The sequence below is a fragment of the Spirosoma aerolatum genome (assembly GCF_002056795.1).
In the GTDB taxonomy this organism is placed as follows: Bacteria; Bacteroidota; Bacteroidia; order Cytophagales; family Spirosomataceae; genus Spirosoma; species Spirosoma aerolatum.
Genome location: NZ_CP020104.1, coordinates 5,667,510 through 5,724,930, shown reverse-complemented (window position 1 = coordinate 5,724,930; position 57,421 = coordinate 5,667,510). Strand labels below are relative to the sequence as shown.

Genomic DNA, 57,421 nt, shown 5'->3' with positions numbered 1-57,421 from the left:
TGGCTATTGCGTGGAACACCGACCATCCGTTTAACTGGACAAGACGGGCTTTTGTGCAATTGTTTTTAGGGGCCGATCCTCCCCAGACGGACTCATCCATTCTGCCATACCGTGTTACACGACCAGCCTGGCTAGCTCCAACCGACATCTGGCAGTCGCGCGGTTCGAAAGATGCGCCTTCGTTTACTATACCTGATAATCGGATTTTTACGATTGTCCGTAAACGGTTCGATACCACATCCGACAGCGTAGTATCGGCTCGTAGAGGGGGCGTGGTTGCCGCCATGGATACGAATTTGGGCAATAGTCAACGAGTGAATTGGACGCACAGCATTAACCTGGCTGTTCCGGGCGCCCCTGGGCCCTATACCGGTACCGAAGCCGGGGCCTACCCCGGCAAGAGCCTCAGCACCGACGACATCAACCGTGCCAGCAATACCATCCCATGCGCCCTCTTCGAAGCCAATGAGATTCAGGAAGGCACTTATGGTATGCCGGAAACGGCCCCCCAATACTCAGCTTGGTACGAAGCCAGGCGACGAAAATATGCCGACCCTACGCTCAACTCGCTGGGCATTCCTTACCGAGACTTTGGTACCTATGGTGGCACAGCCAACTACAACGGCGATCCCTGGAACTATCAGGTACCAGGGGGGGGAATACCATGCCCAATAATGCCCTCTTCAAAAGTAAAATCCTGTCGGTGGATGGGGCCCGGCAAACCTGCAGCTATTTCTCCATTCTGAAAAATAAAGGCGTAGGGGCTATCATCAAGCACTATGCCGACACGCCTGACTATGCCAGCCGGTATTACAATAAGGCGTTTGCCGCCGAGGTGATGGCCAAAGGCATGGATGAGACACGGCCCGGCATTGCCCCTTCTAAGCTCATCTACCTGGATTGGGGAAAAATTGAAGCTTTAGATCCGAACGACGGCAACTTACACACGGGCTATATATACAACCGGACTGTAGGCACGTTAGGAACACTGAAAACCGACCGACATCCTCAGGTAGACTACGACTGGCAGGTAGGCAACATCTTCTGCATTGGTTTCTGCCGCACCATTGGCTACATGGTGTTCGATGTCAGAAGCCAGTATGACCAGTATGGAACAAACCCCAATGAGGTCAAAGCAGGTGACCCGAATGCACCAGTTGGTACTTGGACCTGGCAACCCAAAGTAGCCAACACCCCAGCGCCCATTACCTCGGCCGGTTACCCAACCGAGCCCTGCCGATGGCACGATGCGGGCTTCGAAGCCGCTTACTACTACGCTCAATGTGCCCGCACCGAGGGCACACCCTGGCAGTACTGCCGCTATCAGTTCAAGGATACCGGGGTCTGGGTCGAGCCCAAAACCGATGGCACCACCATTCTGGAACATGCGTCGGCCTTCGATGGGCCTTATGTCAACACCCCTAACGCCCGTCGGGGTCGCCCCGATGCGATGTACCGTATCAAGGAGAATGCGGTAGATGTGTGGGTGTTCGATCCGAGTCGGGGCAAGAACAGTTACGAGACGTTGATTCTCAATCCGGTACCCAATGTCATGATCGAGGTGAACGTACAGGGAAGCAAGCTGGCCCTGTTCAACACCGTCCAATTCTTTTTTTAGTTGATTCGCAATACCTCTGTGCCCATGGCACATTTTTTAATCCACCAACATCTACATTAAGCACCTTAGTATGGCAATTGGTACGCAACTAGTACGTATCCGTCGCTCCAGCGATGGACAGGAGATTTATCAGGCAACCACGACAAGAGATACGGATGTGTATCCGCTAAACAGTGCCGGGCAGGCGGCTTTTGAAGCGGCTGCCAGTGCCGGAGGGTTTACACTTACACTCGACAATGGGGCCGTAATTCCGGCGGGTACCCGTCCCCCTCTTATCAAACCCGGCGGGAACACAACGCCCCCTTTTCCCGGAAAATACAGGCCGAAGATGCTGCGGGCACAGGTACCTATTCGGGAACGCCGGGCGATAACAATGTACGGGGGCCTTATGCCGCCAGTGGCGATTATTTACTGTATGCCATTTCCGATGTACCCACTACAGCCTCCAACTACACACTTACCATACGCTATCAGACCAATTCGCAAACGCCTGGTCTGGCTTCCATAATTGTAAATTCAGGATCGCCTATTGATTTTCCTCTGGAAGGAACCGATGGGGGGAAACGGATGTATAGTCTGACAATTTCATTGAACGCAGGCAGCAACCGAATTCGGATTCAGGGTAAGTCGGGTACTTCTTTTTACCAGGATTATATTATCGTTACCCGGCCAGCTATTTAACTGGCGTGTTATAGAGATACACTTTCTTACTGGGTTCATTGGACAGACGTATATGGCTTGCTGTTTGATGAACCCAATAAGTTTTATAGGGCTAATAGGTCGCTTGTACAGAATGAGCTAACAAAGGGATACGGACCCCAAAATGCGTACTTGTTTCTTCAATTTCCAGGTCGCCGTTGCCCAGTGAACGGTATCGGTTTACCAGGTTTGTCAGTCTGGCCTGAATTTGTTCGACCTTATTGGTTTTACGATGTAAACTATTCTGAACCAGTAATTTCCCTTCAGGCATCGTTTGTATCCGAATAATCAGGGGATGATTGATCGCCATGCTATTGTGTTTCATAGCATTGTCGATCAGGGCCTGTAGCGTTAACGCAGGCAGGCTGGCGTCGAGATAGTTGCCATCAATCTGATAGGAAATCTGTAAACTGGCACCGTAACGAGTCTGAAGCAAATGCCCATAGCTCGTAATAAAATCCAGTTCCTGCTGGAGGGGTACCAACTCATGATGATTGGCCTGCAACAGGTATCGATATACTTTCGAAAGCTCGTCAACAAATTGGCTGGCTTGCTGGCGGTTTTCGCCAATAAGCGACGAAAGCGACGTCAGGCTATTAAACAGAAAGTGCGGATTGATCTGCATTTTCAAGGCATCAAGCTGGTTCTGATAGGTGGCCTGCCGAAGCTGCTCATTTTCGGTCTGGTCGTTTGACCACTGCCGGTACGCGTAAAACGCATTGAGCGTAATGCAGAGGAAAACATCGAAAATAACATCCAGCAAGAATAACGCATGGATCGTGGGCCAGTTGAACTGCGTACCAAACCAGGGAATCAGGCTAAACTGAAACAGGACGGCTGTGGTAATGAGCACGGTCAGGATCAGTATCAGACCCAGCATGACCAGGGTTCGGGCAACGGTTTGCTTTACGTCGGGAAAGCGGGCAATGATCTGGCGTACCAGTAAGGTCAACACAACTACGGCCCAGGCATAATTGATGATGCCAATCAGAAGGCCAGCGACAAAGACACGCCAATCAGACAAAAATACCGGACCGATTAAATAATAAAGCCCAATGGGGAATATGATGGGCATCACTAACGCATGATACCAAAGCTCCCATTTCGAAAAGAAGGTAGTCAGCCGTTGATAACCAGTTTGGAGCATGGACAGGAAGGGTAGTGCCTAGGATATGACTAGACAGACTACTAAATTAATAGATTTTGGACGAATATACACGGAATGTTCATCGCTAGTGACGACCATTTAGGCATCGGTAAGTGGTAGCTGTGGAAAATTTTCTACAATTGATCGGCAGGGAATTATTTACCGTGGGCCTCCGTACAGTTCATACGCGTTTTTTCTCAATTCATTCATCCTTTTTAACAATTCGTGCAGCAATGGCCCAAAGGTTAGCCTGGTATTGACCAACTTCGACTAGGTGCTTTGGCTTACTTTACGAGCTGATGGCCTGAAACTAGTGCCTATCTGTCGACCGAAATTTTTTTCAAAATACGAATGGTGGTATCATCTGCTGATGATGCCTGTTCTATTTCCAATTGGTAATTACTACTTCATTGGGCCTTCGTATTTCAGCAACCCGACAAGATTCCTTGTCGGAACAGTCCTTGTATTTGGCTTATACTGGCTCTCCATTGTTACGTTGACCTCTACTGTATGGTGGGCCATACGACGCTATCCGGCAGCCCACCAAACCATTCGTCGCTCATTAGTGATGCTGGTGAGTGTGTTAGGGTTAACGATCGGATTGGCTATTCTTGATGTGTGGGTATATAGCCTGGTTCCGGTAACGGGGGTGCAATTTAGTTGGGCTTCTGTGCGGCCCATCTGGCTATTAGGCGCTATTTTCGATGTATTTCTGTGTGTAGCACTCGGGTTATTTTACACCTATGCTCGCTGGAAACAGGATATGACCGAAAGTGAGCAGTTGCAGCGGGTTTCCTTGCAGCACCAGTATGACACCCTCAAAGGGCAGTTGAATCCGCACTTTTTGTTCAATGCGCTCAACTCGTTATCGGTGCTGATCAGTGAAGACCCCCAACAGGCTGAGCGATTTGTTGATAAACTGGCCGTTGTGTACCGATATATGCTACAGGCCGACCGGCGTAATGGACAGCCTGTGACCCGAACCCTTGGAGAGTTGGCCACGCTACAGGCTGAATTGAATTTTATTCAGGCTTATACCGACCTGCTGGCCGTTCGTTATGGCCAGAGTCTTCAGATTCAACTACCTTCTCTGGTAAATAGCAACTACACCGCTTATACATTACCCACACTTAGTGTACAGACGCTGGTCGATAACGCCATTAAATTCAATGCCATGTCGGCTACACATCCGTTATGGATTGTCATTACGATTACGGATACAGGTTGGGTGCAGGTCTCCAACAATCGACAGGCCCGGTCAGTCCGATTGGAAACGGGTGGGGCAGGTTTAGGTAGCCTGGCGGCCAAATATCGCTTATTAACGGAGAAAGCCATTAGGGTTGACGCGGATGAGGCACAGTTTCGAGTCGAATTACCCTTGTTAACCCCTAATCTGGTATGAAAACAAACGAAAAGTAGCCCGAAACCTTAGTTTCGATCGTACTACCCTGCTCACATCTTAAACTCTTTTCTACAATTCACAACATTTAATAGTCAATTGACACAAATTTGGCTGTTATTGGCGCTATGTAGACCAATATCTTTACCTTCATTAACACGTCATCACGTTTAACAACCTATCAATGTCCACACGCAGCATAACCCCTTTTGATCGTGCACGCCGTTGGCTACGCCTAACGACGCGCGGAGGGTGGTCGTATGTGCTGCTGATGCCGTGGTTCGTTCCATTGATCACCTACTTCCTGGTGGGCGAAGCGTACCTGCAAAGCCTGTCAACGTTTCTGGGCGCTACCGTATTTGTTTGGCTTCTGTCGACGATAGCGTTCATCGGTCACGATTGGGTTGCCGATGCCATTGCTCGTCGTTATCCCGAACTAAGCCAGACACTCGTAAGGGCTGGGCTGCTCTGCCTGGCTTTTATCGGTCTTTCGACTACTTTTCTGACCATATACACGTGGCTGTTTATTCGATTCCGACCGTTCAGTTCGCAGTTGACTTACGAAACCGTGCCTGCCGTGTTTGGCTTCGATCTGGTGGCTATTTTTCTGCTGGTAGGTATTTATGAAACCTCTTATTCCATGTACCGCTGGCAGCAGTATCAGATGAATAAGGAAAAATTGAAGAAGGAAAATCTGAGGGGGCAGTTACAGGGTTTGCGAAGCCAGGTCAATCCGCATTTTCTGTTTAATAGCCTGAACTCCCTGTCGTCGCTCATTGCCGAGGAGCCCAAACGGGCCGAGCTTTTTGTCGATCAGATGGCCCGGGTGTATCGCTATATGCTTCAAACCAACCAGCGGTCTGGTTCGGCGGCTAGTTCCGGCCGACACCCAAATAAACTGGTCGGGCCAACGGCTCTGTTCAGCCTTCAAACGCCAATTGGTGACGAAAGCGATGAATTGGCATCCCTCGATGAAGAACTGGCCTTTATTGATTCCTACTTCCACTTGCTCAAAACCCGGCATGGTGATGGGCTGCAACTGAATGTACAGGTGGCTGATCAGTATCGACAACACCAGCTTCCCCCACTGACACTGCAACTGCTGGTCGAAAATGCCGTAAAGCATAATGTTATTCTGGCGAGCCGACCTTTATGCATCGACATTCTGACAACCGATCAGGGCAACCTAGTGGTTCGAAACAATCTTCAAAAGAAAACCAGCCGCTCAGAATCGGTGAAGATGGATTCCACTCAAGTCGGTTTGAACAATATTCAGGCTAAATACGAACTTCTGGCCTGTCCGGTGCCTACGATTGAAACGGGACCAGAATATTTTACGATAACATTACCGCTGCTGACGAAAAAACAAACAAACGCATGAATGCTCTGATAGTTGAAGATGAAGAATTAGCGGTTCGCAAGCTTCAGAAATTATTGCAGGAAGTAGCCCCGACACTAACCGTATCGGGTGTAACAGCTAGTATCGACGATACAGTAGCCTGGCTCGAAAACCTGCGGGCTAACGGACAGCCTGACCCGGATTTAATTTTTCTGGATATTGAGCTGGCCGATGGGCAAAGCTTCGAAATTTTTGAGCGAACGACCGTAAAAAGTACTGTCATATTTACAACGTCTTACGACGAGTACGCGCTTCAGGCGTTTAAAGTCAACAGTATCGATTATTTGTTGAAGCCCATCCAGCGTGATGATTTACAGCGTAGCCTTCAAAAGTATGAGGATCTGCGCAGCCGGTCGGCGGTCTCTCCTGGGCTGAACATTGAGAAACTGCTGCAACAGCTTCAGAACCAATCCACCCGCGACTATCGGCAGCGGTTTCTGGTGCGGCAGGGGCAACGGATGCTCTCTGTCGAGGTGACCGACATTGCTTATTTTTTCACCGAAGACCGATACAGTTTCTTTACCATGTACACGGGGCAGAAGTTTCTGGTCGACTATACGCTGGACGAAATTGCCGATGCGCTTGATCCCACCCGTTTCTTCCGTATCAACCGGGGGGTTATTGTAACCCATCAGGCCGTCGATCAGATTCAGCCCTATTTCGGAAACCGACTAGCGCTCACACTTCGGCCAGTTTTTGATAAAGAAGCCCTCGTCAGTCGCGAAAAAGTCAGCGATTTTAAGTACTGGATGGGGAAGTAAGTTTTTAGGGTGAGGTCAGGTTCGTACAACCTGACCTCACGAACTCAAAGAATTTTCAGGAGGGAGATAATCCGACAGTCGGTGAGGTGAAACTATGTTAAAGCCTCCACCATCAACTGGCCTGCCCGTTCGGAGGCACCAGCGCTACCCATTTTCTGCTGAATGGTAGCATAACCCGCCAATTGCTCAGCCCGTTTAGAACCACCCGGCAAAATCTGCTTTAATTCGGCTACCGTCCGTTCGGGAGTCAGATCGTTCTGAATTAACTCGTTAACAACTTCGTATCCCGCAATCAGATTAACAAGCGAAATAAACGGCACCGCAATGAGTCGTTTGGCAATGGCGTACGAAATGCCCGTGGTTCTATAGCAAACAACCTGTGGAATGGTTAGCAGTGCCGTTTCGAGCGTAGCCGTTCCCGATGTGACCAGAGCCGCTACCGACACATGCAGCAGATCATAAGCGGCATCATTTACACGCTTAATGTTCGGATAGTTAGCTAACAGGCTGTCATACAGCGAAGTGGGTAAGTTGCTGACTGTACCAACCACAAACTGGTAGTCAGGGAATTGTCGGGTTACCTGAAGCATAGTGGGCAGGATAGACGTAATCTCCTGCCGACGGCTGCCAGGCAACAACGCAATGATTGACCGATCATCCAGGCCAGATTTTTGTCGAAATAGTGGGTCGGGGTGAAAATCAGCCAGGGCATCTAGAAGCGGGTTACCTACATAATCAACTTTGTAGTCGTATTTGGCAAAAAACTCAGTTTCGAACGGCAAAATCGTAAATAACCGATCTACACTGGCTTTGATTTTTAGGGCCCGGCGCTGATTCCAGGCCCAAACCTTAGGCGAAATGTAGTAGAAGACCCGAATGCCGTGCTGTTTAGCAAAACGAGCCATGCGAAGGTTGAAACCGGCATAATCGATCAGAATCAGCACATCGGGTTGGTGCGCCAACAGGTCAGCCTGGCATTCCCGCATAATCCGGCGGATAGTTCCCAGATTTTTGACCACTTCCAGAAACCCCATAAAGGCCATGTCACGGTAATGTCGTACCAGCACAGCACCAGCCTCTTCCATTTGCTCACCACCGTAAGCCCGGAAGGTGGCCTCTGAATCATGACGACAGATAGCCCGAATCAGGTTCGCACCGTGTAAATCGCCCGATCGTTCGCCCGCAATCAAATAATAGGTCATGAAAAGATGTAGGATATATGATGTAGGATATATAGAGTAGTTGTCGTTATATATCCTACATCATATATCCTACATAGAAACATTATTCGCCAAAATAATCGACTGAGTTTTTTGGGGTTTCGACTAGCCGAATTTGATGCAGATGGGCTTCGGTAACGGGGGCAAGGGCGCGTTCAAGAATTTTCCAGATTTCCATCACCAGAATTTCACAACTCGCCATTTTCCCCTGCATAAAATCGACGTCGAGGTTCAGATTTTTGTGATCAACTTTATCAATAACTTCCCGACGAATAATATCCCCCAACACTTTCAGATCGATCACAAAACCCGTATCGGGATCGGGTTCACCTTTCACGGTTACAATTAATTCGAAGTTGTGTCCATGCCAGTTCGCATTTGCGCAAGGGCCAAAAACTTCCTGATTTTTTTCTTCCGACCAGGCCGGATTATGAAGCCGGTGAGCGGCATTGAAATGTTCAATTCGATTGATATATACCATAGCTCTGGTTTATATGGGGCGGTTGCCAGAAACGCCCATGTTAAAATGAAATGACAAAAGTACGAAGCGAACCTGCCTTATAAAAACGTCGTCGATTTTCTATAAGTGTCAATTTGACATCTAAAAATACTTATTATTAGAAAAATACAATTTAATCAACGAATCTGATAGTCGATTGTCCAATAGAAAAGATGTATCTTTACAGCCAATTTCACTTCATCAAGGCTGATACCCATCGAATTGCCAATATAAACACGTTTACGACTACCACTTTATGATTATAGTTACGGGAGCCGCCGGTTTTATCGGAAGTTGCTTAATCAGCAAGTTAAATCAGGAAAACTTCAATTTTATCATTGCAGTCGATGATTTTTCATACCCGGAAAAAGAAGCAAATCTGGCCGGAAAACGGATTCAGGAACGTGTAGATCGGGAAGCTTTTTTTGATTGGCTTGATCAAAATTATCAGGAAGTAGAATTTATTTTTCACATCGGAGCCCGTACGGATACAACGGAATTTGACCGGCATATTTTCGAGCATCTGAATGTTGAATACTCTAAGCAAATCTGGAATCGGTGCATTGAGTATCAAATCCCGCTGGTCTATGCGTCATCGGCCGCTACGTATGGAATGGGTGAATTGGGATACGATGATAATGAATCGTTGATTCCGCAATTAAAACCGCTGAACCCCTACGGCGACTCGAAGAATGAATTTGATATTTGGGCGCTGGAGCAGGAACGCAAACCTTTCTTTTGGGCTGGCCTGAAATTCTTCAATGTATATGGCCCAAATGAATACCACAAAGGCCGTATGGCATCGGTTATCTTTCACGCATTCAATCAGATAAAACAGTCGGGTCGGATGAAATTATTCCGATCGCACAACCCCGACTTTGCGGATGGCGAACAGATGCGCGATTTTGTATATGTGAAGGATCTGGTTGAGGTTTGTTCGTTTCTGATGCATCATCGTCGCAATTCGGGCATTTACAACCTGGGTAGTGGGAAAGCCCGTACCTTCCTCGATCTGGCCAAAAATACGTTCTACGCCCTGGGACTTGAGCCCCAGATCGACTTCATCGATACCCCCGCCGACATTCGCGATAAATACCAGTATTTTACCCAGGCCAACATGGCAAAACTCCGGTCTATCGGCTACGACCGGCCGTTCTGCTCCCTCGAGGAAGGCATTGCCGATTACGTCAGAAATTACCTGGGTAAAGAAGACTATTTATAAGGCGGATTACCATTTTTTGAAGATGAAGAATACCGCGATGACGATGAAGGCAAACCCAACCAGGTGATTCCAGGCCAGTTTATCGGTTTTAAAGAGAAAAACCGTGATGAGGGTAAAAACGGTCAGCGATACGGCTTCCTGAATGGTTTTTAATTCGAACAGCGAAAAGGGACCGCCCGTTTCATTTGAGCCAATGCGATTGGCAGGAACTTGAAAGATGTATTCGAAAAAAGCCAGCCCCCAGCTAAGCATAATCACCCCAAAAAGCGATAGTTTAGCCAACATAGGATATTGTTTAATTTGAAGGTGACCATACCAGGCCAGTGTCATAAATACGTTCGATAACGTTAGTAACAGAATGCAATAAAGTCCTTTCATGGAGTGATAAATAACTTACTTATTTGGCTCAACCGGCAAAATTAAGGTGCTTTTGAATGTGAAATTCTGCCAGTTTAGATGTAACTCACCATCGAGTAAGGTTGTTAGCCGAAAACCGATCCAAAGTCCCAGACCATGCCCTTCTTTGAGTGGATCAGCCTGAAAATAAGCTTGTGTCAGGTCGAGAGTAGGGCCATTTTCTCGAACGGTACGATTCTCTATATCAACTTGCCAGTTGGCTGCTGCACGCTGTAAACGAACTGTTACGATACTAGCTGCCACGGCGTATTTAATCGCATTTTCGATCAGATTAAGCAGAATATGTTCCAGTTTGACAGCATCGGTCTGTATAGTGGCCTCGGTCGCGGCTGGCCAGTCGAGGTGAGTGATTACGTCATAGTCGGTCGCAATGACGCTCAGTTGCGTCAGGCAATTGGTCAATAAAGTTGATAGATTGATCTCAGCCATATTGATTGGTTGCGTAAGTGCATCTGGTCGGCTGAGCACTAAAAACTCATCAATAAGCCGCGCTAGTCTACTTACTTCGTCCAATTGTCCGCTCAGGAACCCTCTTGTTGCCGCATCGACCTGGCCGTTCCCCAGCGTTACTTCCAGGCCGGTTTTCATGATGGTCAATGGGGTACGTAATTCGTGGGCAGCCGCGCCAAAGAAATTGCGTTGTAACTCCACATTTTCCTGAATACGGGCCAGCATTTGATTGAGGGTGTCCGTCAATTGATAGAGTTCATCGCGGCTGCTGGGGAGTTGAATACGACTACTGTTGCTGGTAGAACTTATGGCGTTGGCCTGCTCAACAATGCTCTGAATTGGCCGAAGGAGCCAGCCAGCTACGCCATAGCCTGCCCCGAAGGCTAGTAATAAGCTCATAAGCCAGCCAAGGCCGAAGAGCCAGCGAAGTTGGCGTATATCCTGCTGCAAAGTCGCATCGGGTACAGCCAGCGTTAGTAAAATCTGACCGTCGGGCAACTGGTTACTGGTCGTTTGGGTCATTACCGACCGATACGAGTACGAAATGGACGGCTGATGGCGACCGCGTCGGAATGTATTGGGAAAACCCGGACTGCGGAATAACTCGCGCAAGTGGCCGTAGGTTTGATAGCGGATGAGCATTCGTTCCCGGTCGGTTGGGAGGGGCAGCACAACCGGGTCGACACTGACCAGCGAGAGTAACCAATCGGCTCGGGTTTGGAGAGTCCGGTCAAAGGCGGTTCGCAGGCTTTTTTCGGCTCGATTGAGCATGAGCCAACCTGCCGACAAACTTACTACCGCAAACACGGCTGTAACGGCCAGCACAATCCGACTGCGCAGACTCATGCCGTTTTGAGCCGATACCCCCGGCCGATAATCGTTTCAATTAAACCCGCTTTGCCAGCAGCATCCAGCTTTTTCCGAAGCTGATAGATGTGAACCTCGATCACATTACTACCCATATCGAAATCCATGGACCATACTTTCTCCGCGATTTCCGTTTTGGTGACCAATTGCCCCGGCCGGCGAATGAGTAGTTCGAGTAGGGCAAATTCGCGATTGGTTAACTCAAGTCGTTCACCGTGCTTGAAGACCTCATGGGTTACCAGGCGCATTTCCAGATCTGCCACGCGCAAAACGACATTGTCGCTGGTAGCTGTCCGGCGTTGAAGCACCCGAATTCGGGCCAGCAGTTCATTGAAATCGAAGGGTTTACGCAGGTAATCGACCGCGCCCAGGTCGAGCCCCTGCACTACTTTTTCGGGGTCGCTCAGGGCCGATAAAATCATAACGGGGACGGTCAGCCCGAATGTCCGCAGATTTTGAAGTACTTCGAAGCCTGTTTGGCCGGGCAGCATAAGATCAAGTAGCACCAGGTCGTATAAGCCACTCGCTACATAATCGAGTCCTTCAGACCCGGAGTGTGTCAGATCGGCAACATGGCCATGCTGCTCCAGTCCCTGTTTAATAAACCGGGCCAGCTTACGCTCGTCTTCGATCACTAGAATTTTCACACGTGTAATGATTGAATGATTGAATGACTGAATAATTGAATCACTTTAGTCATTCAATCATTCAGTCATTCAATCATTATCTAACCAGATATTGTTGCCCGTTGATGGTCAGAACTGACGCTCGTAGGATGTTGAGTTTTTCCAGTTGCACCTGCCCTTCATGCAGCGATTTTGGGTAACCCTGAACGGTTATGGTATTCCCTTTCTTCGCCAGATTCGTGAGCTGATACGCTACATGGGGGGGGATCGTCACAATTGTTTTGTCATCCAGCACAAACCCATTCACACGGCCTTCACGGTCCATTCGGTAATCGGCGATTTTGCCGGTAGCGCTGGCCAGAGCCGGTGGTTCGGCCAAGGTAGCTGGCCGGGCTGGTGGGGTATGCATAACAGTCGATTTTCCAGATGTCAGGCTATTTAGCAGGAAAACGGTTTCTCCTTTAGGTGTTGTGTCCGAATAACCTGTTACACTAACAGAGCTACCGGGTTTAACGGCCTGCTGAATCTGTTTCCCGAGGTGAGAGGGAAATTTAACCGTTGTCGCTGTTGTCCCTGTTCCGATGGTGAATCCATCCAATACCGATTCGTCGTTGGTAATCCATTGCCCTACCGTTCCTGTAACGGTTGTGAGCGAGGTAAGTCCATGCGCCTGTGGTTCACGCCCCGGCCCACGTTGATTGCGGAAGTCGCCGGAATGCCGACCATGCTTACCTGGGCCGGGCCGACCAGGCTGATGTGGTCCAGCTAGAGGATGGTTGAGAGCGATCCCCGGAGCCGGTGGTTCAGGCGGGGTAGGAGCTGCTTGTTGGGCGTAGGTAAGCGGAGCGGTTAAGGAGGCTGCCAGGATAGCCAGAGCCATTAGTTTTGTGTTCGTTTCCATGTTCAGTTATTTGTCACTGTGTGATTACGGAAGCAAACCTACACCCTCCATATAAGCTCTATCTGAAACGGAAATTAAATTTTCTTCATACCGTAAATCAATCATTCCCAGATTACCTCTACCACCTCTTTTTTGAGATCGATGGTGGTTTGTTTTTCGTTCGATGAACGACGCAGCGTCAGTTGGCCATTATTGACTTTTACGGCTTCCTGTTGCAGCACGTGTGTAGCATCTTTCTTATGAAACACCGATACGGTAGCCTCGTTTCCATCAACGGGCCAATGGAATGTTTTTCCACTGGCCTTAACCGATCGGGTTGTTACCGGTAGTTCTTGATTATGAAGTAAAGCCAGTGCCCGCGATGCCTGTGGTACACCATAGCCTACATAATTGTTGCCGTATGGATATAGGTGCGACGATTTCTCAATGATTTCCATGACCTGCTTATTGGTCAGCTTCGGATTCGCCTGCATAATACAGGCCGCAAAACCTGTAATAACGGGAGCCGACAGCGAAGTGCCATAGAGTGAGAAACAGGAAACATTGGGTTTTAGATAAGGAAGGTTTTCGGGGCCAATGCTGCTGTAGCCAATCCGATTCCAGAGCCGGCTGTTGGTGGCACCAATGGCGAGTACCCCCTGCGCATCGGCAGGTGTACTGATAATCCGCCATGAACGGTCGTCGCCTTCATTTCCGGCTGAAACAACAATTAGAATCCCCTTTTTATCGGCTGCAATCTGAGCCGCCCGGCTAATCAGGCTCGTGTGGCCATCCATCTGGCTGGGTTCGTAGTTCTCTTTCGGATTGCTCATGCCTTTGGCATAGCCCAGCGAGGTGTTAATCAACCGTACACCTAAGCTATCCATCCATTCCATAGCGGCCACCCAGTTGTCTTCTTCGCCCCTGTATTCACGATTGCCCTGATCAGTACGGGCCAGGTAGAATGTGGCATCGGTAGCTAAACCAAACTGAATGTTTTCGGTCGGATCGCTACCGGCAATGGCGGCCATTACCTCGGTGCCATGAAAATCAGACATGGTTTCGAGTGTGCGCAACAGGTTGTTCTGCGTTTTCTTTTCATTGACGTAATCGCGAACCTGCTTAACGCCCTGTCGCTCGAATACGTGCTTTAACGAACTGGCAGAGTCTGCACCGAAGAAGCCCGCATCGATCACCCCAATGTTAACAAAACGGCCCGTTAGTCCGGCCTGAGCAAAATTAGGGGCCTGAATCTGGGTCATGACCGGGGCCATTTGTAGTTTCGAAGGAACCTCGATGCTGGTAATTACAATGGCTTGATCAATTGCCTGAATGCCTTTCACAAACGGCATCGCCATAACCTGAGCATATTGCGCGTTGGTTAGCCTGGCCGATACGGCATTCAACCACCGTGATTGACAAACTGGCTGAATACCGGCCTGCTTTAAGGCAGACAGATAAGTTCCCGATACGGCAAGATCTGTTTCATCGAGGGGTAAATGTTGCTGTTGACGTTGAGCGATGGACTGTGGCGACAAAGCGGGCGAAGAGGAAAGGTCTTTGTCGCGAAGCAAAACCCAATATTTAGGGGCTTCGGAACGGGCCTCATTAGGTTGTGCCTGCACCAGCTGGATGAACAGGCAGAAAAACGCGGTTAGGCGTACAATCATGATTCGTTTAGGTCAGAAAACGCGTGGCCTCACTGAAGCAAGGCCAATAAGTTCTTAACTCAGAAACACGCTAAAACTGTTCTGGGTTTTGAGTTTCTTTGCAATATAATCAAAAATAACTAAGCCTACACGGTATACCGTATGCGTTATTTACCAATCGATAAGCAGCTTTTTATTCAGAATCGTCAGCGGCTTAGCCAACTGCTGAAGCCAAAATCATTAGTCGTTTTAAACGCTAATGACATCATGCCAACCAATGCCGATGGTACGATGGGGTTCCGGCAAAATAGTGACCTGTTTTACCTGACGGGCGTCGATCAGGAAGAAACCCAATTGGTATTGTTTCCCGACCATCCTGATGAAAAATTTCGGGAAGTTCTCTTCCTGCGTGAAACCAGCGAACTTATCGAAATCTGGGAAGGGCATAAGCTAACCAAAGCGGAGGCTGAGCAGGCAACGGGCATCCCACAGAAGCAGATTTACTGGACGCATCAGTTCGAGCAGGTGTTTATTCAGATGATCTTCGAGGCTGAACGGGTGTATCTGAATTCGAATGAACATACCCGAGCTGGTATCGAGGTGCAAACCCGCGACGCCCGTTTTATCGACGAGTTTAAGCGGAAGTATCCATTGCATCATCTGGAACGGCTTGCTCCATTGATGCATTCCCTTCGGGCCATCAAGCAGCCGCTGGAGGTGCCTCTTATCCAAAAAGCTATCGACATAACCGATACGATGTTTCGGCGGTTACTCAAGTTTATTAAACCTGGCGTTTGGGAGTATGAAATTGAGGCCGAAATGATGCACGAATACCTCAAAAATCGCTCACGGGGTTCGGCTTATAGCCCGATTATTGCATCGGGAGCCAATGCCTGTGTGCTGCATTACATCGATAATAGCCAGCAATGCCAGGATGGCGACATGATCTTGCTCGATATTGGTGCCGAATATGCCAATTATAATGCTGATATGACCCGTTCGGTCCCAGTGAATGGCCGTTTTACGGAGCGGCAACGGGCGGTATACGATGCCGTATTACGGGTAATGAAGGAGGCCACTCAAATGCTCCGGCCGGGTAACCTCTGGGACGATTACCACCGGGAGGTGGGTAAAGTTATGGAGTCGGAATTGATTGGCCTGGGCTTACTGGATCGGACGGCCGTAGAAAAACAGGACCCGGATGCACCACTCTACAAGAAATACTTCATGCATGGCACCTCACACTTCCTTGGACTGGATGTACATGATGTGGGCAATAAGTACCGACGCATGGAAGCCGGAATGGTATTTACCGTTGAACCGGGTATCTATATACGTGAAGAGAAGCTCGGGATCCGGCTCGAAAATAACGTATTGCTGACCGAATCGGGTAACATCGACTTAATGGGCAACATCCCTCTGGAAGCCGACGAGATTGAGGAATTGATGAACAATCAGTAATTAATGAATAATGGATAATGAACAATGGAGTTACTAAACCCATTGTTCATTATCCATTATTCATTAATTACTTTGCTTCCTCTTTCTTCGAATTTTCGCGATCGAGTGCAATATTCAGGCTGGAGTAAATCCGGCGAATAGCGGTCTCCAGACGTTCCCAACCCGCATCGGAGCGCAGGTCGATGTCGCCGATATGATCGCGGTGATTGCTGGTAAGAACCAGATGGGTCACGGCAGCAACCATTAAACTGGTGATGGCGATAGGATCAAAAGCTGCATACGGAGCGAGCTTGCTCACCATCGTTTTATAGGATTGGTCACGGAAGTCGGCCAGGCGACGCGCTAGTTCGGTTTCACCATTTGCCATTTCCCAGCGAATTAATTCCTGAGACGATTTCCGATTCCGGAACTCACGCATGAACTGGATGGTATATTCCGACCAGGCTTTGCTGCGGGCTTCTGGAGCCAGGTTATCGGGTACGGAATCCAGAAACTTATCATTAAACATCGAGAGGAAGAATCCGCGATGTACGTAGGCTTCCAGCAAGCCATTCCAACCACCGAAATAACGGTAGATTAATACTTTGTTGACTCCGGCACGCTCAGCAACGGCATTAATACCTGCTTTTTCGGTACCGCGTTCAGCCATTACTTCTCCCATGGCGCGCAGGATACGTTCCATGGTCATCTGGCGATTTCTTCGCTTGACGACTTTCATACAATTGGGTCGTTTTATGTTTAAAGAGGATTCAGTTATATACGTTTGTATGCTTTGGGAGTTAAACAGTCTGCTAAAATGGTAGCAAATCTACTGTAGCTACAAATATGAATATAACCGTTGAGGTTGTCAACCACTAGTTACACTAAAAATAAAAATAAAGCGCAAAATGATTGACAAACGGAGTTATTCTATCCTCTGCACTATACTATTAGTGCACAGCTATACAAATCCGGCTGTGCCTTATGGAAACGGTAAAAATTAGCCAATGGCCCAGAGAGACATTGCCCAATTAAGCATGAATTACCGTTCGGGATAGGTATCTACCTGGCCCGACAAGTCCTGAATAGCTTCCTGAAGCTGATTTCGGTTGAGAAGAATATCCATTTCCAGTGGAAAATCGGGGTACGTATGCCAGGATGGGGTAAGCTCATGATTAAGCTGAATTTGCAGGCGATACTGATCGTTGGAAAGGGCTTTGGCCTCTACACTTAAACCGGGCTGTGAAAAGTTTAGCGTAATGTGATTGGATGCCTTATTCCACAACGAGCGTAAACTTACCAATAACCGCTTTACTTCCCAGGTTTGTAGAAGAGCCGACCGCGTATCAGCTTTTTGACGCCAGAATGTCGAAAAACGGCACTGAAGCCGATTGCGGTCCCGCCAGGTTGTAGTGACCTTACCATACCCGACAATAGCCATTTCGAATGAATCGGGAGAACCTGTGGAAGAAACAAATTTCATAACGAGAGTAATTAGGGAGTGATTAATTGTCTACTTAACAAATATACTAAGTATTTGTTAGAGCGACATGAATTTTTCGAGATTTTTTGGACTATTCGAGTTTATTGCGACAAAATGAGCGAAACAGTGAATGAGCAAAAGGCAAATGGCTGACAACAGCAGGTTTCACTCGTTCGATCTTGCATTCTTTCACTCTTTAAAACAACCCTTCCCTGCTTTCCCTATCTTTGCAGCCGAAAACGAAACACACAAACTTTTAGATTCAGATAGATGGCAAAGGTGCTCATTATTGGGGCGGGTGGTGTTGGTAGCGTGGTAGCGCATAAGTGCGCCATGAACAGCAACGTATTTACCAGTATCATGCTGGCTAGCCGTACCAAGGCAAAATGCGACCGTATCGCAGCCGAGATTCAGGAAATGCACGGCGTAACGATTCAAACGGCGCAGGTCGATGCCGATGTGGTGGCCGAAACGGTTGCCTTAATCCGGTCGTTCAATCCCGTGTTGGTTATCAATGTGGCACTGCCGTATCAGGATTTGCCTATTATGGATGCCTGTCTGGAAGCGGGTGTACACTATATGGATACGGCCAATTACGAACCCAAGGACGTTGCCAAGTTTGAATATAGCTGGCAGTGGGCCTATAAAGAGCGTTTCGAGCAGGCTGGCCTGATGGCGTTGCTGGGTTGTGGCTTCGATCCGGGGGCTACGCAGGTATTTACGGCCTATGCTGCCAAACACTACTTCGACCGGATGGATTACCTTGATATTGTTGACTGCAATGCGGGGAACCACGGAAAGGCATTTGCGACTAATTTTAATCCAGAAATCAATATTCGGGAAATTACCCAGCCCGGTCGCTACTGGGAAAATGGGGAATGGGTGGAGATTCCGGCCATGAGTGTTCATAAGCCTATCGACTATCCCGGCATTGGACCACGGGAGTCGTATGTACTCTACCACGAAGAACTGGAATCGTTGGTGAAAAACTTCCCAACGCTGAAACGGGCTCGTTTCTGGATGACCTTCGGACAGGCGTATCTGACCCACCTGGAGGTACTGCAAAACGTAGGCATGACGCGTATTGACCCTATCAAGTTTCAGGGCATGGACATTGTACCGCTTGAGTTCCTGAAAGCCGTACTACCCGCTCCTGACTCATTGGGTGAAAACTATACCGGCCAAACCAGTATCGGGTGCCAGATCAAGGGGGTGAAGGATGGCAATGAGCGTACCTACTTCATCTGGAACAACTGCGATCATGCCGAGACGTATAAAGAAGTTCGGGGGCAGGCCGTTAGCTATACCACCGGCGTGCCAGCCATGATTGGCGCTATGCTCATGCTGACGGGTGTCTGGATGAAGCCGGGTGTCTGGAATTGTGAAGAGCTTGATCCCGATCCGTTTATTGAACAAATGAACAAACAGGGCTTACCCGTAAACGAACGCATCGATATTCCGTTACCGCACGAGTATCCGGCCTGATTAAAAATTCTTAAAATTGGAAAATCCCGTCATACATCAAGGCGGGATTTTTCGTTACTTGACAAACTATTTCTAAACCACGCATCCTATGAAACGTCTGGTACTTTTTGTATTAGCAATGGCTTCCTTTGGTAATGTATATGCGCAGAAGCCTGACTCGACCAAAGCGAAGTCCGTCAATCAGTCACAGTACAACCCCAATTCGCAGCGGAATGGGTACGAAACCTATCAATCAACCAGCCAGATTGTGGGGGCAGGCCCCTATACCATGGTCAATACTATTGATCATCGGTACGAGGGATTGCGTGGAACACCGTATTTTTTGCCCGATTGGAATAAAGGACAGATCGAAATGGTGGCCGGGCAACATTACAAAGATGTGCCAATCAAATTCGATGCCTACCGCCAGCACCTGATTCTATTGCGGACCTGGGCCGGAAATGACTCAATCATCGTTAATGCCGACCAGGTGAAATCGTTCCAACTGAAAAATGGCGACGGTCAGTTTTATGTGTTCCGTCATATACCAGCCGCTAAAACCAGTGATGAACTCCTGAAAGAAGGCTATTTTCTAGTACTCTACCAGGGAAAATCGGCCTTGCTGAAACGGATTGCCAAGGCGTTTAAACAGGCCGATTATAAAAATCCTTACTCGAACAATGTTCGCTATGACGAGTTTCGGGATGTGATCTCCTATTACATCCTGAAGCCTGACCTGACTCTGGAGAAGGTAAAACTCTCCGATAAATCACTGATTGAGGCATTAGGCGATCATAAAGATGAACTGAAAGCGTACGTGAAGCAGGCCGATTTGAGCTTTAAAGCCGAAAATGACGCCATTCAACTTGTTCAGAAATACGATAGTTTCTGACCGGATTGTGGAATACGGTGCGGACGCACATCTAAGCGGTAAACCAACTAATTACCGCTATGCTTCGCTCCGATGCATTTCTGCCCGTAGCACCTACCTACGACGATATTATTTTTCAGGCCCGTAATCAGGCTTATGGCGCATTTGTTCTGCGTCAACAGTATCGACCGACACTCAGCCGTGCATTAGGATTGGGTGTCGGTTTATTTTTAGCCGGATTGGCTGGGCCTGCCCTGTATGATCATTTCTGGCCCAAAGCCATGGCCTCCGATCAGGAAGTCATGATTTCAGCCGATATGATGAAACTGCCTGAGAAAATAGAGGAACCTCCTATCACGTTACCTAAAACGGAACCGGCTCCGGCAGTCAATACCGTTCGAAATTTACCTCCCGAAGTGAGACCTGAGGATGAAGTGATCGACGAAAACCTGCCGCCCACTACCGACCAATTAAAAGACGCTACATCGGGTACAGAAACGGCCGAAGGGACGGGTGCCGAAGAGGTAATACTGGCACCGGAAGCGTCTGCACCCACCATTCAGGAGAAGGCTGTTGAAGTGGAAGCCGCCCCCGAAGCACCTTTTTTAAGGGTTGAGCAGCAGCCCGAGTATCCCGGCGGGATGGATGCTTTGAGAAGCTTTCTGAGTAAAAACCTGAATTATCCGCGTGCAGCCGCATCGGCAGGGGTTTCGGGGAGAGTATATGTCAGCTTTGTGGTCAATACCGATGGTAGCTTGGCCGAGCTTCAGGTACTGAAAGGCATCGGCTTCGGTTGCGATGAAGAAGCCATTCGGGTTATGCAGAAAATGCCCCCTTGGAAACCCGGTAAACAGTCGGGCCGGGCGGTGCGGGTCAGATTCAATTTGCCCATTTCGTTTACGCTGGAATAAATCGTTCACTCTGGGCCATGCACTCTATCACTACTGCCTTGCTGATCATTAGTTTGTTTATTCTGTCTGTGCCAAATGCCCATGGACAAACGATACATAAAACCGATACAACAGTGTATACAATTGTTGAAAGCGCACCAGCGTTTCCGGGTGGGTCTAAATCGTTGACCGGCTACCTACAGGCGATGGTACGTTACCCGTCAACGGCTCAAAAAGAGAAGATAAAAGGTCGGGTTTTTGTGTCGTTCATTGTTGAAAAAGATGGTAGCCTGACCGATATTCGGCTACTGAAAGAACTTGGCTATGGATGCGATGAAGAATCCATTCGGGCGGTTCAGGCCATGCCCTGCTGGGAACCCGGAAAGCAATCAGGAGAACCAATCCGGGTGAAGTATTATTTGCCGATCGCTTTTGGGATGGATTCAGACAAACGTAAATGACATTCATTTGCCTTTGCCTACCTTTGCGGTATGAATACCAATCTGCTGCAACACCTGTCCGATCCGGCGATTCCGTCGCCCTGTTTTATTCTTGAAGAAGCTAAACTCCGCCGAAATCTTGAACTCATCGACTCTGTTCAGAAGGCGGCTGGAGTAACCATTATTCTGGCCCTGAAAGGATTTTCGATGTACAGTGCCTTCCCATTAGTACGCGAATACCTGAGTGGGGCTACGGCTAGTTCGCTCAACGAGATTAAACTCGTCAACGACTACATGGGCGTGAAAGCGCATACCTACATACCGGCTTACCGGGATGATGAATTCGACGAAGTGGTAGACCGTAGCAGCCACCTCACGTTTAATTCATGGGGCCAGTGGGAGCGATTTAACGATCGGGCCGTTGGGCGGGTATCGTGCGGTATCCGTGTCAATCCGCAGTATTCCGAAGTGGCTACGGAAATGTATAACCCCTGTGTGCCCGGTTCGCGGCTGGGTGCTACTCGTGATCAGTTGCCCGATCAGCTGCCCGACGGACTGGAAGGGATTCATTTTCATACCCTTTGCGAAAACGACTCCTTTACCCTTGAACGGACACTTCAGGCCTTTGAAGCGCGGTTTGCGGATTTGCTGCATCAGGTGAAATGGGTCAATTTTGGTGGAGGGCATCTCATGACCCGCGAAGGGTACGATACCGCACACCTCATTGGTCTGTTAAGCGCTTTCCGGCAGAAATACAATGTCGATGTGATTCTGGAACCGGGGTCGGCCATTGCTTGGCAAACGGGCGTTCTGGTATCGACCGTGCTGGATGTGCTGGATAGTCAGGGAATTCATGTCGCCGTTCTGGATACATCGTTTGCGGCTCATATGCCCGACACACTCGAAATGCCCTATAAGCCTCGCATCATCCATTCCTATCATGAACCAGTGGCTGGTAAGCCTACTTATCGGCTGGGTGGCATGACATGCCTGGCGGGTGACTTTATGGGCGATTATTCGTTTGATTCCCCCTTGCAGGTGGGCGATAAAATCGTGTTCGATGATATGATTCATTACACGATGGTCAAAACCACGACCTTCAATGGCGTCAATCTACCTTCCATAGGGATATGGAAAGAGGATGAGACATTCCAACTCGTGCGAACGTATGGTTACGAAAGCTTCAAAGACCGGCTGAGTTAACCAATGATAACCGTATTGTAACGCGGGTGAAAATCGCGGACTTCCATAGCAACGGCGAATCGTCCGCGTTACAACAACTACTAGCTATTACTCAATAATGCCTGTTTCTTCCCATTGCGTTAGCCAGTCCTTCTTGATGCCGTGTATAGATGAGAAAAACGCGTAAAAAGGAACCATATCAGCCTCATAATTGCCCGTTACATAGAGGGGTTCACTGAGAATGACCTGCTTACGGGGCCAATCGAAGCCCGTCAGTATTAAGGGAACGTTTGCTTTTAAGGCGATGTAATAAAAGCCGGTTTTCAGCTTTTTAACATTACTTCGGGTCCCTTCCGGAGCAATACAAATATGTAGATAATGATTTTGGTCAAAAACGTCTGCGATGACATCGACCAAATTGTGCGATCTGTCACGGTAAACAGGCTTGCCACCAAGAGCCCGAAAAAGCCAACCGGCATACCATGTAAACAGTGAACTTTTAGCAAGGTATTGAATCCAGACGCGAGTGGCTGCCCGGGCACCGAGTCCCACGAAAAAATCCCAGTTAGTGGTATGAGAAGCAACCACCCAAATGGCTTTGGATAGATTAGGGATGGGACCTACTAATTGCCAACCAGCAATTTTAAACAACCAACGTGCAAAGGCACTGAGCATAGGAGTCGATAGTCGAAATAGATCAATCACTCAGTAGTGATTCTGGTTGAAAGACCTGCTGCTGAGTGATTGATCTATTTCGACGGGAATTAATACTTCCGGTCATTGCGCTCCAGCCACCGACCCGTAATAAACGAAGCGGTTAGCAGAACGACGTAGAACAGAATGGTCAAAGGAGTTGATAAATCCATGTCGATGTTCGGTTGAATTCAGATGCAAAAGTAATAGGAAAAGTCGATATTAACAGCCGTAGACCGATAGTCGTTCGTCAATTATAGGTGCAAAAGCTGGCGAGTCATAACCGACGGCGCTGCACTTACAAAACCCCTTTCGTACTAGGCAGGTTGTCCAGTTCTTTAATGTCGCGTCGGACGGCCATTTTTATGGCTTTGGCAAAAGCTTTAAAAATAGCTTCGATTTTATGATGCTCATTGTCGCCTTCAACCTTGATGTTTAGATTGCAAAGTGCTGTATCTGAGAATGATTTGAAGAAATGAAAAAACATTTCGGTAGGCATATCCCCGATTTTTTCACGTCGAAATTCCGCATCCCAAACGAGCCACGGACGGCCCGAAAAATCGATACCGACCTGAGCCAGTGCTTCATCCATCGGGAGTAAAAAACCATATCGGCTAATGCCCCGCTTATCGCCCAGCGCACGACGGTAGGCTTCCCCAAGGGCCAGCGCTGTATCTTCAATGGTATGATGCTCATCAATATGCAGGTCGCCATTGACATGAATGGCCAGGTTTGCCCCCGAATGTTTGGCAACCTGGTCGAGCATGTGATCAAAAAAGCCCAGCCCCGTATGAATATCGGCTTTCCCTGAGCCATCCAGATTCAGATCGACACGAATTTGTGTCTCTTTGGTATTCCGTTCTACAGTGGCTGTTCGGGCAGGTAAGCGTAAAAATTCGTAAATCTGATCCCAGTTATCGGTCGTTAGGGCAATAGCGTCTTGCATAGCTGGGGTCATGCCCGACACATCGGCAGCTTGTACCGTAGCCAGTCCATTGGGTGGAAGAAACAGGATTGCTTTAGCGCCCAGGTTAATGGCTAACTGTACATCCGTGAGCCGATCACCAATCACAAAACTGTTGGCCAGGTTGTAATCGGGTGAGAAATAGCCGGTCAGCATGCCTATACCCGGTTTCCGCGTGGGGGAGTTATCGCGCGGGAAGTGACGGTCAATGTGAACCGCCTTGAAGTTGACATTTTCTCCGGCGAAGGTGGCCAGCATTTTGTTGTGGGCAGGCCAGAAAGTATCTTCAGGGAATGAATCAGTGCCAAGCCCATCCTGATTGGTGACCATAACCAGTTGAAAATCTGTTTCTTCGGCTATTTTACGCATTGCCGAAATCGCTTTGGGTATATAATCAAGCTTGGCTAACGAATCGACCTGTTGATCGGGTTGCGGCTCAATAATGAGGGTGCCGTCACGGTCGATGAATAATATTTTTTGCATAGCGAGCAGGAATGAGCTGGCAAAGATAGGGGTAGGGTAGTATGCATCTAAAAAATTGTTATGTTTGCAGAGTATTATTTATACAATATTGGTCTTTCCTACACTGATTCTTCTTTTTCTTTGTTACCTACAATAATTAATAAAGTCTATACAATAAAGTGTAGTGCTTAAAATTTAAGTAACTTGTTTTTGAGTAGTATTGAATACGATTAAAATAGAATTTGATAAATCATTTTTTTCGTAGTTATAGTATCCATATACCACCAATCAGCCCCATAAAAGGATAATTAAAAGAATTTTTCTCTTACATAATCATACAATTATAAACATTTAAGTACAGCATGCCAGCAGAATCCAGATTAACCCGTATTGGGGTTTTCTATGACGGTAATTATTTTCTACATGTAAGCAACTACTATAATTATTCGCACGAACGTCGTAGCCGTATCAGTATTTCAGGGCTGCACGCGTTTATTCGCCGTCAGGTAGCAGAGGAAGAAGGGGTGAATGAGCGTCTGTGTCAGATTGTAGATGCACACTATTTCCGTGGTCGACTGAATGCCCATGAGGCAAATCAACGCGGTAATCAACTTTTTTATGATCGGCTCTTCGACGATATTCTTATGTCCGAAGGAGTCGTAACGCATTACCTGCCTGTCAAAACGTATCAGGGATACCGGCAGGAAAAAGGAATCGATGTATGGCTTGCGCTTGAAGCATTTGAGCTGGCTCAGTATAAAAAGTTTGATGTAGTCGTATTGATCACATCCGATGGGGACTATGTGCCGCTCATTCGAAAGCTTAACACCCTGGGCTCCCGAATTATGGTATTGAGCTGGGATTTCGAATTCCTGAATGAACAGGGCGAAAAACAAGTAACGCGCACATCCCAGGATTTGCTCGAAGAGGTGTCTTATCCGGTGGCTATGCATGGCATTATTGATGACCGCAGCCGTCGGAACGATATGGTGATCCAAAATTTATTTGTTAAACAGACGCCCCGGCCTACTTTTTCTACCGTTACTGGAAACGGCAATAGCTATACAAATGGTATGAGTTATGGCAGTTCGTTGTCGATGGAAAGTGATTACGACTACGATTCATCGTTAGAGCCTAATTACAATGTGGCTGACGGTGACCTGGAAGGGCGCAAGATCAGCACCATTCGTAGCCTCAAAACAGGCTATGGTTTTGTGAATTTTCCGCCCAACAACCTGTTTTTCCACTACACGAGTTTAGTCGATACCGATTTCAATGAATTGCAGGTTGACGACGAGGTTGAATTTTCAATTGGTCAGAATGCCGAAGGAAAAGACATTGCTATTGATGTTCGGTTATTACGTCCGTAAGGTATGAATGTGTTGCGTATAGACGTTGACGACATTCAGGCGATTCGTTGGCAGGCATTGGCCTGGGCTGTTAGTCAGCAGAACGATTCAGTTGATTTTGTCGCTTCGTTAGCCAATAACAATAGTATCTATCCGAATGACCCGTTTCCCAACCGACTCTTTGTCGGGGCGGAACGGGTCATTTCGTTTCCCGAGGGTGATGCGTTGGGTACATTAGCTGACGCACATGTCAGACATCCTTCCTATCTGGTTGGGTATTTAGGGTATGATCTGAAAAATCAGCTTGAGGCACTGGAAAGCCGCAACCCGAATCGGTTAGGTTTTCCGGATATTTATTTTGTTGAACCTACCTGGGTTATTGACTTCGACGCGTCTGACAGCCAGGCTGGTCAAGTGTGCGTTCGTGGGAACGGGAACGCTCAGGACTTGTGGCAACAAATCGTACGTTTCCAGCCAGCCCCCATCTCCGCACCTTCATCGTCTGCTATTTCCTCTGCTATTCAGTGTCGGGTTTCTTATGAGGACTACCTGACCAACGTGCGTCGTATTCAGCAGCATATTCTGGCGGGCGATGTATATGAACTGAATTATTGCATCGAGTTTTTTGCCGAAGCCATCCAACTGGATCCATTGACGATTTACCGCGCTCTGAACCTGCGATCTCCCATGCCTTTTTCTAATTTTTTGAAAATCGGTGAGCGCTACATTATGGGTGCATCGCCCGAGCGATTTCTGAAAAAAGAAGGCCAAAACGTTTTATCGCAGCCCATAAAAGGAACCATCAGGCGGGGGAAAACACCGGACGAAGATAGCCTGCTTCGTACTCAATTGCTGCAATCGGAAAAAGAGCGGGCCGAAAACCTGATGATTGTGGATCTGGTGCGTAACGATCTGGCTCGTAGTGCTAAAACCGGATCAGTGCAGGTGGATGAACTATTCGGCATTTACGGCTTTCAGCAAGTGTATCAAATGATTTCGACGGTTTCGGCAACGCTGCGTGAAGGCGTAAGCTGGGCCGAGGCTATTCGGCATGCTTTTCCGATGGGGAGCATGACTGGCGCTCCCAAAATCCGGGCCATGGAGTTGATCGATGAACTGGAGGTAAGCAGGCGAGGAGTTTATTCGGGCGCTATTGGTTTCGTTACACCTGAAGGCGATTTTGATTTCAGTGTGGTTATCCGCACGCTTCTCTACAATGCGCAAAATCGGTATGCGTCTTTCTCAGTAGGCAGTGCGATCACCTATGATGCCGATCCCGTACAGGAATGGGAAGAATGCCTGTTGAAAGCAAAGGCAATTCGGGAGGTGATTGACGGGTTTACTACCGTTTAATCAATTAAAGGCCTTGTTTTATGCAATCAATTCCTGTTTTTTCTCATCACTAATCAAAGGATGCAACCTTTTTATCGGAATAAGGCTCTTTCGGTTAGTTGAGCAGGGTATTCGGTTTATTCCTATAAAAATAGTTAATTTACTAAAAAATTAGTTAAAATTCGTTAAGGCCGTAACTAACCTATTAACTGTTTTTTATATTTGCTCTTATTATCCTATTATCTTCTATTCGATCATCCATGAGAAACCTTTCCCTGCTGGCCTTACTATGCCTGCTCACGGCTTCGCTTTATGCACAAAGTCCACCGGCGGCAACTCGCTTTACGCTTCAGGGCCGTGCTGTCGATACGACATCGGCTCCGCTGCCTTCCTCGACGGTTATGCTGCTTAGCGCCAAAGATTCGTCGATGGTGAACTTTACCCGAACGGGCGACAATGGTGCTTTCTCCTTCAAGAATATAAAGGCGGGGACCTACATTCTGAAAATTTCGTTTGTCGGGTTGATTCCTTATAATCAACTGATTAAGTCGACAGGGGAGCCGGTTATGGATTTAGGGCCGTTGAAACTGAAGCCGATCACGCGCGAACTGATGGAAGTAGTGGTTCGAACGGCAAAGGCTCCGCTGACGATCAAAGGCGATACTATCGAATACAATGCCAGTTCATTTAAGGTCCCGCCCGGATCGACGGTGGAAGATTTACTGAGAAAACTGCCTGGCGTTCAGGTCGATCAGGACGGGAACATTCGGGCACAGGGGCAGGAGGTTAAAAAAGTAACGGTCGATGGAAAGAGCTTTTTCGGGGATGATCCGAAGTTGGCCACCAAGAACCTGCAGGCCGAAGCCATTACAAAAGTTCAGGTGTTTAACGACAAAACCGAACAGGCTAAAATGACCGGCGTTGACGACGGCAAAAAAGAAAAAACCGTTAACCTGCAACTGAAAGAAGAGTTTAAAAAAGGTGGTTTTGGAAAATTGACAGCCGGAGCTGGTCCTGCTTCGAATAATGTATCGACGCGTTTTGAGGGAAAAGGAAGCTACAACAAGTTCGACAGTAAGCAACAATTTTCGGCCTTGCTGCTCGGGAATAACACAAACCAGCAGGGCCTTTCCTTTAATGACTACCAGGATTTTAGAGGGAGTAACTCGTTTAACTGGAACGATAATGCCGACTTCGGGTTTAGTGGCTCTAATCGTTATCTCTACTTTGGCGATGACAATGAAAGTCTGACCATTCCGATTAGTGGCGGCAATGGCCGGGGCTTTACCAAAAATACGGCAGGGGGCCTTAATTACAACTACGACACGAAGAAAACCAAGCTAAGTACAAGCTATTATTTCAACCAGACCCGGTTAAATCTGGACGCGCTTCGGGAAAATAAAAGTTACCTGCCTGGCTCAACCAATCTGCGGAAAACGGACACCAGCAGCCAGTCGAATCTGGCTACGAACCATCGGATTAGCTTCCGTTTAGAGAAGCAGCTCGATTCCATGCAAACGTTGCTGATCATCAGTAATAGCCGATTTGGACTTAATAGTAGCAACCTGCAAAGTCAGCAACGGGTTTTTCAGAGCGTCGCTACTAGCGCTGAACTGCCGACAACGTATAGTCAATCGACGAACAATTCATCAGCCAACCAGTTTGCGATAGCCAATACGCTGCTATACCGGCTGAAGTTCAAAAAGAAAGGGCGCAACTTTGGCGCCAGTGCCACCTTCCAGATGAATAAAAATGATGGCGATTTACTGCTGAAAGCCCGGAACGAATTTTATCAGGCTACCAGTGTGAACGACATGTTGCGGATACTCAATCAGGATCAGGGAACAAATTCGATCAGCAACCAATACAAGGCTAACCTACTCTATGTAGAGCCGTTCGCCAAAAAGTTCTTCTGGGAGACGTTCTATAACTTTAACCTCCGCTACGATGAAGTAGATCGCGATGTAGCAAACCTGGACGACAGCCGCCGACGGATTGATTCCCTGAGTTTGTATTACAAGAACAATTACCTGTTCAACCGATTGGGGAGCAGTGTGCGTTACTCCTACAAAGGGCTGAATATATCGGCTGGGGTAGCAGGACAGCAATTTCAGCTTGATGGGAAATTTGCCCGCGACCAGAGCCAGCCGCTTCAACCCATCAACCGGACGTTCACGACAGTGATTCCGAACGTCTCGCTCAACTTCGATCTGAAAAATAACCGATACCTGGGAGCCAATTATGATGTAGGGGTACAGATACCATCCTCGCGCGATTTACAGCCAGTAACCAGCAACAGCAACCCACTGGCCATTACCCGTGGAAATCCGAACCTGCTCCCTCAGTTGGGTCATAACCTGAGTGCTTCGTACAACTACTTTAACCCAGGGAGCTTCATTAATTTATGGACGAATATTTACACGACCTATTTTGTAAACCAGATCGTGTATAGCCAGACCGTTGATCCGAAAACCCTGATTACAACGACGATGCCTGAAAACCTGACGGGTGGTAAAAATCTGGGATCTAATATTTATTTCGGCTTCCCGCTGAAGAAAACAAAGGCAACGCTTAACCTGAATACCTCGTTGAATTTGGGCCACAATCTGACGCGAATCAATGAAGTGCTGAACGAGACAAATAACCAGAATTACTCGTTTGGTGTCCGGCTGGAGTTGACGCCTAAAGAGTGGATCACATTTTACGGTAACGCGAATATGAGCATTACCAATACCAAGTATTCGATCAATACGACGCAGAATCAGACCATCTACAACAACAGCATCCGGGGTGATCTGAACCTGAAACTGCCCGGTGATTTTTACCTGAACACGACGCTGAACTATAACGAGTATAAAAACGAGAAGCTGAATTTCAATCAGCAGATTCCCTTGTTAAGTTCGTCGATCTATCGTATCGTTGGGAAGGCGAAAAAAGCAGAGGTTCGGCTGTCAGGTTTCGATCTGCTCAATCGCAACGTGGTGGTATCGCAGTATGCTGGGCAGAACTATACCAGTACCGAACGAATTCAGTCGCTGGCCCGGTATTTTATGCTAAGCTTTACGTACAACATGCGGGGGGTTCAGGCGAAAATGCGCCGGGATTATTATTGATTTCAAGCTCGTCTAAACGCACTATTTATCATGAAGAAACTAGTCCTGGTACTATGCCTGATGGTCAGCTCGATGGCTATGGCCCAGAAAACGGAAGGTGTAGTGACCTACGTTCGTAAAGATTACTGGAGTAAAATGATCAGTAGACTGACGTTTCTGAGTCAGGAACAAAAGGACCGTCAGACTCAGCTGCGCAAGAACTGGGAAGAGAACAACAAAGGCACGAAAATGAAAATGGCCTTTAACGCCAACGAAAGTCTGTACACCTATTTCAGTACGGAACCGGAAGAGGGAGGGTACTCTTGGCGACAGTACGAACTGGATCTGTACCGCAACTTTGAAAAAGATAAAAAGACGGACATCATCGAAATGCTGGGTAAAACCTACGTTGTTGAAGATTCGATCCATGCACCCGTCTGGAAAATTGGGAATCAGATCAAAGAGGTAGCGGGCTTCATTTGCATGAAAGCGGAGACGGAAGATCCTATCAAAAACCAGAAAATTACGGCCTGGTTTGCGCAGGATATTCCGGTGTCGGCTGGTCCCGAACGGATGTGTGGGTTGCCCGGTCTGATTCTGGAACTGAATATCGATGATGGCACGGTGATCATTGAAGCAACCAACGTTACGTTCCGCCCGCTTACGGCTGATGACCTCAAGCTACCTAAAGTGAAAGGGAAGAAAATAGACGATGCTGCCTACGATAAGGTGATTCGCCAGTATATCGCCCAGCAAACAGTAGCTCATGAAAATCCGTACTGGGAAATACGTTATTGAGAAAACTCAATTGAGTTGACTACGAAAACCGCTTCCTGACAAGCGGTTTTCGTGTTTATGGCCTTTACCTAACAAAAGTCAATGTTGATCCTGATAGACGTCATGTACGTTCAGGACAGTCCTGCCGTGATTTGTAGAGTAATTCAAACACGCAAAATCATGGCAACGCTCACACAAGTAACTCCTGACTATAGCACAACCACCGATACTTCATGGATTTCATCCGTTAAAAAATTTGTTTCAGAAGCCGAGTTTTATCGCTTTGGATGGGCTGTCGGCGCCTTGGCCATTCAGGGATGCATCCTGTCGCCTGTACTGTTGCTGATCATGGCCAACTTTGGCGGAGGGGATTGGCAGTTTCTGGTTAGTATGCTTTGTTTTTTAGGGGTGCTGGTTCCCGTACTTTCTGCCTTACCCGTCCGATATATTTTTTCCGGCTTCGCTATTAGCCTGATCCTGCACATCGTTATGATCGCTATCGATCTGCTCTGATAAGTAGCTTGTTTGGCTACCCGTATCGCTAAAAGAAGACACTTCATATACAACTCCCCCTGAATGAGCTTACGAAGCAGCATTCAGGGGGAGTTTTGCGTTGGAAGTATTTGCTTTCCATGTTTTGTAGGCTTCGGGCATACACACAGCACATGGGCGATACCCAATTACAATGGCTTCTGTTGCATTGCGAAAAAACACCCGGTTTTCAGGTTTCATTCGCTTACCAGCCCGACAATCCAGCCGACCGTATAACTTGCCAGGACGATGGCCACCGAGCGCAATAGCTCCTGTTTTTAGTTCGCTAACTAACCTTCGCAGTCGGGCAAATGGTGTTGGACCGAGATCAACATGACGGATCATGCTGCATCGTGAAAAATAAGCCCAACGTTGATGCGCGTACCTGTCCGAACTTCACTGACACCGTGTCGCATCGTCAGTCGGTAGTAACCACGTGTGCCTTTAGCCGGTCGGTATTTTGTCGTGAATACAACAACCTGGCCTTGTTCGGGCTGTAAAACGATGGGTTTCGATTGCATACGTGGTCGCTGTTCGATGAGAACAAATTCGCCACCCGTATAGTCCCGATTGGGTTGACTTAGGAAAAGAACTGCCTGAAACGGAAAATACAATTCACCATACATATCCTGATGGAGTGCGTTCCAGTCGCCAGCACTGTATTTCAGGATGAGGGGTGTTGGTTTGGTTTGCCCGACTTCATGGCACATTACCAGCCATTCGTCAAGGTTAGTAGGGTAACGCAGGTCAATGCCCAGTTTAGCATTCCAATCGTTGGCGACAGGAGCCAGTTGAGCAAATAATTCATGTCGAAGCCGATCAACAACAGCAGGCAGGGGATAACGAAAATACTTGTATTCACCGCTACCATACCCATGTCGTTGCATCACTACCGTTTTCCTGTATAGATCTGAGGCATCAAAGAGCGTTGCAACATGGTCGCATTCCTCCGGTGATAGCCGTGGAGGCAATACGGCAAAACCTGTTTCAGAGAGCGTGGCTAAAGTCATTGGAAAGTCATTAAGTGGTCATATACTTCGTGTCATTCATGGTCATTGGGTAGGTATTTATAGTCATTAATGGAAAATACAATGATTGACAATAAATGACACAAAGTAAACCACCACCTAATAACTAGTTGTCAACGCGTGCGGCCTCCCAGCCCAGCATGGCCTGCTTGCGGTCGGCCCCCCATCGATAGCCACCGAAAAGTCCGGTTTTCTTAATGACCCGATGGCACGGAATCAGGTAACCGATCGGATTAGCGCCGATAGCCGTTCCAACCGCTCGCGATGCTGTTGGCTGTCCAATCGCATTGGCAATCTGATCGTAACTGGCCAATCGGCCTTCGGGAATTTTCAGCAGGGCTTCCCATACTTTTAGCTGAAACGCGGACCCACGCATCAACACAGGTAAGGGTGTATTGGTGGCCCGCTTGGGTTCGCCATTGACAGGGAAAATCTGATCGGCAAACTCCTGAACAGCATTCGTATCGTGGACTAGTGATGCTTCAGGCCATGCAGTTTTTAGAATAGTAATTGGGTCATCTTGTTCGGCCAAAAAATGCAATAGCGCGATTTTGTCATGCACAGCCCCTAGCACATACGCGCCAAAAGGGCTATTGAATACGCCATACACAAGTTGCAACCCGGAGCCTGCCTGCTTAAACTGACCCGGCGTAACGCCTTCGATGGTAACAAAGAGATCGTGTAAACGCCCTGTTCCTGAGAGCCCAGCCTCATAAGCCGCTTCGGATAAGGGAACGCCCTTTCGGAGTTGGGTTTTGGCGTGTTCGAGCGTTAGGTACTGGCTGAACTTTTTCGGACTTACACCCGCCCATTCGGTAAACAGACGTTGAAAATGAAACTCACTCATATTAACCTCGTTTGCCAGTTCACTCAGCGAGGGCTGTTCGCGAAACGTGGCGGTCAGATGCTCGATGGCATGGGCGATTTGCTGATAGGTGTACGTGCTGTCGGTTGTCATTGTATTTGCGTTTTGACTATGCAAAAGTCGTCATAATCGCCCTGCCCCAAAACCCGATTCTTGCGGATTTAGGGTCGTAACATTAAGTTGGTTTGCGGGCCACCATACGAAATAGAGGATTGGGTAAGCTATTGGTGATTAGTAGGTTATAATGTTATTAAAGGTTGGGTCGTAGGATTGCTTACTAGTGGTCTGCGCTGTAATTTTTCAAAAAATAGTTAGGCTATGAAACAACTGGTAATTTCTCTCACACTCTTGCTGCTTACCTATGTTGGACTGGTTCAGAGCCCTACTATAAATCCAGATACAGACCGTTCTACAGCGCAAATTTTCTCCGCTGATCTTAACAACGACCCTGTTTTTGCCAAGGTAGTATCGAATCAGATTTATTATCCATCAAAACCGGCCGCCCGTGCAGTTTATGGCCGTTATTATGTTGGCTTTACTGTCGACAATGTCGGGCATATTCAGCAGGTTTCAGTCCTTTATCCAAAAATGTCGGTCAGCGTTAGTAGGCAATACGGATTTGAAAATTCGATACTGGCAGGCCTCGGGCGAATGCCTCCACTTAATCCGCGTTTGGCTGGAAGCTATGTATTGCCAGTCGCTTTCTGCTTTACGCACTTTGGTGAAGGCCCTAATCCAATTGTTCCAACCAATCAGTTGCCCCAGGCATATAGTCTTGGGAGTCGTATTTTGTTAAGCGAAGTAAAGGTTTTTGCTGAAAGTCCTAGCAATACGCGTGCACTGAATGGTTTCCCGCCTAGTCGGCAAATAGGTCAATAAAGGGTCCTATATCGTATGGTTCAGGGATACTCCTCTGTGACCGATGACCTCGAACGATTTAGACATTTGTCCAGGAGATAGCCCCTGTTGCTCAGCCAATTTTGTATCGTCAATCAATCGTATACAAATGAAAACGGCTCTATTACCTTCGAATCGATTTATTAGTAATCTACTCATTTTTGGCGTTATTCTGGTCATTGTGCCGTACACGGCCTTAACCATACTCTTCGATTATCCGAATGTGCTGCGCTACGAACCCGGCATTATATTGACCCGCTTCCATCAGGGCGGTGGGCTGCTGATAGCTGTGTGGTGGCTCTTTGCTATCAGTGGTTTTCTTCTGCTACAGGCGTATGTGCTTATCGGGCAGAAACTGGAGCCACAGGAACCTGGTTTGCGGTGGGCAACAACGCTGGGCGTTATGTCGGGTATTGTCCAAATTGTTGGGTTGCTGCGCTGGCCGTTTGTGGTGCCTGTGTTGGCTGCTCAGTATGTTCAAACGACCGACCTGGCAACCCGACAGGCGACCGAAGTTGTTTTTACGGCTATTCATCAATATGGTGGTGGTGTGCTGGGAGAGCATCTGGGTCAACTGCTGACCATTGCCTATACCGTTTTGCTATCGCTGGCTTTACGTCGACTGACTATGGTTTCAGGCTGGGTAAGTTATCTGGGTCTAGTGGCTTCGGCTATTTATCTATTGGCACAGGGCGATCTGTTCGCGACTGTACTGCCGGGCTTCCCAACCTGGGAATTGGCTGGATTAGTGGGGAGTACACTTTGGCTAGTATGGCTGCTGGTTTTAGGTATTCAGTTTCGTCGCTTGGATGAGGTTGCCGTTCAGAAAGCCTAATTAACCTTCCAACGAGGGGAAGCAGCAGGTGATGTATTTTGGTGTTGTGCGACAGATGCTTTTTAGTAAGTTCGATTAGTCATTAAACCAGACAGAACCTATGCCAGTTAACGCCAAACATTTAGCCACGTTTATTTTGGGCGCTGCCGCCGGAGTTGCGCTCAATAAATACGCACAAACCGAAGACGGTCAGAAATTGATGGCCGATCTCAAAGAAAAAGGACTGCAACTGAAATCGGAGGCCGAAGAGGCCATTGATAATGCACCGGAATATTTTGAAAAACTAAAAGCCCAATTGGCCGATGTACTCAAGACCAATTTCCCCGATGCGGAAGCGACTATAAACGATGTACTAGGCAAAAAGCCGGACGCGCCTAACACGTCTAGTCCAAGCTAGAAAAATAGCCTGTTATTCTGCTGATGAAGGGAGCTTCTAAGCGCATTCGAATTCGTAAGAGGTCGCTATCGCTATCCTAAGATACTTCCTTTGTCAGCAGGCGAAAGAGGGCGTGTGAAAGAATTTATAGACCAATACTAGCAATTACCAAAAAACAGCGCCGGACAATATTGCCCGGCGTGTTTGGTTTAGAGAAAGCTAGAAATTGACTTTGATTAGGCTAATTCAAAGCGATCAAGATTCATGACTTTGGTCCATGCGGCAACAAAATCTTTAACAAATTTTGCCTTTGCATCCGAACTGGCATAAACTTCAGCCAGGGCGCGAAGCTCGGAGTTCGAACCAAAAATAAGATCGGCACGAGTGGCGCTCCATTTCAGGTCGCCCGACTTACGGTCGCGGCCTTCAAACACTTCTTTATGATCCGAAACGGCTTTCCAGGCTGTGCTCATATCGAGCAGGTTGACAAAGAAATCGTTGGTTAGTACGCCGAGCTGAGCCGTGAAAACACCGTGTTTGGAGCCATCGTAGTTCGTGTTCAGTACCCGCAGACCACCGATCAGCACTGTCAGCTCAGGTGCCGTAAGCGTTAATAACTGCGCTTTATCGATCAGCAACTCTTCCGTCGAGATCGTGAATTTAGCTTTGAGGTAGTTGCGGAAACCGTCGGCAATGGGCTCCAGCACCGAAAAGGATTCAACATCCGTTTCTTCCTGCGAGGCATCCATACGGCCGGGTGTAAAGGGAACTGTGGTATCGTAACCCGCATCTTTAGCCGCTTTTTCAACAGCTGCACTACCAGCGAGCACAATCAGATCGGCCAGCGACACCTTTTTGCCGGTTGTTTGCGTACTGTTAAATTCTTCCTGAATGCTTTCCAGTATGCCCAGCACTTTCGCTAACTGAGTCGGATTGTTAACGGCCCAGTCTTTCTGAGGAGCCAGCCGGATACGGGCACCGTTGGCACCACCCCGTTTGTCGGAACCTCGGAACGTAGACGCCGAAGCCCAGGCTGTCGATACCAGTTCGGATACGGTCAATCCCGAAGCCAGAATGTTCGCTTTGAGAGCGGCAATGTCAGCTTCATCAATCAGGGCATGGTCAACAGCCGGAATCGGATCTTGCCAGATCAACACTTCTTCGGGCACTTCAGGTCCTAAGTAACGGGCTCGAGGACCCATGTCGCGGTGCGTCAGTTTGAACCAGGCACGCGCAAATGCATCGGCAAACTGGTCTGGATTTTCGAGGAAACGTCTTGAGATTTTTTCGTAAGCTGGGTCAAACCGAAGGGCAAGGTCAGTGGTCAGCATCCGTGGTTCATGGCTTTTCGATGGGTCATGGGCATCAGGAATCGTACCAGCACCAGCCCCGTTTTTCGGTTTCCACTGATGAGCACCGGCTGGGCTTTTGGTCAGTTCCCAATCGAAACCAAACAGGTTTTCGAAGAAGCCATTACCCCATTTGGTCGGTGTGCTGGTCCAGGTAACTTCCAGACCGCTCGTGATAGTGTCGCCACCTTTACCGGTACCGAAGCTATTACTCCAGCCAAAACCCTGTTGCTCAATGTCGGCGGCTTCGGGTTCTGGACCTACATGCGTTGCCGGAGCGGCACCGTGTGTTTTGCCGAAGGTATGTCCACCTGCAATGAGCGCAACGGTTTCTTCATCATTCATGGCCATTCGGCCGAAAGTATCCCGGATATCTTTAGCGGCTTTAACAGGGTCAGGATTCCCGTCTGGTCCTTCGGGGTTTACGTAGATCAGGCCCATTTGGACAGCCGCCAGCGGATTTTCCAGGTTCCGCGAGTGGATGTCTCCATCGGCATCGTCATCCGATACGAGAACGCCGTGGTCTTCTACCACGCCCGGAGAGCCATGAGCATACCGGATGTCACCACCCAGCCAGGTTTTCTCCGCACCCCAGTACACATCCTGTTCGGGTTCCCAAACGTCTTCGCGGCCACCGGCAAAACCGAACGTTTTAAAGCCCATCGATTCAAGCGCTACGTTACCCGTCAGAATCATCAGGTCAGCCCAGGAAATCTTACGGCCATATTTCTGTTTGATTGGCCAAAGTAGTCGGCGGGCTTTGTCGAGGCTAACGTTGTCGGGCCAGCTATTGAGGGGGGCAAACCGCTGTTGACCAGCGCCAGCGCCACCACGACCATCGCCTGTGCGGTACGTACCTGCACTATGCCACGCCATACGGATAAACAAAGGTCCATAATGTCCAAAGTCGGCTGGCCACCAATCCTGCGAATCGGTCATCAGGGCATGAAGATCCTGCTTTACAGCCTCCAGATCCAGGCTTTTGAATTCCTCGGCATAGTTGAAATCTTCACCCATAGGGTCCGACAGCGACGAGTGTTGACGGAGGATATTCAACTGTAACTGATTAGGCCACCAATCCCGGTTCTGCGTTCCGTTACCGGCTACACTAATTTTTTCAGCAGTTTGCATAGTCCCGTTGTGAAAGGGGCACTTGCTGATATCACCTGACATTGTATCCATCTTATTTTAACGATTTGGTTTAAGCGTGAACGTGGTCTCTTCTGTTGTTCTCAATTAGTTTTACAAGGCAATACTAGTAGGAACTTACTTATCAATCAAATTGATTTAATTGATTATCGTATCGACAATATTTATATTGATGGCTGGTGCTTATGGCTTTTCGGGTACATTACTGGCTACCTGCTGAATCATCCCGATCATAATCAGGTATTGTGCCGTTGCGTAAGTTGTCATGACCAGCCACGTGGATCCGCCAAATGAACTGAGAAACTTATTGACAGCGATGGCCGAGTCGGACAGAATAAACAGCAAAGCACCGATGACCACCTGATTGTAACCAGGTATATCCTGTCGCTGTGTTGCTAGCAGGCCCATTGTGTTCAGGCAAATAGCATAAATAACAACAGGCCACCAGAGTACTTCTAAATCTGGTTTACCGACGAAAACAGGCCGGAGTAAAGCCAGAAAAATGATCAGGTATAGGCCAAAGGGAGTCACGCTTTTTCCTAGCCGACGGCTTGTAATCGTTTGCCCACCCGCCTGTATCGACTTCAGAAAAGCGATGCTATAACAGATTTGCATAAGCAGAAAGGCTCCTAAGCCAGCAGCAAACAAGTCGATCTCCTGAATCATCAGCAGAATGTCGCCAAGCAGTGCAAACAGCATTCCGATCAGAAGCCAGCGTATGTACGAAACGAAACCAACGGCCTGGCAAAACTGCCAGACATATAGCATCAACAGGGCCATAATCAGCGGTTTGCAGCCGTAATGCAACACGCGGATATCCAGCGAATCGCCAAGCATTTCGAGTAGTGCAATACCTATAAATGTAAGCGTGAACGGGCGGGTAGGTTTAATGGTCATAATGAAGTGAAAGCCTTGATCAATAGGGAAGTTGGCTTAAAATAATATATAGGTCGGCTAGTGCTGCCAATGTCGACTGGAGTTGCGAACTTGTCGGTGAAATTAATAAAACTCGAACCCCATCATTCTACTTGTTAACCACAACTGACCATGGCTGAAAACAATCAGATTAAAGAAGGGCCCCTGTGCCTGTATAAAGTCAAGTTTGTACCAGATTTGGAAAGTCCTTTTCAGGATATAGCTGGCATAGAGGCTATGGCACAGCCTGTTATGTACCGATCAGGCAACAGTCCTGGGAAAACACCGAGCCCGCCCAAAGCTGTATTAACGCTAAAAAAAGGCGTATTTAGCAACGATACCCGATTCTGGGAATGGTACAATAGTATCCGGATGAATACCGCCAAACCCGATAAGGTCGAAATTTATATGCAGGATCAGTTGGGGAATACTGTAATGACCTGGCTAGTAAAAAACGCGCTTATCATAAAAATACAGGCTCCTGATTTAAACGCTAAGGGAAACGACATAGCGATTGAATCGCTTGAATTGGCTCATGAGGGCATAGAAATCAAACGCAACTGAGCAAGCCTGTACGGGAAAGCCTTACCAAAAGGTTGGGGAAATAGATGGCAAAAGAAAACCATTTTTGGTTTATAGAGTTCTATAAAGAATACTCAACAAAATAGAAACATCATGGATAAAGCACAGAAGTTTGAACTGATGAACAAAGTGGTTCGTGAATTGGAAGACCTGCAAAACAGCCAAACGGCCCTCATTACTAAAATCAGTCAGATCGAAGTGGACAATATGAATGGTCTGAACGATTCGACGCTGGAAAAAAATCTCAGCAATATGCATTCGAAAATTGCCGAGAATGTTGACTCGATCAATGACATTTTTTCGTATTTCGAGAGTAAACGAGACGAGTACGGTGAGAAGAATGGTGCAGCTATAGCGGCTATAGAGGCCGCAGCGGCTGTTGAAGCCGTTAAATAGATCAAAGAATACGATTAGCCGACAAGCCGGACACAGTGTCCGGCTTGTTGCGTTTTTGCGAAATCCCTACCGATTGATACGATCTGGTACGTTCACTCTTTTTTCTCTAGTAAGCGTTTGATCGCTTTTTTTCCGTCTTCGTTGTCGGGCCAGAGTGCGATTGACTTTCGATACATGGCGACCGCGTCTTCGCTGCGGCCAGCCTGTTCCAATGCTATGGCGTAGCTGTCGTAGGTATTCCCACTTTTGGGGTAGAGAATCGTATTGAGTTTGAATGCTTCCAGCGTAAGCGCCTGATGGTTTGGTAAAGAAGATTTCATCAGATCAAAGCCAAGGCGGTTCATTTCCAGTTCATTAATGTAATAATGGACGGTGTCATCTTTCAATTCATTGAATCTGCTGGTCGCATGGTCCGGCCCTTTCGCTACCAGCGCTTCGCCATATACCCGCACCAACGATTGTCGGGATTCTATTTTTAACGGTGACAGCCCATTCAGCAGATTCGATACCGAAATCATGATCTGAATGGGATTATTATCAGTATTATCGTAGCAGATAATGGTTTGATCGTTGGTGAGGTTGCGATGCAGAAATGTAGTTAATCCTACAATATGCCCGTCGTGAAAAACAAAGTTGTTGACGGGTTCGGTTTTGCTGTGATATACTGTCCAGCCGAATCCATACGAGCGGGTACTACTGCCAGCACGGTATACCTTCCCATTGTTGAGTGTCACGGGCGAAAAGGCCGCTTTCATCAATGCTGGACTAATCAGTTTCCCAGCCGCTAATGCCCGATCAAATCGCCATAAATCCTGAATTGTGCTCACTACATTGCTGGGACCAGCCAATCCTCCTAACTGATAATATGTATAAAACTGGTTGTGATCCAAGGAATCGACATTGTGGATTGAAGTAAAGTAAAAGGTTGGGCGGGTATATCGTGTTGTATTGGGCATATTTCCCGACCGGACGTAGGTACTAGTCATACCAGCAGGGATAAAAACAGATTTCTGCATATAGTCGGCGAAGGGCATACGGGCGATTTTTTCCACCAGCATCGCCAGCAACAAGTAGTTCATGTTATTGTAGCGCCAGTCGTTGCCGGGCTGGTTGACAAGCGCTTTTTTCTGCTCGATTAGGTGAGCGTAGACTGTTTTGCTGCTAATCAGTTCGTCAGGATGATGGTTAATGTAGTCGTCTTCCTGCCGTTCCAGACTGGGCAAGCCGGAGGTGTGCGTCAATAGATGACGGATAGTAATCGTCGGATAAGGGAAATCAGGGAAGTGGGTTGTCAGCGCATCGTCCAGGTTTAGTTTTCTTTTTTTGACAAGCTGTAATACCGCAATTGCTGTAAAGGGTTTCGAGAGCGAGGCCAGATTGAAATGAGTTGTGTCGGTATTTTTTAGATGGCGGTTGAAATCAGCATAGCCTACCGATTTCTGGTAGATGATTTTTCCCTGTTCGGCCACCAGAATGCTTCCATTAAACAGATGATGGTCGGCCAGAACGGTTAAAAACGAATCGATGCGAGCCGTTTTTGACTGAGTGCTATTGAGTTGCGCAAACGAAGAAAAGGGAAGGGGCATCCATAGGATGAACAGCAGAAATTTGTACTTCGCGTTTGTTGTCATGATCGTATGATTTTGATTGAATTGCAGCCAATAGCGCTAAACTGATCATTTATATAAGAAATTTTTCTTATAGTTAGAGCGTTGATTACCAGATGGCAGCGCAAGGTTACGAAAAATAATTAAAGTAAGAATTATTTCTTATGTTTATTAAGAAACAATTCTTATGTTTGACCCATGAAAACAGCAAAAAACGCTACTGACCCTTCATCGGAACCTACCAAATCGGAGTTGGAGATTCTGCAAATCCTGTGGAAATATGGCCCATCGACGGCCCGCTTCGTAAACGATCATCTGAATCAGCATACGCGCAAGGTCATTTATATGTCGACCCTGAAACTGATGCAGATTATGGTCGAGAAAGGTTTTTTGAAAAAAGACGAAAGCCAGATGAAGCACATTTATTGGGCTGCGGTGGAAGAAGCCAAAACGAAAGGCGCTCTATTGGACCGGGTAGTCGATACGCTTTTCAACGGCTCAGCAGGTAGTTTAATGATGCAATTGCTTGGTAACAAAAAAATCGATCCCAGCGATATGGAGACGTTTCGGGAACTGATTAAAAAAATGGACCAAAACCAATAATCCGTTATGGCGACAACACTTTTCACCCATTGGCTCTCCGAACGACAGATCAGCGCCATCTGCTGGACATTGATTCATTCGCTCTGGATTGGGCTGGTTGTATCGGCGCTGGCCGGGCTGGTTATAACGGTAACCCATCGGTCATCGGCCCACCTCCGCTACCAGCTTCTGTGTGCTTGCCTGGTTCTGTTTGTGACTGCCATGGGCTTTGTTTATTATCAGGAACAGAGAATAGTTCATTCACTCCCAAGCCCCGGAAAGCCAATAGAGAACGTCGCCCCAATAGCAGATATAGTGGTTCAGCGACAATCCGCTGTGGCCGTTCAGAAGGTATCTGTAAGCACTCGATTACTTGCATTTATTAATGCCAACAGCAACTGGATCGTTACGATATGGCTACTGTTTTTCGTGCTTAAAAGTTTACGCATGGCGAGTGGATTGCTCCATATTTATCGGATTCGGTCATATAAAGTCTATGCTCCTGCCGAGGAATGGCAGCAGAAAGTCTGGACGTTCGGCAAGCGGCTGGGTATTCGTCAAGCGGTTGCCTTAGTACAATCGCAACGGGTGAACGTCCCGGTTACGGTTGGCATTCTAAAACCGGTTATTCTGGTGCCGATAGGTTTGCTGACCCAGTTACCAACCGAACAGATCGACACGATACTCTGGCATGAACTGGCGCACATCTGGCGACGCGACTACCTGATGAACTTGTTGCAATGCATGGTCGAAACGATCTTTTTCTTCAACCCGGCTCTGCTCTGGGTTTCAGCCCTGATTCGGGAAGAACGGGAAATTTGCTGCGACGATATTGTATTGGCTCAAACATCTGCCAAACGCCATTATCTGGAAGCTTTGCTGGCTTTTCAGGACTATGCATATCAGCCTACCCTCTTTGCTATGCCACTGGGCTTTCGGAGTCAGCAGTTGATGGATCGACTCAAACGTATGGTGACCCAGGAAAATAGACGCCTGAGCATGGCCGAAAAAATTGCCCTGTTGTCGGGATTAGTTTTGCTGCTGGCATCGGCGTTTGTGTCGAAGGTAATTCCCGAAGGTGCCCAATGGCCGAAAACTTTCCCAAAAAAGTCGATTATTGTTCGAAACAGCGTGCCGATTGAAACAAGTAGTCCGCAAAAAATAGACGATAAGCCAGGTTTGTTAGTCGCTAAATCGAATCTGACTAAAGCCCGGCCGATCATGGAATCGACGCCAGAACCACTCGTTTTGGCCGATAGCAACCGGATCTTTACGAGTATTCTGTTCGTCAATACGAACCATGATCGGGCCAATCGGGAGATGATGGTGAAGGATGATCGGGGAAATCGGTATCACCTGAAAGTCGTTGATAGCCAGCTGGTAGCGCTTGATGTGAACGATAGAACGATTCCCACAGCTGATCTGGGCCAACACCAAACACTACTTGAGCGGATTGACCAGGCGCTGGCTGAAAAACAGCAGCAGAAACAGGCACATATCGACGCAGCTATTGCCCACATGAAAGCGGAGCGGGAACAACAGGTTCAACGAGACAAAGACGCTTATCGGACGAAACAGGCTAAGATGGCGCCAGGAAGTTTGAATGGAAAGCCGGAAGGGGCCGTTCCTAATGACAACAAGCTAGGTAAGGTGTTCAACAAACCCGCGAAGCCGGATTATTCACCAGCCGATAGTAGCGCAAAAGTACAGCGTTGGGAGAAGAAAAAACTACCTGCACCACCTGACATTCGTTACGATCAGGAGCGGGTTCGCGGGGTGATCGATGCGCTGGTTGCCGAAAAAATTGTTGCCAGTTCATCCGACGTAGACTGGTTTGGACTGAGTACTGACGAATTCATTGTAAATGGCCAGAAGCAACCCGATAACCTGCAACAACGCCTGAAAGCCCAATTTGGCATCAAATCCAATTATGGATTGTACTATGGGCCGGTTAAAATGATCGGTACGGGGATCTTCCTGGATAAAGAGGATATGAGCCGGTAAACCTTCTGGCATACAATACCGGATCAATAGATGTGAATGATATTGAGGTTTCAGGAGCGAGTCAAATTACGTCGTACTTAAATTCTACGTTATGACTGAACAGGGAAATCGTCAGTTTAACTATTAACTCCCGATGGGAAAACGTTTTTTGATAGGCAGCACGAGTATTTTTCGGGATAAGGCAGATTTGTCTTGCTGAGCATTCCGGCCAAAAAATAGAGCATAACCACTTAGTCTTTCGATTTGCGACCGTATTTGATGTTAAAAAAATAGCGCGTCAGTCCGTCCTGATCGTTTTGCGTTTCCATCCACGTTTCCATCTCTTTGCGGAACGAGGTCAACAGCGCACGGTAAGTTGGGTCGGCTGTAAGATTCGACTGCTCGTATGGATCGTTAACTACATCATATAGTTCTTCAGCAGGACGATGTTGATAAGCAGCCACCAGATGGGCGGCTTTAGCGTCTGTTTCAGCCTTTTTTAGCCAGGTCAGCCAGTAATCTTTACCATCTTCAGGATTCGCGTTGGTAATATGCGTGGTATACGTTCGGTCTGGCTCCAGGTTCATAATGTATTTGAACTGACGCGTTCGAATACTACGAATTGGATAATAGTTAAATGCGCCATAGCGTGTATCGGCTGTATAGGTTGTAAAGATGGTATCGCGGTGGGTCGTTCGTTTGCCCGTAAGCAGCGGCAGAAAGCTTCGGCCATCCAGGCCGCTCGGTATCCGGCTTCCTGTTGCATCCAGTAGGGTAGGCAATACATCCACCAGAGGAAGCAGAGCGTCAGTGGTGCCTGGTTTCACTTTGCCGGGCCACCGAACCAGCAGAGGCACCCGAATGCCCTGGTCATACAGGTTCCACTTGCCGAATGGCCATTGGGGGCCATTATCAGACGTGTAAATCAGGAGTGTATTGTCGGTGTACTTATATTTTTTCATGGCTTTCAGGCATTCTCCAACGGTTTTGTCCATGTCCGTAATGTCCGTATAATACTTTGCCCGAACCTGACGAGTGACCTCAGTATCGACCAGGAAAGGGGGAATATCTACCGTCTTGGGATCGTAGCCATCAATTGCTGGCCAGGGTACATGTGGATTATCGGTTGCTACGACTAAAAAAAGCGGTTTTTGGCCCGGCCTGGCATGGGCTGCCAGGATCGAGTCGATTTTTTGGTAATCGTGGTCCTGCTTTCTGACAAAGGCATAGGGATAGGCTGATCGGGGCCATACGTGATCCTTGCCCGCCAGCACGGTTCGATAGCCCATCTCCTGCATATAGACCGGCAGCGTTTTTATGCCTGCATTAATTTTACTATGGTTAGGATGAGCCCCATTACGAGCGGGCATCAATCCCGTATTCAGGACTGCTCGGGAAGGAACGCAGTTGGGCGAATTGCAAAACGCATGGGTAAACCGTAAACTCTCTTTGCTGAGCGCATCCAGATTAGGCGTCTGAACTACTTTGGCCCCGGCAAACCCGGCATCTTCATAGCCATGGTCATCTGAAATGAACAGAATAATATGTGGTTTAGTCGTGGGAGCTGACAGGCTTTGTGTAGGAAACAACGGGTTGGCAATGAACGAAACACTGCCTATCAGTACGAAAACAATGAGCCAGAGCCAGTGGCGAGAACCTATAAATTTTGCCATAGAAATGTAATGGGGCTGCCGTTCAGGCTTGGGCCGTTTTTTATCTAAAATGGCTCCTTGAACAACCATCGGATTATAAAGTAATTCCTGGTCGAATACTCACCTTGGGCCAGGAAAATAGCTATAGCATAGGCCGTAGTGGTGTTGAAATAAGTTTATTTGTCATCAAGTACGCCCGTGATCTTCTGTAAGTTTTCCTAATAACTTATGCCTGGTAAGTGTTGCCTAAAGTCTTACCGTAAAAAGTACGCAATGATAGAAAAGAATAGTAGATTCGTAGCGATTTGTTAAACCCTTGCTTTATAAAATATATGACGCTACGAAATCGGCTACTGCTATTCAGTTGTCTGCTGCTCCAGACGGCCACCCTTCTGGCTCAGGTTCCGCGGATGCCTCCCGTTAAATCACCGGAAGTAACCGACGGTGGACTGATCTTCCGGCTGCGGGCACCAAATGCTAAAGAAGTAATTCTTGACATCGAAGGCGTTTCGCGGGAAACGATGACCAAAGACGATCAGGGGGTCTGGAGTTTTACCAAAAAGCTTGCCCCCGATGTATATGATTATGCCTTTGTCGTCGATGGCCTTCGCATTCCCGATCCAGCTAATCCCGTTGCAAAACCCTGTTACCAATGCAATGGACAGAGCCTGGCGCATATGCCGGGACCGACTTCGCTGAGTTGGGAGATCAAGGATGTACCTCGCGGTGTTGTCAACCACCATGTCTATCGGTCGGTGGTGATGGGCGAAGACCGGGACTACTATGTGTACCTGCCGCCAAACTACGATCCCAAAAGGAGGGAGCCGTATCCAGTATTTTTCCTGCTTCATGGTGCCACGGGTACGGCCCTGTCCTGGATCGTGAATGCGCAAGCCAACATCATTCTGGATAACCTCATTGCCGAAGGTAAAGCCAAACCCATGATTATGGTCAACACGCTGGGCTACGGCGGTAATGAAAAATATACGGCCGAGGTGCTTCAGGAAATCATTCCTCAACTGGAAAAAACGTACAATGCTGCCAAAGATCGAACCCAGCGGGCCATTGTTGGCTTGTCGATGGGTGGGGGTACGGCTTTTTACACCGGCCTGAACAACCTCGACCATTTTGCCTATGTTGGTGGGTTTAGCAGTGCGGTTGGCATGGGAGGGCCACGTCCGGCAGCTTCGGCATCCGGCAACCCCGCTACCACAACGCCCTCGGAGGAACAGATCAAAGCGATGAATGACAGCTTTGCCAAAGCTTATCCAAAGCTGGATGAGAGCGCCAATAAACAGTTAAAGCTCTTATGGGTTTCCTGCGGAGTAGATGATTTCTTGTATCAGAACAACAAGTATTTCAAGCAATATCTGGCCTCCAAAAAGGTAAAGTATAAAGAGGTCGAAACACCCGGTGGACACACATTTATGGTCTGGCGACGTAACCTCACCGACATTGCACCCCTGCTATTTCGGTAGGACAATTCTTCTATGAAGGTGGGTTTGAGAACCCACCTTCATTAGTACCTTACTGCTGTAATCATGTTCTATAGTCTTGTTTAACCGAAACGGTTTACGAGTCCTGCGTTGTCGCTGGTAAAAACCGGAATACCTTATGGTCGGCATAGAAGGTTCCGCCGGGTAGAATTGATGCCAGCAGCGCCAGTCCCGTTTTACTTGCCGACCAGCCATATTCGGTTTTGGCCTGAATAATGACCAGTACATACCAGACAAACAGCAACCCATGAATCGGCCCCAGAATTTGCACCGCTTCGGGGTGGCCTCCGATTCGTTTTAGTGGCACAGCAATGAACAGAAGCAACAGGTAAGAAATCCCTTCGGCAAAGCTTACGACGCGAAGCCGGATTTTGAGTGAATTAAAAAAGTGCATGGTTGTAATCGATTTTCTTAGGCCCTTCTCCCGTGAGGAAAGAGGCAAGGTTAAAAATTTCGAATCCACGGTCGAGTGGCCAGCGGTGAAAATGGCCAGGGAATCGCAAGGAGGATGAGCAGCAAGGTAATGGTAAAATAAATGGCGGTTGTTCTGAATTTCTGTTGTGGTGTTGGCTGGCGTTTTGCTTTGCTCGAGCCAACGGTCATTATCACGATGGCCGTGAACATCAATCCAATATGAATCAGGCTAAAAAACCGAAACTCGGGCGATTGACTGGAATCGGGCGAAAACGTCCAGTAATAGCTTACGATTGGACTTTTGGAATAAAGATAAAACCCAATCAGCAACTGCGTATGGGCAATTGATGTAGCGATTACGCGTATTGTCTGGTCAATAGGCCGATACGGACGTGCTCGCAACCAGCCCGAATAACTGTTGCCCAGTGCGATCAGTAAGCTCCCCAGAACCAGCCACCGTAAAGCATTATGAACAACCAGCAGAATAGGATAAATCATGGAGCTATCGAAGCCTGAATACAATCACAAAGGTCTAACTGCTTACCGAGATATGTTTAGGCAGGAACAGGGCGATTCTGGTCAAAATCAATCATCTTGTCAGGCGTCCACAAACTGGCTCCTGAATTGAGTCGGGCTTAATTCAGTATATTTCCGAAAGAGTTTTCCGAAAGTCGATTGATCGGGGAAGCCCATTTCATGCGCGATCTGGGCTACAGTCAACTCCGTCTGAACAAGTAACACCTTGGCTTCCAGTACAACCCGTTCGTCGATCCATACGGAAGGCGATTGGCCGGTTCTATGTTTCACCACTTTGTTCAGATGATTCGGACTAACGGCCAGCCAGTCGGCATATTGACTGGCGAGTCGGGTTTGGCGGATACGCATTGTCAGTAAGTCCATAAAGCGTTGAACCAATCGTTCGCCCACGTCGGTTTTAGTTGCCATCGGACCCACATATGCCCGGTCGATCTCGGCGAACAGCGCCAGCAGATACGGTCGGATCAACTCAGGTTTTGTCGCTCCATTTTCCTGATAGTCAATAACGAGTCGATGCAGAAGCGTACTGACAAACTGGGCTTGCTGATCCGATAAATTTATGTGCGGATTACCCGTTAATTTCAGAAAATCGAACTCACTAGTAGCGCCTAAAAGTAGTTCCTGACTGATGAACGACATAAACCCTATCGAATCGGGCCGGATGCTGTGCAGAGTAAATATTTGAAGCGCAGGCACAATGACCAGTTCCTTCGACCGAAGTGTATACGCCTGATGACCAACGGTAATGTTGACCTCCCCATGTTCTACCATAATCAGGGCATGATTGCTGGTTCGCGACGGGGGGAGCGGGAGCTTAATAACCGGCCAACTATACTCCAGGGGCGCAATGATAAACTGGTTGAAATTTTCCTTAAATCGCTCTCCCCACGACGCATCTCTGATCAGAAAAAGCTCGCGGGCCATTGCCGGACTGATGGCCGGAAAAAGGTCACTGGGCGTCATAGGTGATACAGCAACTTGCTTGCCCGGAACGGCCCATCGGCTGCCTGTAAGAGCTTAGCCCGTAATCGTGGATTGTAGTTCGGGCGGTCGGCCAGAAATTTCCGAATCAGTTGTCCGGTTTCGGGTGTCTGATAGCTCGATAGGGTGGAACGAAGCCACGATTCGGGGAAGAAAATATCGCCCGTTCGCTGAATCTCTTCCAGCAGTTCCAGACTCTTAGGCAGGTATTTGGCGGAAGTTTCTGTCCGTAACGGGTGATGCAGATACCCTAGTGCCGCCGTTACCCAGGCTTCATGCTCCCGATTGGCTTCCGTTGCCAGCGACGCAAAAAACTGATCTCGTTCAGCTACGTTCGACGATAGGGCCGGCATCATAAATTCCAGCCGTTTCTTCCGATCCGGGTTTTTGATACGAGCCAGTTGCGTCGCCAGAATTCCTTCAGCCGGGTAGTCGCGAACGGCCAAGGCTAAGGCCAGGCTGGTGTAATCGTCTTCGGTAAGCGTTACATCCGACGGGGCTTTCTGGTCGCGCCAGATGGCATACAGCCGGTCGCGGGCGTCGGTGCTGAAGGCAATATTCTGGTACAACCGAAACAGGAGTTTCTTCTTACCAGGATTTGGTTCCTGTTCCATGGCCTGCCAGGCTGCCTGTTCAATCGAAGCTGCCAGGGTGGGCCGTTTTTCGGGTCGGGTGAAATTCCAGAAAACATCCGAAAGCTGGCTGGTTATCAGGCGTAGATTTAGCTCTTCTGATTCTATACGTAACATGTTCTGATACCCAAAGGCCAGTTGCTCCGGTGAAATCCCCTGACCAGATACCATGTTTTCGTATAAATTAATGTACGTAGCCGCCCGTGTTACTGGGTTTTTCGTGAATTCCAGATGGACGGCTGTGGCTGTATCGACGGGAAAAATTCCATACCCCTGCCCCGATGAATTGAACGTAACAAATAAAGGTGTTCGCTTCCCGAGCGCTTCGTTCAGTACAACCTGTGGTTTGTCCATATGCACGGTCAATTCTTCCCGGTGATCAGGATAGACAAACGCTATTTCAAAGCTCTGGGGCCAGAATCGGTTGGAGCCATCTTCGCCCTGCTGCGAAATCACAAACTGATTGATAGTTCCGCCTTTACTATCCAATTGGTACGAAAACTTCGGTCGTCCGGTTTCATTTACCCAAACCTTGTTCCAGGCTTGCAGATTAGCGGGGGTATGCGTATCCAGAATCGAAATCAGGTCACTCCAGGTCGCGTTGCCAAACGAGTATTTTTTCAGGTAGTCACGCAGGCCGTCGCGTAGAGCCGTTTTGCCCATTAATCGCTCCAGTTGCCGCATCATGATTGGCGCTTTGTGATAGATGATGCCTCCATACAGCGTTCCGGCTTCCTGTAAATTGGCCAGCGGCTGACCAATCGGGTTGGCACCTTCAGTCCGGTCAACGGCATAGGCTGCCGGAAAATGATCGACCACAAACTGAAGGTCGTAATTAGCCTCCGGTGAGGATACTTCGGTAATCTTATCGGCCATGAAGTTGGCAAACACCTCTTTCAGCCATACATCGTTGAACCAGCGCATGGTTACCAGATCACCAAACCACATATGGGCTGTTTCATGCGCGATCAGTGTCGCCCGTGAAAGTTTTTGATCGCGGGTGGCACCGTTGTCGAGAAACAGGCTCGATAGTCGGTAATCGATGGCCCCGACATGTTCCATGCCGCCGTATTGAAAATCGGGTACGGCCACAAAATCGAATTTCTGGAACGGATACGGAATTTGGGTGTAATCTTCCAGGAAGTTCAACGCATCGGCGTGGAGCTTAAAGATCGGGTCAAGACTTAGCCGGATTTTGGTGGTATCGGTTTCGCGATGGAAAAGGGTCATTGGTCGGCGGTCGAGGGTTCGGCTGATGGAGGTGAACTTCCCGGCTACAAACGAAAACAGATAGGTTGGTATCACTTCCGACTGACGGAAGTTGATGGTTTTACGGTCGCCAGCCACAGTCGAGTCATGGACGGCCGCATTGGTCATGGCCTGCCAGCGACTCGGAATCGTCAGCGACAGTTGAAATTTAGCTTTCAGGTCGGGTTGATCGAAGCAGGGAAATACCGTTCGGGCGCGGTCGGGAACGAGCAGAGTGTATAAATACTCATCGTTTCGGTTGAGCGATAAGTTGCCGGCCGTAAACTGTATAAAAACAGTGTTTGCACCAGGCTTCAGATAAGCAGTAGAAATCAGTAAATGTTCGCTCTCAAAAACAATAGGAATCGCCACTGAATTAACGGAAACGGTCTGTACCTGAGTACGTTTCTCTTTGAAATCAAGCTGGAGAGGGGCTGCGTTTTTGGCCCAGTTAAACGATATTGATTCAGTGGCTGGAATAGGCTGGTTTTTTTGCGCAGGAATGTCGAACTTTAAAGCATAGGCCACGTTACTGATTGTTTGTTTCCGGGCTTTGGCCAGCGTTTGCGACACGCCCGTTTCAACGGTTTTTGATTGACTTAGGGCAGGCTGTTGGCTCCCGAGCATGGCAAGTAGAAGAAGTGCAGTAATACCGTAACGCATCATAGAAGTTGTTGGTAGTCATGGCTACACATGACGATGAATTAGGTCAAAAATAATGCACGATATGAAACAGCACTTAACTTTTCTGCTGGTATTACTGGCTTTTGTGGGCTGGGCAGCTCCTGCCTGGGCCAATTACGTCCTGATTCCGATGGACGACCGACAAACCAATCATCTGAAAGCGTATGGCATTGCCTATAAAGTGCTGAAAGACGATCAGGAAGTGGAATGGCTGCTCAATTACCGGGGCGGCAGTTTTATGATGAAATACACCAAGTCTGTGGAGACCGAATGCCGGGTTCGGGGTGTGTCGTTCGAGGGCATTTCAGATTCGCAGGCTGAATCGATCCGTCAGCAGTTGGCCAATCCTGATGTAAATATGGATGTGGTCAAACTGCAGAAGGCCGCTAAAATCATCGTGTATTCACCCGCCAAAGTTGGCCCCGCCGAATTTGAAAATACGGATGCCGTACTGCTCGTGCTGACCTATGCCGAAATTCCGTATGAACTGGTGTACGACGAAGAAGTGCTGAAAGGCGATTTACCCAAATACGACTGGCTGCACCTGCACCACGAAGATTTTACGGGTCAGTTTGGGCGTAACATGCACCGGCAGTCGCTGGCCGACATCAAAGCGCAGGAAGACATTGCCCGTAAATATGGCTATTCGAAAGTATCACAGATGAAGCTGGCTGTTGCCAAAGGAATCAAGCAGTTCTGTGCGGGTGGTGGTTACCTGTTTGCCATGTGCTCGGCAGCCGAAACGCTCGATATTGCACTGGCGGCTGAGGGCGTCGATATTGTCGGGAGTAGCTACGATGGCGATGGCATGGACCCTAATGCGCAGGAGAAACTGGACTTCAGCAAAACGTTTGCCTTTGGCAACTTTACACTCGAATCCGACAATGGGTATCGCGGTTTTTCGACCTTCTCGGATATTAATTCGGCTGCTAATCGCGGATTCGATGAGCCCAGTGGCTTTTTTGAGCTGTTCAACTTTTCGGCCAAATGGGATGCTATTCCATCCATGCTCACCCAGAACCACGAAAATATAATCAAAGAGTTTTTTGGTCAGACGACAGCCTTCCGCAAAGGGGCGGTCAAGCCCAGTAGCCTGGTTATGGGCGAGGGCAAAACGTCGGATCGTTATATCTATGGCGAAATGGGCAAGGGACAATGGACGTTCTATGGTGGTCATGACCCCGAAGGAACACGGGGGGGCGGTTTTCGCAACCCAACCGATCTGAATCTGCATCCGCATTCGGCGGGTTATCGGCTTATTCTTAATAACGTACTGTTCCCATCGGCTCGTAAGAAAAAGCGCAAAACCTAGGCGAAGGTCACAAATCACCCGTTGAGCAATTTGATCAGGATAAAATAGCGATCAAGTTGCTCAACGGGTATTTTCCGGACTTTCCATAGCATCCAGTAGAGCCTGTAGCTCATGGCGTTTGTCGGTTGGTAAATCAAGACAATAGTGGTCAATTTCAAGACGGAAGCGGTACCACTGATCGCACGAAAGGATGACCAGTTCGGTCGTAAAATTGACTTGATCTGTCTGATTGGTAACTTGAGATGGGTTAGTAAATGGGCTTCGGTGAATCGGTAGGTGCGATTTTAATGCCGTGCTGATCTGCCGTAATAACTCTTCGCGAATGAATCCATCCAGAATGGAGGCAGGTACTCGGCCCGTCGTATCAGCCAGCTTTAAATGAGTCGATGCCTGGTATTTCATAACACACGAATAGGGTTTCGATGCTCATCCAGGGCCACAAACGTAAATGAGCCGTGGATGGCCCGGTGTCGCTCCAGGGCATACATTTCTTCGACATAAATTTCAACCCCGACCCGAAGGCTGGTATTTCCCACATGTTCGACCCGTCCGATCAGTTCAATGATGGTGCCTGCTGGAATGGGTTGGGTGAAATTGATCTGATCAGACGAAACCGTTACCATGCGCTTACGGGCAAAGCGAGTGGCTGTGATAAAAGCCACTTCGTCCATAAGTTGCATGGCTGTACCACCAAACAGGGTGTCATAGTGGTTGGTGGTATTGGGGAAAACCGCTTTAAAAATTCGGGTTTCCGTCGAAGCGATTCGCTTGGCAATGGTGTCGGTTTGTTGCGGGTTAATGTCCATAAAGAATTCGGGTAATGGCTTTGTTATAGTCAAGTTGATTGTAGGCTGTACGAAGTGCCAGCAGACAGTCGGCACACAGACAGTCGGCACACAGACAGTCGGCATAGCGTGTTTCAATATACTGTTGCTGTTCGGGGTTAAGCCTGACGGGTTGGCATTGGCAGAGATTAATGCTGCCTACCCGGCACTCGAAACGTCGTTGGCAGCGTGGGCAGGTTTTCGATTCATGTTTATTACAACCGGCTTGTTCCATTTTAGTACATAAGCGTTGTCGTTTTCTGTTACTGTATAACCGTGTAAATCGTTACCTGATGGGTACCCGCTGAGTACCCATCAGGTAACGATTTACACGGTTTCGAAGACTGATTCGCGGGCCTGCTTCGCTGCCTGAACCATGTTTTTCAAGGCTTCGGTTGTTTCTGGCCATCGACGGGTTTTGAGGCCACAGTCTGGGTTGACCCACAGATTTCGGGCAGGTAAGACCGCCATCGCTCTATGGAGTAAACGGATCATTTCCTCAACGGTTGGTACGCGTGGGCTGTGAATGTCGTATACGCCGGGCCCGATTTCATTGGGATAATTGAAGTTTACAAAGGCGTCGAGCAATTCCATCTGCGACCGTGACGTTTCGATCGTAATCACATCGGCATCCATATCGGCAATGGCATCAATGATATCATTGAACTCTGAATAACACATATGCGTATGAATCTGGATGTTGTCGGCCACACCCGACGCGGCTACCCGGAATGCCTGCACAGCCCATGTCAGATACGTAGTCCAGTTTTCCTGCCGGAGCGGTAAGCCTTCGCGAATGGCGGGTTCGTCGATCTGGATGATTTGAATACCAGCGTTTGCCAGGTCCATCACTTCGTCGCGAACCGCCAGCGCCAGTTGTAGACAGGTGTCTCGGCGTGGCTGGTCGTCGCGGACGAACGACCACTGTAAAATGGTTACGGGGCCTGTCAGCATCCCTTTAACTGGTCTTGGGGTTAACGACTGGGCAAACTGCGCCCAGCGAACAGTCATAGGAGCTGGCCGATATACATCGCCATACAGAATCGGCGGTTTCACACAACGTGAGCCATAGCTTTGTACCCAACCGTTTTCGCTGAAAGCAAATCCATCCAGCAACTCCCCGAAATACTCTACCATGTCGTTCCGCTCAAACTCGCCATGTACCAGAACATCCAGCCCAAGGGTTTCCTGCCAGTCGATAGCTTCCCGAATCTGCTCTTCAATAAATGCTTCGTAATCAGCCTGGGATTTTTCCTGCTTTTTACGCTTGGCCCGATTGGCACGTATGGCTTCGGTTTGCGGGAAGGAGCCGATAGTGGTGGTGGGGAATAGGGGCAGGTTTAATTCGGCCTGTTGGGTCGTTTGCCGTTGGCCGAATGGGCTGTTACGCTGACTATCGGCATCGGTCAGGTTCTGCACACGTGCCTGTACGGCAGGTCGATGAATCAGCGGTGAGTGCTGACGATTGATGATAGCCGCCCGGTTGGCTGCCCGTTTTTGCTGAGCGATCTGGTTTTCTGGTTCGTGCAATAACGTGGCCAAGGTAACGACTTCATCCAGCTTCTGTCGGGCAAAAGCCAGCCATTGCTTGATTTCAGCAGGTAAACTCTGGTCAGCCGTTTCGTTCTGCAAGTCACAGGGGACGTGCAGGAGCGAGCAGGAAGGCGCTAGTAAAATGCGATCTATTCCTAAAGCGTCCACAGCAGGCTGGATAAGCTGGAGCGATTGGTCCTGGTTATTGATCCAGATGTTGCGCCCGTCGACTACACCTAGGGAGAGAAGTGTGGAACGATGGGCCAATTCGGTCTGGAGGATGTCACTTAATTGCCCTGAGCAACGAACCAGATCAAGGTGGAGGGCGTCGATAGGCAATTGAGCTACCGTGGCCAGGTTGTCGCCATAGCATTCAAAATAAGACGCTAGCAGAAACTTAAGATCCGGGGTTGCCCGACGAAGCTGCGCATAGGCACTCGTAAAGGCATCTCGTTGCGCCTGCGTCAGGTCTAGCGCCAGACAGGGTTCATCGAGCTGAATCCAGTTGGCTCCCTGGGCCTGTAAGCGGGATAGAATTTGCTCGTAAATCGGCAGTAATCGGTCGAGCAGGTCTAGTTTCTGAAATCCAGCTTCTTTTTCTTTGCCTAATAATAGGTACGAAACGGGGCCGATCAGTACAGGTTTAGGTATTTGGCCCAACACCTTTCGGGCTTCATCAAACTCGTTGAAGAGTGTATCTGACAGCAACTGGAACGATTGTGTAGCTGTAAATTCGGGAACGATGTAATGATAATTGGTGTCGAACCATTTGGTCATCTCCATCGCCTTTATATCCAGTTCGTTTTGCTGATAACCACGGGCCATGGCAAAGTAGAGGGTCAGACGATCCGGGTCAGCGGAGGTTGTCTGCTGTAAGGGCTCGAACCGTTCGGGAATCGCTCCCAGCATCAGCGACATGTCCAGCATCTGATCATAATACGAGAAATCGTTGCAGGGAATGAGCGAGATACCGGCCTGCTGTTGGGTTTGCCAGTTGGCTTCCCGAATGGAGCGACCGACCTGCTGCAATTGCTGTGACGTAATTTTGCCAGCCCAGAATTGTTCACAGGCTCGTTTGAGTTCGCGGTGGTTACCGATCCGGGGGTAACCCAGGTTGTGCGTACGCATTTTGTTTTGTGTTTTAAGGTGTTAAAAAACGCCCGTTTCGGCGCAGGGCCGCCCGTGCGGTCCGATTTGAAACACCCACCCGCCAAAAAATAGCAGGAGTCACAGAGGGCATAACTTCCCCACACCCATACACCATAGCCCAGAACAAAATGTGCGCACATAATGCCCGAACTGTTCGTGTACAGAACAGCGGATAAAATCATGAAATCTGTAAATCAATGCGTGAACCAGGCCCCAGGTCGTGAGGGCATAGCCATTGAGAAGTCCGGCAAGTCTCCTGGCTTGTATCATTGGTACCGCCCTTCTCATCTGAAAAGACAATGGGCTTTGTTGGTACCAACTTGTTTCGTTGTCAGAAACGGATACTTACAGTAGCACGTCTGCTCGTGATTTTCACACGATTCCTTATTAATTCCAGTTAGAGCCAGGAAAGATGCCCTAACGGAAACCGATCTTCCGATTGACGGGTGTTACAAAGAACTCCCAAAAGTAGGGATAAAATTTTTATTCCTGGTTAAGTTTTACAAACCTGTCCTGGATTCGTCATCACGTTGCCGGGCACACGCTGCCTGAAATGAGGTGACGTTTCGTAA

General features: G+C 48.3%; 54 protein-coding genes and 1 riboswitch (1 of these 55 running past the window's edge). Of the genes, 27 read left to right on the top strand and 27 right to left on the bottom strand.

Annotation, left to right across the window (positions count from 1 at the left end; genetic code table 11):
- The 3 genes from B5M13_RS34255 to B5M13_RS23710 all read left to right on the top strand — a co-directional run.
- Positions 1-746: the 3' portion of a hypothetical protein gene (locus B5M13_RS34255; protein ID WP_245859461.1), read on the top strand. 316 nt of this gene lie to the left of the window's left edge; the window shows 746 of its 1,062 coding nt (coding positions 317-1,062); its start codon lies off the left edge, out of view; its stop codon occupies positions 744-746.
- On the top strand, positions 665-1,618 hold the full coding sequence (locus B5M13_RS34250) for a hypothetical protein (RefSeq protein ID WP_245859458.1): 954 nt from the start codon (positions 665-667) through the stop codon (positions 1,616-1,618). The genes B5M13_RS34255 and B5M13_RS34250 overlap by 82 nt, the downstream gene beginning before the upstream one ends.
- A gap of 70 nt (positions 1,619-1,688) precedes the next feature.
- Positions 1,689-2,126, top strand: coding sequence for a hypothetical protein (locus B5M13_RS23710; protein ID WP_245859457.1), 438 nt, complete (start codon positions 1,689-1,691; stop codon positions 2,124-2,126).
- 264 nt (positions 2,127-2,390) lie between these two features.
- Here B5M13_RS23710 and B5M13_RS23705 read toward each other — a convergent pair whose 3' ends face one another.
- On the bottom strand, positions 2,391-3,464 hold the full coding sequence (locus B5M13_RS23705; RefSeq protein WP_080058024.1) for a sensor histidine kinase: 1,074 nt from the start codon (positions 3,462-3,464) through the stop codon (positions 2,391-2,393).
- A 370-nt stretch (positions 3,465-3,834) separates the two neighbouring features.
- Between B5M13_RS23705 and B5M13_RS23700 the strand changes: the two genes are divergently transcribed.
- From B5M13_RS23700 to B5M13_RS23690, 3 genes are all read left to right on the top strand, one after another.
- Positions 3,835-4,866 carry a sensor histidine kinase gene (locus B5M13_RS23700; RefSeq protein WP_080058023.1) on the top strand — a complete coding sequence of 344 codons (1,032 nt, stop codon included), beginning with the start codon at positions 3,835-3,837 and terminating at the stop codon, positions 4,864-4,866.
- Positions 4,867-5,047: 181 nt separating this feature from the next.
- A complete protein-coding gene (locus tag B5M13_RS23695; RefSeq protein WP_080058022.1) occupies positions 5,048-6,244 on the top strand; it encodes a sensor histidine kinase in 1,197 nt (398 codons plus the stop codon).
- Positions 6,241-7,023, top strand: a complete 783-nt coding sequence (locus B5M13_RS23690; RefSeq protein WP_080058021.1) for a LytR/AlgR family response regulator transcription factor — start codon at positions 6,241-6,243, stop codon at positions 7,021-7,023. Before B5M13_RS23695 ends, B5M13_RS23690 begins: the two co-directional genes overlap by 4 nt.
- Positions 7,024-7,115: 92 nt before the next feature.
- Here the strand turns inward: B5M13_RS23690 and lpxB are convergent, their stop codons facing one another.
- Both lpxB and B5M13_RS23680 read right to left on the bottom strand, forming a co-directional pair.
- On the bottom strand, positions 7,116-8,225 hold the full coding sequence (gene lpxB, locus B5M13_RS23685) for a lipid-A-disaccharide synthase (RefSeq protein ID WP_080058020.1): 1,110 nt from the start codon (positions 8,223-8,225) through the stop codon (positions 7,116-7,118).
- Between the two features lie 82 nt (positions 8,226-8,307).
- Positions 8,308-8,724: a 6-pyruvoyl trahydropterin synthase family protein gene (locus B5M13_RS23680; RefSeq protein ID WP_080058019.1), complete on the bottom strand. Its 417-nt coding sequence runs from the start codon at positions 8,722-8,724 to the stop codon at positions 8,308-8,310.
- A 274-nt stretch (positions 8,725-8,998) separates the two neighbouring features.
- Between B5M13_RS23680 and rfaD the strand changes: the two genes are divergently transcribed.
- Complete coding sequence (gene rfaD, locus B5M13_RS23675; RefSeq protein ID WP_080058018.1) at positions 8,999-9,964, top strand: ADP-glyceromanno-heptose 6-epimerase; 966 nt, start codon at positions 8,999-9,001, stop codon at positions 9,962-9,964.
- A gap of 6 nt (positions 9,965-9,970) precedes the next feature.
- Here the strand turns inward: rfaD and B5M13_RS23670 are convergent, their stop codons facing one another.
- From B5M13_RS23670 to B5M13_RS23650, 5 genes are all read right to left on the bottom strand, one after another.
- Positions 9,971-10,342, bottom strand: a complete 372-nt coding sequence (locus B5M13_RS23670; protein ID WP_080058017.1) for a DMT family protein — start codon at positions 10,340-10,342, stop codon at positions 9,971-9,973.
- Positions 10,343-10,357: 15 nt separating this feature from the next.
- Positions 10,358-11,677, bottom strand: coding sequence for a sensor histidine kinase (locus B5M13_RS23665; protein WP_080058016.1), 1,320 nt, complete (start codon positions 11,675-11,677; stop codon positions 10,358-10,360).
- Positions 11,674-12,345, bottom strand: coding sequence for a response regulator transcription factor (locus B5M13_RS23660; RefSeq protein WP_080058015.1), 672 nt, complete (start codon positions 12,343-12,345; stop codon positions 11,674-11,676). Before B5M13_RS23660 ends, B5M13_RS23665 begins: the two co-directional genes overlap by 4 nt.
- A 76-nt stretch (positions 12,346-12,421) precedes the next feature.
- Complete coding sequence (locus tag B5M13_RS23655) at positions 12,422-13,225, bottom strand: hypothetical protein (protein ID WP_080058014.1); 804 nt, start codon at positions 13,223-13,225, stop codon at positions 12,422-12,424.
- 101 nt (positions 13,226-13,326) lie between these two features.
- Complete coding sequence (locus B5M13_RS23650) at positions 13,327-14,874, bottom strand: S8 family serine peptidase (protein WP_179950458.1); 1,548 nt, start codon at positions 14,872-14,874, stop codon at positions 13,327-13,329.
- A 141-nt stretch (positions 14,875-15,015) separates the two neighbouring features.
- On the opposite strand from B5M13_RS23650, the gene B5M13_RS23645 reads away from it, so the two are divergent.
- Entirely contained in the window at positions 15,016-16,314 is a 1,299-nt protein-coding gene (locus B5M13_RS23645) for an aminopeptidase P family protein (protein ID WP_080058013.1), read from the top strand.
- 67 nt (positions 16,315-16,381) lie between these two features.
- Here B5M13_RS23645 and B5M13_RS23640 read toward each other — a convergent pair whose 3' ends face one another.
- Both B5M13_RS23640 and B5M13_RS23635 read right to left on the bottom strand, forming a co-directional pair.
- Positions 16,382-17,032 (bottom strand): TetR/AcrR family transcriptional regulator, encoded by a 651-nt coding sequence (locus tag B5M13_RS23640; protein WP_245859456.1) that lies wholly within the window; start codon positions 17,030-17,032, stop codon positions 16,382-16,384.
- 303 nt (positions 17,033-17,335) lie between these two features.
- Positions 17,336-17,776, bottom strand: a complete 441-nt coding sequence (locus B5M13_RS23635) for a WapI family immunity protein (RefSeq protein WP_080058012.1) — start codon at positions 17,774-17,776, stop codon at positions 17,336-17,338.
- A gap of 270 nt (positions 17,777-18,046) precedes the next feature.
- Between B5M13_RS23635 and B5M13_RS23630 the strand changes: the two genes are divergently transcribed.
- The 5 genes from B5M13_RS23630 to nspC all read left to right on the top strand — a co-directional run bounded on the left by B5M13_RS23630 (position 18,047) and on the right by nspC (position 22,644).
- A complete protein-coding gene (locus tag B5M13_RS23630) occupies positions 18,047-19,261 on the top strand; it encodes a saccharopine dehydrogenase family protein (protein WP_080058011.1) in 1,215 nt (404 codons plus the stop codon).
- A gap of 88 nt (positions 19,262-19,349) precedes the next feature.
- Positions 19,350-20,132: a hypothetical protein gene (locus B5M13_RS23625; protein ID WP_080058010.1), complete on the top strand. Its 783-nt coding sequence runs from the start codon at positions 19,350-19,352 to the stop codon at positions 20,130-20,132.
- 59 nt (positions 20,133-20,191) lie between these two features.
- Positions 20,192-21,022, top strand: a complete 831-nt coding sequence (locus B5M13_RS23620; protein WP_080058009.1) for an energy transducer TonB — start codon at positions 20,192-20,194, stop codon at positions 21,020-21,022.
- A gap of 17 nt (positions 21,023-21,039) precedes the next feature.
- Positions 21,040-21,462 (top strand): energy transducer TonB, encoded by a 423-nt coding sequence (locus B5M13_RS23615; RefSeq protein WP_080058008.1) that lies wholly within the window; start codon positions 21,040-21,042, stop codon positions 21,460-21,462.
- A gap of 30 nt (positions 21,463-21,492) precedes the next feature.
- Positions 21,493-22,644 (top strand): carboxynorspermidine decarboxylase, encoded by a 1,152-nt coding sequence (gene nspC / locus B5M13_RS23610; protein ID WP_080058007.1) that lies wholly within the window; start codon positions 21,493-21,495, stop codon positions 22,642-22,644.
- Between the two features lie 87 nt (positions 22,645-22,731).
- On the opposite strand, the gene B5M13_RS23605 is transcribed toward nspC, so the two are convergent.
- A complete protein-coding gene (locus tag B5M13_RS23605) occupies positions 22,732-23,298 on the bottom strand; it encodes a 1-acyl-sn-glycerol-3-phosphate acyltransferase (RefSeq protein WP_080060057.1) in 567 nt (188 codons plus the stop codon).
- 316 nt (positions 23,299-23,614) lie between these two features.
- Entirely contained in the window at positions 23,615-24,763 is a 1,149-nt protein-coding gene (gene hisB / locus B5M13_RS23600; RefSeq protein ID WP_080058006.1) for a bifunctional histidinol-phosphatase/imidazoleglycerol-phosphate dehydratase HisB, read from the bottom strand.
- A 341-nt stretch (positions 24,764-25,104) separates the two neighbouring features.
- Between hisB and B5M13_RS23595 the strand changes: the two genes are divergently transcribed.
- The 5 genes from B5M13_RS23595 to B5M13_RS23575 all read left to right on the top strand — a co-directional run bounded on the left by B5M13_RS23595 (position 25,105) and on the right by B5M13_RS23575 (position 31,805).
- Entirely contained in the window at positions 25,105-26,112 is a 1,008-nt protein-coding gene (locus tag B5M13_RS23595) for an NYN domain-containing protein (protein WP_080058005.1), read from the top strand.
- A gap of 3 nt (positions 26,113-26,115) precedes the next feature.
- Entirely contained in the window at positions 26,116-27,444 is a 1,329-nt protein-coding gene (gene pabB, locus B5M13_RS23590) for an aminodeoxychorismate synthase component I (RefSeq protein WP_080058004.1), read from the top strand.
- A 239-nt stretch (positions 27,445-27,683) separates the two neighbouring features.
- The gene (locus B5M13_RS23585; protein ID WP_080058003.1) at positions 27,684-30,536 is read left to right on the top strand and encodes a TonB-dependent receptor domain-containing protein; all 2,853 of its coding nucleotides are present in this window, start codon (positions 27,684-27,686) and stop codon (positions 30,534-30,536) included.
- Between the two features lie 30 nt (positions 30,537-30,566).
- Positions 30,567-31,313 (top strand): GLPGLI family protein, encoded by a 747-nt coding sequence (locus tag B5M13_RS23580; RefSeq protein ID WP_080058002.1) that lies wholly within the window; start codon positions 30,567-30,569, stop codon positions 31,311-31,313.
- Positions 31,314-31,472: 159 nt separating this feature from the next.
- On the top strand, positions 31,473-31,805 hold the full coding sequence (locus B5M13_RS23575; RefSeq protein WP_080058001.1) for a hypothetical protein: 333 nt from the start codon (positions 31,473-31,475) through the stop codon (positions 31,803-31,805).
- A gap of 69 nt (positions 31,806-31,874) precedes the next feature.
- Here the strand turns inward: B5M13_RS23575 and B5M13_RS23570 are convergent, their stop codons facing one another.
- The 3 genes from B5M13_RS23570 to B5M13_RS23560 all read right to left on the bottom strand — a co-directional run bounded on the left by B5M13_RS23570 (position 31,875) and on the right by B5M13_RS23560 (position 33,809).
- On the bottom strand, positions 31,875-32,168 hold the full coding sequence (locus tag B5M13_RS23570; RefSeq protein ID WP_080058000.1) for an Ada metal-binding domain-containing protein: 294 nt from the start codon (positions 32,166-32,168) through the stop codon (positions 31,875-31,877).
- Entirely contained in the window at positions 32,165-32,833 is a 669-nt protein-coding gene (locus B5M13_RS23565; protein WP_080057999.1) for a 2OG-Fe(II) oxygenase, read from the bottom strand. The genes B5M13_RS23570 and B5M13_RS23565 overlap by 4 nt, the downstream gene beginning before the upstream one ends.
- 124 nt (positions 32,834-32,957) lie before the next feature.
- A complete protein-coding gene (locus B5M13_RS23560; RefSeq protein WP_080057998.1) occupies positions 32,958-33,809 on the bottom strand; it encodes a bifunctional transcriptional activator/DNA repair enzyme AdaA in 852 nt (283 codons plus the stop codon).
- 225 nt (positions 33,810-34,034) lie between these two features.
- On the opposite strand from B5M13_RS23560, the gene B5M13_RS23555 reads away from it, so the two are divergent.
- The 3 genes from B5M13_RS23555 (at position 34,035) to B5M13_RS23545 (ending at position 35,845) form a co-directional block, all read left to right on the top strand.
- Positions 34,035-34,595 carry a hypothetical protein gene (locus B5M13_RS23555; protein ID WP_080057997.1) on the top strand — a complete coding sequence of 187 codons (561 nt, stop codon included), beginning with the start codon at positions 34,035-34,037 and terminating at the stop codon, positions 34,593-34,595.
- 127 nt (positions 34,596-34,722) lie between these two features.
- Entirely contained in the window at positions 34,723-35,448 is a 726-nt protein-coding gene (locus B5M13_RS23550; protein WP_080057996.1) for a DUF4386 domain-containing protein, read from the top strand.
- A gap of 100 nt (positions 35,449-35,548) precedes the next feature.
- Positions 35,549-35,845 carry a YtxH domain-containing protein gene (locus tag B5M13_RS23545; RefSeq protein ID WP_080057995.1) on the top strand — a complete coding sequence of 99 codons (297 nt, stop codon included), beginning with the start codon at positions 35,549-35,551 and terminating at the stop codon, positions 35,843-35,845.
- Between the two features lie 215 nt (positions 35,846-36,060).
- On the opposite strand, the gene katG is transcribed toward B5M13_RS23545, so the two are convergent.
- Together katG and B5M13_RS23535 are read right to left on the bottom strand one after the other, a co-directional pair.
- A complete protein-coding gene (gene katG, locus B5M13_RS23540) occupies positions 36,061-38,355 on the bottom strand; it encodes a catalase/peroxidase HPI (protein WP_080057994.1) in 2,295 nt (764 codons plus the stop codon).
- Between the two features lie 150 nt (positions 38,356-38,505).
- Entirely contained in the window at positions 38,506-39,219 is a 714-nt protein-coding gene (locus B5M13_RS23535; protein WP_245859454.1) for a lysoplasmalogenase, read from the bottom strand.
- Between the two features lie 150 nt (positions 39,220-39,369).
- Here B5M13_RS23535 and B5M13_RS23530 point away from each other — a divergent pair, with 150 nt between their 5' ends.
- Both B5M13_RS23530 and B5M13_RS23525 read left to right on the top strand, forming a co-directional pair.
- Positions 39,370-39,801 (top strand): phage tail protein, encoded by a 432-nt coding sequence (locus tag B5M13_RS23530; RefSeq protein WP_080057992.1) that lies wholly within the window; start codon positions 39,370-39,372, stop codon positions 39,799-39,801.
- A gap of 111 nt (positions 39,802-39,912) precedes the next feature.
- Positions 39,913-40,215, top strand: a complete 303-nt coding sequence (locus tag B5M13_RS23525) for a hypothetical protein (RefSeq protein ID WP_080057991.1) — start codon at positions 39,913-39,915, stop codon at positions 40,213-40,215.
- A 92-nt stretch (positions 40,216-40,307) separates the two neighbouring features.
- Here B5M13_RS23525 and B5M13_RS23520 read toward each other — a convergent pair whose 3' ends face one another.
- Positions 40,308-41,846 carry a serine hydrolase domain-containing protein gene (locus tag B5M13_RS23520; protein WP_080057990.1) on the bottom strand — a complete coding sequence of 513 codons (1,539 nt, stop codon included), beginning with the start codon at positions 41,844-41,846 and terminating at the stop codon, positions 40,308-40,310.
- Positions 41,847-42,020: 174 nt separating this feature from the next.
- Here B5M13_RS23520 and B5M13_RS23515 point away from each other — a divergent pair, with 174 nt between their 5' ends.
- Entirely contained in the window at positions 42,021-42,425 is a 405-nt protein-coding gene (locus B5M13_RS23515; RefSeq protein WP_080057989.1) for a BlaI/MecI/CopY family transcriptional regulator, read from the top strand.
- A gap of 6 nt (positions 42,426-42,431) precedes the next feature.
- Positions 42,432-44,408: a M56 family metallopeptidase gene (locus tag B5M13_RS23510; protein WP_080057988.1), complete on the top strand. Its 1,977-nt coding sequence runs from the start codon at positions 42,432-42,434 to the stop codon at positions 44,406-44,408.
- Between the two features lie 230 nt (positions 44,409-44,638).
- On the opposite strand, the gene B5M13_RS23505 is transcribed toward B5M13_RS23510, so the two are convergent.
- A complete protein-coding gene (locus B5M13_RS23505; RefSeq protein ID WP_170061180.1) occupies positions 44,639-46,060 on the bottom strand; it encodes a sulfatase family protein in 1,422 nt (473 codons plus the stop codon).
- A 311-nt stretch (positions 46,061-46,371) separates the two neighbouring features.
- Between B5M13_RS23505 and B5M13_RS23500 the strand changes: the two genes are divergently transcribed.
- Positions 46,372-47,517 (top strand): alpha/beta hydrolase-fold protein, encoded by a 1,146-nt coding sequence (locus B5M13_RS23500; protein ID WP_080057986.1) that lies wholly within the window; start codon positions 46,372-46,374, stop codon positions 47,515-47,517.
- Between the two features lie 94 nt (positions 47,518-47,611).
- On the opposite strand, the gene B5M13_RS23495 is transcribed toward B5M13_RS23500, so the two are convergent.
- The 4 genes from B5M13_RS23495 to B5M13_RS23480 all read right to left on the bottom strand — a co-directional run bounded on the left by B5M13_RS23495 (position 47,612) and on the right by B5M13_RS23480 (position 52,010).
- Positions 47,612-47,929, bottom strand: coding sequence for a DUF3817 domain-containing protein (locus tag B5M13_RS23495; protein WP_080057985.1), 318 nt, complete (start codon positions 47,927-47,929; stop codon positions 47,612-47,614).
- Between the two features lie 50 nt (positions 47,930-47,979).
- On the bottom strand, positions 47,980-48,447 hold the full coding sequence (locus B5M13_RS23490; RefSeq protein WP_080057984.1) for a hypothetical protein: 468 nt from the start codon (positions 48,445-48,447) through the stop codon (positions 47,980-47,982).
- Between the two features lie 99 nt (positions 48,448-48,546).
- Positions 48,547-49,449, bottom strand: coding sequence for an AraC family transcriptional regulator (locus tag B5M13_RS23485; protein ID WP_080057983.1), 903 nt, complete (start codon positions 49,447-49,449; stop codon positions 48,547-48,549).
- Positions 49,446-52,010 (bottom strand): M1 family metallopeptidase, encoded by a 2,565-nt coding sequence (locus B5M13_RS23480; RefSeq protein WP_080057982.1) that lies wholly within the window; start codon positions 52,008-52,010, stop codon positions 49,446-49,448. Before B5M13_RS23480 ends, B5M13_RS23485 begins: the two co-directional genes overlap by 4 nt.
- A 64-nt stretch (positions 52,011-52,074) precedes the next feature.
- Between B5M13_RS23480 and B5M13_RS23475 the strand changes: the two genes are divergently transcribed.
- Positions 52,075-53,343: an asparagine synthetase B gene (locus B5M13_RS23475; RefSeq protein ID WP_080060056.1), complete on the top strand. Its 1,269-nt coding sequence runs from the start codon at positions 52,075-52,077 to the stop codon at positions 53,341-53,343.
- 60 nt (positions 53,344-53,403) lie between these two features.
- Here the strand turns inward: B5M13_RS23475 and B5M13_RS23470 are convergent, their stop codons facing one another.
- The 4 genes from B5M13_RS23470 to metE all read right to left on the bottom strand — a co-directional run bounded on the left by B5M13_RS23470 (position 53,404) and on the right by metE (position 56,828).
- Positions 53,404-53,745, bottom strand: a complete 342-nt coding sequence (locus B5M13_RS23470; protein ID WP_080057981.1) for a hypothetical protein — start codon at positions 53,743-53,745, stop codon at positions 53,404-53,406.
- The gene (locus tag B5M13_RS23465; RefSeq protein ID WP_080057980.1) at positions 53,742-54,149 is read right to left on the bottom strand and encodes an acyl-CoA thioesterase; all 408 of its coding nucleotides are present in this window, start codon (positions 54,147-54,149) and stop codon (positions 53,742-53,744) included. The genes B5M13_RS23470 and B5M13_RS23465 overlap by 4 nt, the downstream gene beginning before the upstream one ends.
- On the bottom strand, positions 54,139-54,402 hold the full coding sequence (locus tag B5M13_RS23460) for a cysteine-rich CWC family protein (RefSeq protein ID WP_080057979.1): 264 nt from the start codon (positions 54,400-54,402) through the stop codon (positions 54,139-54,141). Before B5M13_RS23460 ends, B5M13_RS23465 begins: the two co-directional genes overlap by 11 nt.
- Positions 54,403-54,494: 92 nt before the next feature.
- Positions 54,495-56,828 carry a 5-methyltetrahydropteroyltriglutamate--homocysteine S-methyltransferase gene (gene metE / locus B5M13_RS23455; protein WP_080057978.1) on the bottom strand — a complete coding sequence of 778 codons (2,334 nt, stop codon included), beginning with the start codon at positions 56,826-56,828 and terminating at the stop codon, positions 54,495-54,497.
- 250 nt (positions 56,829-57,078) lie between these two features.
- Positions 57,079-57,296: riboswitch (cobalamin riboswitch) on the bottom strand.
- Positions 57,297-57,421 lie beyond the last annotated feature (125 nt).

Excerpts from the sequence above, each read along its gene's own strand:
- B5M13_RS34250 (WP_245859458.1), top strand. The coding sequence starts at position 665 with ATGCCCAATAATGCCCTCTTCAAAAGTAAAATCCTGTCGGTGGATGGG.
- B5M13_RS23710 (WP_245859457.1), top strand. The coding sequence starts at position 1,689 with ATGGCAATTGGTACGCAACTAGTACGTATCCGTCGCTCCAGCGATGGA.
- B5M13_RS23705 (WP_080058024.1), bottom strand. The coding sequence starts at position 3,464 with ATGCTCCAAACTGGTTATCAACGGCTGACTACCTTCTTTTCGAAATGG.
- B5M13_RS23700 (WP_080058023.1), top strand. The coding sequence starts at position 3,835 with ATGATGCCTGTTCTATTTCCAATTGGTAATTACTACTTCATTGGGCCT.
- B5M13_RS23695 (WP_080058022.1), top strand. The coding sequence starts at position 5,048 with ATGTCCACACGCAGCATAACCCCTTTTGATCGTGCACGCCGTTGGCTA.
- B5M13_RS23690 (WP_080058021.1), top strand. The coding sequence starts at position 6,241 with ATGAATGCTCTGATAGTTGAAGATGAAGAATTAGCGGTTCGCAAGCTT.
- lpxB (WP_080058020.1), bottom strand. The coding sequence starts at position 8,225 with ATGACCTATTATTTGATTGCGGGCGAACGATCGGGCGATTTACACGGT.
- B5M13_RS23680 (WP_080058019.1), bottom strand. The coding sequence starts at position 8,724 with ATGGTATATATCAATCGAATTGAACATTTCAATGCCGCTCACCGGCTT.
- rfaD (WP_080058018.1), top strand. The coding sequence starts at position 8,999 with ATGATTATAGTTACGGGAGCCGCCGGTTTTATCGGAAGTTGCTTAATC.
- B5M13_RS23670 (WP_080058017.1), bottom strand. The coding sequence starts at position 10,342 with ATGAAAGGACTTTATTGCATTCTGTTACTAACGTTATCGAACGTATTT.
- B5M13_RS23665 (WP_080058016.1), bottom strand. The coding sequence starts at position 11,677 with ATGAGTCTGCGCAGTCGGATTGTGCTGGCCGTTACAGCCGTGTTTGCG.
- B5M13_RS23655 (WP_080058014.1), bottom strand. The coding sequence starts at position 13,225 with ATGGAAACGAACACAAAACTAATGGCTCTGGCTATCCTGGCAGCCTCC.
- B5M13_RS23650 (WP_179950458.1), bottom strand. The coding sequence starts at position 14,874 with ATGATTGTACGCCTAACCGCGTTTTTCTGCCTGTTCATCCAGCTGGTG.
- B5M13_RS23645 (WP_080058013.1), top strand. The coding sequence starts at position 15,016 with ATGCGTTATTTACCAATCGATAAGCAGCTTTTTATTCAGAATCGTCAG.
- B5M13_RS23640 (WP_245859456.1), bottom strand. The coding sequence starts at position 17,032 with ATGAAAGTCGTCAAGCGAAGAAATCGCCAGATGACCATGGAACGTATC.
- B5M13_RS23635 (WP_080058012.1), bottom strand. The coding sequence starts at position 17,776 with ATGAAATTTGTTTCTTCCACAGGTTCTCCCGATTCATTCGAAATGGCT.
- B5M13_RS23630 (WP_080058011.1), top strand. The coding sequence starts at position 18,047 with ATGGCAAAGGTGCTCATTATTGGGGCGGGTGGTGTTGGTAGCGTGGTA.
- B5M13_RS23625 (WP_080058010.1), top strand. The coding sequence starts at position 19,350 with ATGAAACGTCTGGTACTTTTTGTATTAGCAATGGCTTCCTTTGGTAAT.
- B5M13_RS23620 (WP_080058009.1), top strand. The coding sequence starts at position 20,192 with ATGCTTCGCTCCGATGCATTTCTGCCCGTAGCACCTACCTACGACGAT.
- B5M13_RS23615 (WP_080058008.1), top strand. The coding sequence starts at position 21,040 with ATGCACTCTATCACTACTGCCTTGCTGATCATTAGTTTGTTTATTCTG.
- nspC (WP_080058007.1), top strand. The coding sequence starts at position 21,493 with ATGAATACCAATCTGCTGCAACACCTGTCCGATCCGGCGATTCCGTCG.
- B5M13_RS23605 (WP_080060057.1), bottom strand. The coding sequence starts at position 23,298 with ATGCTCAGTGCCTTTGCACGTTGGTTGTTTAAAATTGCTGGTTGGCAA.
- hisB (WP_080058006.1), bottom strand. The coding sequence starts at position 24,763 with ATGCAAAAAATATTATTCATCGACCGTGACGGCACCCTCATTATTGAG.
- B5M13_RS23595 (WP_080058005.1), top strand. The coding sequence starts at position 25,105 with ATGCCAGCAGAATCCAGATTAACCCGTATTGGGGTTTTCTATGACGGT.
- pabB (WP_080058004.1), top strand. The coding sequence starts at position 26,116 with ATGAATGTGTTGCGTATAGACGTTGACGACATTCAGGCGATTCGTTGG.
- B5M13_RS23585 (WP_080058003.1), top strand. The coding sequence starts at position 27,684 with ATGAGAAACCTTTCCCTGCTGGCCTTACTATGCCTGCTCACGGCTTCG.
- B5M13_RS23580 (WP_080058002.1), top strand. The coding sequence starts at position 30,567 with ATGAAGAAACTAGTCCTGGTACTATGCCTGATGGTCAGCTCGATGGCT.
- B5M13_RS23575 (WP_080058001.1), top strand. The coding sequence starts at position 31,473 with ATGGCAACGCTCACACAAGTAACTCCTGACTATAGCACAACCACCGAT.
- B5M13_RS23570 (WP_080058000.1), bottom strand. The coding sequence starts at position 32,168 with ATGATCCGTCATGTTGATCTCGGTCCAACACCATTTGCCCGACTGCGA.
- B5M13_RS23565 (WP_080057999.1), bottom strand. The coding sequence starts at position 32,833 with ATGACTTTAGCCACGCTCTCTGAAACAGGTTTTGCCGTATTGCCTCCA.
- B5M13_RS23560 (WP_080057998.1), bottom strand. The coding sequence starts at position 33,809 with ATGACAACCGACAGCACGTACACCTATCAGCAAATCGCCCATGCCATC.
- B5M13_RS23555 (WP_080057997.1), top strand. The coding sequence starts at position 34,035 with ATGAAACAACTGGTAATTTCTCTCACACTCTTGCTGCTTACCTATGTT.
- B5M13_RS23550 (WP_080057996.1), top strand. The coding sequence starts at position 34,723 with ATGAAAACGGCTCTATTACCTTCGAATCGATTTATTAGTAATCTACTC.
- B5M13_RS23545 (WP_080057995.1), top strand. The coding sequence starts at position 35,549 with ATGCCAGTTAACGCCAAACATTTAGCCACGTTTATTTTGGGCGCTGCC.
- katG (WP_080057994.1), bottom strand. The coding sequence starts at position 38,355 with ATGGATACAATGTCAGGTGATATCAGCAAGTGCCCCTTTCACAACGGG.
- B5M13_RS23535 (WP_245859454.1), bottom strand. The coding sequence starts at position 39,219 with ATGACCATTAAACCTACCCGCCCGTTCACGCTTACATTTATAGGTATT.
- B5M13_RS23530 (WP_080057992.1), top strand. The coding sequence starts at position 39,370 with ATGGCTGAAAACAATCAGATTAAAGAAGGGCCCCTGTGCCTGTATAAA.
- B5M13_RS23525 (WP_080057991.1), top strand. The coding sequence starts at position 39,913 with ATGGATAAAGCACAGAAGTTTGAACTGATGAACAAAGTGGTTCGTGAA.
- B5M13_RS23520 (WP_080057990.1), bottom strand. The coding sequence starts at position 41,846 with ATGACAACAAACGCGAAGTACAAATTTCTGCTGTTCATCCTATGGATG.
- B5M13_RS23515 (WP_080057989.1), top strand. The coding sequence starts at position 42,021 with ATGAAAACAGCAAAAAACGCTACTGACCCTTCATCGGAACCTACCAAA.
- B5M13_RS23510 (WP_080057988.1), top strand. The coding sequence starts at position 42,432 with ATGGCGACAACACTTTTCACCCATTGGCTCTCCGAACGACAGATCAGC.
- B5M13_RS23505 (WP_170061180.1), bottom strand. The coding sequence starts at position 46,060 with ATGGCAAAATTTATAGGTTCTCGCCACTGGCTCTGGCTCATTGTTTTC.
- B5M13_RS23500 (WP_080057986.1), top strand. The coding sequence starts at position 46,372 with ATGACGCTACGAAATCGGCTACTGCTATTCAGTTGTCTGCTGCTCCAG.
- B5M13_RS23495 (WP_080057985.1), bottom strand. The coding sequence starts at position 47,929 with ATGCACTTTTTTAATTCACTCAAAATCCGGCTTCGCGTCGTAAGCTTT.
- B5M13_RS23490 (WP_080057984.1), bottom strand. The coding sequence starts at position 48,447 with ATGATTTATCCTATTCTGCTGGTTGTTCATAATGCTTTACGGTGGCTG.
- B5M13_RS23485 (WP_080057983.1), bottom strand. The coding sequence starts at position 49,449 with ATGACGCCCAGTGACCTTTTTCCGGCCATCAGTCCGGCAATGGCCCGC.
- B5M13_RS23480 (WP_080057982.1), bottom strand. The coding sequence starts at position 52,010 with ATGCGTTACGGTATTACTGCACTTCTTCTACTTGCCATGCTCGGGAGC.
- B5M13_RS23475 (WP_080060056.1), top strand. The coding sequence starts at position 52,075 with ATGAAACAGCACTTAACTTTTCTGCTGGTATTACTGGCTTTTGTGGGC.
- B5M13_RS23470 (WP_080057981.1), bottom strand. The coding sequence starts at position 53,745 with ATGAAATACCAGGCATCGACTCATTTAAAGCTGGCTGATACGACGGGC.
- B5M13_RS23465 (WP_080057980.1), bottom strand. The coding sequence starts at position 54,149 with ATGGACATTAACCCGCAACAAACCGACACCATTGCCAAGCGAATCGCT.
- B5M13_RS23460 (WP_080057979.1), bottom strand. The coding sequence starts at position 54,402 with ATGGAACAAGCCGGTTGTAATAAACATGAATCGAAAACCTGCCCACGC.
- metE (WP_080057978.1), bottom strand. The coding sequence starts at position 56,828 with ATGCGTACGCACAACCTGGGTTACCCCCGGATCGGTAACCACCGCGAA.